The 57,671-nt window shown below is 68.7% G+C and carries 47 protein-coding genes, 1 tRNA gene and 12 pseudogenes (1 of these 60 cut by a window edge); 22 read left to right on the top strand and 38 right to left on the bottom strand.

Features of this window, described 5'->3' with window-relative positions; genetic code table 11:
* Window positions 1-67, bottom strand: a pseudogene (locus tag ABB07_RS39030) (transposase); its annotated part reaches 239 nt to the left of the window's first position; the annotation flags it as partial.
* A 191-nt stretch (window positions 68-258) separates the two neighbouring features.
* Between ABB07_RS39030 and ABB07_RS39025 the strand changes: the two are divergent.
* The 4 genes and pseudogenes from ABB07_RS39025 to ABB07_RS39010 all read left to right on the top strand — a co-directional run.
* Window positions 259-753: pseudogene (locus ABB07_RS39025) on the top strand (IS110 family transposase); the annotation flags it as partial.
* Between the two features lie 8 nt (window positions 754-761).
* Window positions 762-1,028 carry a PIN domain-containing protein gene (locus ABB07_RS39020; protein ID WP_244189694.1) on the top strand — a complete coding sequence of 89 codons (267 nt, stop codon included), beginning with the start codon at window positions 762-764 and terminating at the stop codon, window positions 1,026-1,028.
* 629 nt (window positions 1,029-1,657) lie between these two features.
* Window positions 1,658-2,869: an NAD(P)/FAD-dependent oxidoreductase gene (locus ABB07_RS39015; protein WP_208903137.1), complete on the top strand. Its 1,212-nt coding sequence runs from the start codon at window positions 1,658-1,660 to the stop codon at window positions 2,867-2,869.
* A complete protein-coding gene (locus ABB07_RS39010) occupies window positions 2,866-3,771 on the top strand; it encodes an RNA polymerase sigma-70 factor (protein ID WP_208903136.1) in 906 nt (301 codons plus the stop codon). Before ABB07_RS39015 ends, ABB07_RS39010 begins: the two co-directional genes overlap by 4 nt.
* Before the next feature lie 819 nt (window positions 3,772-4,590).
* Here ABB07_RS39010 and ABB07_RS39005 read toward each other — a convergent pair.
* From ABB07_RS39005 to ABB07_RS38995, 4 genes and pseudogenes are all read right to left on the bottom strand, one after another.
* On the bottom strand, window positions 4,591-5,304 hold the full coding sequence (locus ABB07_RS39005; RefSeq protein ID WP_208903135.1) for a hypothetical protein: 714 nt from the start codon (window positions 5,302-5,304) through the stop codon (window positions 4,591-4,593).
* A gap of 495 nt (window positions 5,305-5,799) precedes the next feature.
* The gene (locus tag ABB07_RS39000) at window positions 5,800-6,258 is read right to left on the bottom strand and encodes a cupin domain-containing protein (protein WP_244189693.1); all 459 of its coding nucleotides are present in this window, start codon (window positions 6,256-6,258) and stop codon (window positions 5,800-5,802) included.
* A 12-nt stretch (window positions 6,259-6,270) separates the two neighbouring features.
* Complete coding sequence (locus ABB07_RS41325) at window positions 6,271-6,447, bottom strand: hypothetical protein (protein ID WP_244189692.1); 177 nt, start codon at window positions 6,445-6,447, stop codon at window positions 6,271-6,273.
* 15 nt (window positions 6,448-6,462) lie between these two features.
* A pseudogene (locus ABB07_RS38995) lies at window positions 6,463-7,382 on the bottom strand (NADP-dependent oxidoreductase).
* Window positions 7,383-7,756: 374 nt separating this feature from the next.
* Between ABB07_RS38995 and ABB07_RS38990 the strand changes: the two are divergent.
* The gene (locus ABB07_RS38990) at window positions 7,757-9,418 is read left to right on the top strand and encodes a hypothetical protein (protein ID WP_208903134.1); all 1,662 of its coding nucleotides are present in this window, start codon (window positions 7,757-7,759) and stop codon (window positions 9,416-9,418) included.
* 239 nt (window positions 9,419-9,657) lie between these two features.
* On the opposite strand, the gene ABB07_RS38985 is transcribed toward ABB07_RS38990, so the two are convergent.
* The 3 genes from ABB07_RS38985 to ABB07_RS38975 all read right to left on the bottom strand — a co-directional run bounded on the left by ABB07_RS38985 (window position 9,658) and on the right by ABB07_RS38975 (window position 10,957).
* Window positions 9,658-10,035: a hypothetical protein gene (locus ABB07_RS38985; RefSeq protein ID WP_208903133.1), complete on the bottom strand. Its 378-nt coding sequence runs from the start codon at window positions 10,033-10,035 to the stop codon at window positions 9,658-9,660.
* A gap of 81 nt (window positions 10,036-10,116) precedes the next feature.
* The gene (locus tag ABB07_RS42140; RefSeq protein WP_208903132.1) at window positions 10,117-10,314 is read right to left on the bottom strand and encodes a NucA/NucB deoxyribonuclease domain-containing protein; all 198 of its coding nucleotides are present in this window, start codon (window positions 10,312-10,314) and stop codon (window positions 10,117-10,119) included.
* A gap of 64 nt (window positions 10,315-10,378) precedes the next feature.
* The gene (locus tag ABB07_RS38975) at window positions 10,379-10,957 is read right to left on the bottom strand and encodes a hypothetical protein (RefSeq protein ID WP_208903131.1); all 579 of its coding nucleotides are present in this window, start codon (window positions 10,955-10,957) and stop codon (window positions 10,379-10,381) included.
* 168 nt (window positions 10,958-11,125) lie between these two features.
* Between ABB07_RS38975 and ABB07_RS38970 the strand changes: the two genes are divergently transcribed.
* Complete coding sequence (locus ABB07_RS38970; protein WP_208903130.1) at window positions 11,126-11,920, top strand: alpha/beta fold hydrolase; 795 nt, start codon at window positions 11,126-11,128, stop codon at window positions 11,918-11,920.
* Between the two features lie 228 nt (window positions 11,921-12,148).
* Here the strand turns inward: ABB07_RS38970 and ABB07_RS38965 are convergent, their stop codons facing one another.
* Window positions 12,149-13,351: an FAD-dependent monooxygenase gene (locus ABB07_RS38965; protein ID WP_208903129.1), complete on the bottom strand. Its 1,203-nt coding sequence runs from the start codon at window positions 13,349-13,351 to the stop codon at window positions 12,149-12,151.
* 504 nt (window positions 13,352-13,855) lie between these two features.
* A complete protein-coding gene (locus ABB07_RS38960) occupies window positions 13,856-14,545 on the bottom strand; it encodes a hemerythrin domain-containing protein (protein ID WP_208903128.1) in 690 nt (229 codons plus the stop codon).
* Between the two features lie 84 nt (window positions 14,546-14,629).
* Here ABB07_RS38960 and ABB07_RS38955 point away from each other — a divergent pair, with 84 nt between their 5' ends.
* A complete protein-coding gene (locus ABB07_RS38955; protein WP_208903127.1) occupies window positions 14,630-15,076 on the top strand; it encodes a MarR family winged helix-turn-helix transcriptional regulator in 447 nt (148 codons plus the stop codon).
* Between the two features lie 134 nt (window positions 15,077-15,210).
* Window positions 15,211-15,319: pseudogene (locus tag ABB07_RS42135) on the top strand (IS5-like element IS4811 family transposase); the annotation flags it as partial.
* Window positions 15,320-15,601: 282 nt separating this feature from the next.
* On the opposite strand, the gene ABB07_RS38950 reads toward ABB07_RS42135, so the two are convergent.
* Complete coding sequence (locus ABB07_RS38950; RefSeq protein ID WP_208903126.1) at window positions 15,602-16,243, bottom strand: TetR/AcrR family transcriptional regulator; 642 nt, start codon at window positions 16,241-16,243, stop codon at window positions 15,602-15,604.
* Between the two features lie 98 nt (window positions 16,244-16,341).
* Between ABB07_RS38950 and ABB07_RS38945 the strand changes: the two genes are divergently transcribed.
* Both ABB07_RS38945 and ABB07_RS38940 read left to right on the top strand, forming a co-directional pair.
* Window positions 16,342-17,334, top strand: a complete 993-nt coding sequence (locus ABB07_RS38945) for a substrate-binding domain-containing protein (protein ID WP_244189690.1) — start codon at window positions 16,342-16,344, stop codon at window positions 17,332-17,334.
* Between the two features lie 379 nt (window positions 17,335-17,713).
* Window positions 17,714-18,811 carry a MerR family transcriptional regulator gene (locus tag ABB07_RS38940; RefSeq protein ID WP_208903818.1) on the top strand — a complete coding sequence of 366 codons (1,098 nt, stop codon included), beginning with the start codon at window positions 17,714-17,716 and terminating at the stop codon, window positions 18,809-18,811.
* Between the two features lie 128 nt (window positions 18,812-18,939).
* Here ABB07_RS38940 and ABB07_RS38935 read toward each other — a convergent pair whose 3' ends face one another.
* Entirely contained in the window at window positions 18,940-19,500 is a 561-nt protein-coding gene (locus tag ABB07_RS38935) for a GNAT family N-acetyltransferase (RefSeq protein WP_244189834.1), read from the bottom strand.
* A gap of 80 nt (window positions 19,501-19,580) precedes the next feature.
* Window positions 19,581-20,519, bottom strand: coding sequence for a MerR family transcriptional regulator (locus tag ABB07_RS38930; protein WP_208903124.1), 939 nt, complete (start codon window positions 20,517-20,519; stop codon window positions 19,581-19,583).
* A gap of 802 nt (window positions 20,520-21,321) precedes the next feature.
* Here ABB07_RS38930 and ABB07_RS38925 point away from each other — a divergent pair.
* The 4 genes and pseudogenes from ABB07_RS38925 to ABB07_RS38915 all read left to right on the top strand — a co-directional run bounded on the left by ABB07_RS38925 (window position 21,322) and on the right by ABB07_RS38915 (window position 24,533).
* Window positions 21,322-22,774 (top strand): annotated as a pseudogene (locus ABB07_RS38925) (NF041680 family putative transposase).
* Window positions 22,771-22,863 (top strand): annotated as a pseudogene (locus tag ABB07_RS42185) (DUF4097 family beta strand repeat-containing protein); the annotation flags it as partial. The pseudogenes ABB07_RS38925 and ABB07_RS42185, both read left to right, overlap by 4 nt.
* Before the next feature lie 225 nt (window positions 22,864-23,088).
* Window positions 23,089-23,183: transfer RNA gene (locus ABB07_RS38920), tRNA-OTHER, on the top strand.
* A gap of 342 nt (window positions 23,184-23,525) precedes the next feature.
* Window positions 23,526-24,533 (top strand): PD40 domain-containing protein, encoded by a 1,008-nt coding sequence (locus ABB07_RS38915; RefSeq protein WP_208903123.1) that lies wholly within the window; start codon window positions 23,526-23,528, stop codon window positions 24,531-24,533.
* A gap of 117 nt (window positions 24,534-24,650) precedes the next feature.
* On the opposite strand, the gene ABB07_RS38910 is transcribed toward ABB07_RS38915, so the two are convergent.
* Both ABB07_RS38910 and ABB07_RS38905 read right to left on the bottom strand, forming a co-directional pair.
* Window positions 24,651-24,812, bottom strand: coding sequence for a hypothetical protein (locus tag ABB07_RS38910; protein ID WP_208903122.1), 162 nt, complete (start codon window positions 24,810-24,812; stop codon window positions 24,651-24,653).
* Between the two features lie 42 nt (window positions 24,813-24,854).
* Window positions 24,855-25,208 carry a hypothetical protein gene (locus tag ABB07_RS38905; RefSeq protein WP_208903121.1) on the bottom strand — a complete coding sequence of 118 codons (354 nt, stop codon included), beginning with the start codon at window positions 25,206-25,208 and terminating at the stop codon, window positions 24,855-24,857.
* Between the two features lie 205 nt (window positions 25,209-25,413).
* Between ABB07_RS38905 and ABB07_RS38900 the strand changes: the two genes are divergently transcribed.
* Complete coding sequence (locus ABB07_RS38900) at window positions 25,414-27,336, top strand: hypothetical protein (protein ID WP_208903120.1); 1,923 nt, start codon at window positions 25,414-25,416, stop codon at window positions 27,334-27,336.
* Window positions 27,337-27,608: 272 nt separating this feature from the next.
* On the opposite strand, the gene ABB07_RS38895 is transcribed toward ABB07_RS38900, so the two are convergent.
* From ABB07_RS38895 to ABB07_RS41630, 5 genes and pseudogenes are all read right to left on the bottom strand, one after another.
* Window positions 27,609-28,067, bottom strand: coding sequence for a hypothetical protein (locus tag ABB07_RS38895; RefSeq protein ID WP_244189689.1), 459 nt, complete (start codon window positions 28,065-28,067; stop codon window positions 27,609-27,611).
* A 494-nt stretch (window positions 28,068-28,561) separates the two neighbouring features.
* Window positions 28,562-28,879 (bottom strand): annotated as a pseudogene (locus ABB07_RS42130) (relaxase domain-containing protein); the annotation flags it as partial.
* A gap of 216 nt (window positions 28,880-29,095) precedes the next feature.
* Entirely contained in the window at window positions 29,096-29,551 is a 456-nt protein-coding gene (locus ABB07_RS38885; RefSeq protein WP_208903118.1) for a hypothetical protein, read from the bottom strand.
* Window positions 29,552-29,802: 251 nt separating this feature from the next.
* Complete coding sequence (locus tag ABB07_RS38880; protein WP_208903117.1) at window positions 29,803-30,867, bottom strand: tetratricopeptide repeat protein; 1,065 nt, start codon at window positions 30,865-30,867, stop codon at window positions 29,803-29,805.
* A 175-nt stretch (window positions 30,868-31,042) separates the two neighbouring features.
* Entirely contained in the window at window positions 31,043-32,059 is a 1,017-nt protein-coding gene (locus tag ABB07_RS41630) for an NAD(P)H-dependent oxidoreductase (RefSeq protein ID WP_208903116.1), read from the bottom strand.
* 142 nt (window positions 32,060-32,201) lie between these two features.
* Between ABB07_RS41630 and sigJ the strand changes: the two genes are divergently transcribed.
* Window positions 32,202-33,173, top strand: a complete 972-nt coding sequence (gene sigJ / locus ABB07_RS38870) for an RNA polymerase sigma factor SigJ (RefSeq protein ID WP_208903115.1) — start codon at window positions 32,202-32,204, stop codon at window positions 33,171-33,173.
* 239 nt (window positions 33,174-33,412) lie between these two features.
* Here sigJ and ABB07_RS38865 read toward each other — a convergent pair whose 3' ends face one another.
* Entirely contained in the window at window positions 33,413-33,859 is a 447-nt protein-coding gene (locus ABB07_RS38865) for an anthrone oxygenase family protein (RefSeq protein WP_208903114.1), read from the bottom strand.
* 91 nt (window positions 33,860-33,950) lie between these two features.
* Between ABB07_RS38865 and ABB07_RS38860 the strand changes: the two genes are divergently transcribed.
* A complete protein-coding gene (locus ABB07_RS38860) occupies window positions 33,951-34,529 on the top strand; it encodes a TetR/AcrR family transcriptional regulator (protein WP_208903113.1) in 579 nt (192 codons plus the stop codon).
* A gap of 221 nt (window positions 34,530-34,750) precedes the next feature.
* Here ABB07_RS38860 and ABB07_RS38855 read toward each other — a convergent pair whose 3' ends face one another.
* The 4 genes and pseudogenes from ABB07_RS38855 to ABB07_RS38845 form a co-directional block, all read right to left on the bottom strand.
* On the bottom strand, window positions 34,751-35,278 hold the full coding sequence (locus tag ABB07_RS38855) for an STM3941 family protein (RefSeq protein ID WP_244189688.1): 528 nt from the start codon (window positions 35,276-35,278) through the stop codon (window positions 34,751-34,753).
* A gap of 326 nt (window positions 35,279-35,604) precedes the next feature.
* Window positions 35,605-36,381 carry a hypothetical protein gene (locus ABB07_RS38850; RefSeq protein WP_208903112.1) on the bottom strand — a complete coding sequence of 259 codons (777 nt, stop codon included), beginning with the start codon at window positions 36,379-36,381 and terminating at the stop codon, window positions 35,605-35,607.
* 135 nt (window positions 36,382-36,516) lie between these two features.
* Window positions 36,517-36,723: pseudogene (gene mihF / locus ABB07_RS41305) on the bottom strand (integration host factor, actinobacterial type); the annotation flags it as partial.
* Window positions 36,724-37,034: 311 nt separating this feature from the next.
* Window positions 37,035-37,631, bottom strand: coding sequence for a hypothetical protein (locus tag ABB07_RS38845; RefSeq protein ID WP_208903111.1), 597 nt, complete (start codon window positions 37,629-37,631; stop codon window positions 37,035-37,037).
* An 867-nt stretch (window positions 37,632-38,498) separates the two neighbouring features.
* Here ABB07_RS38845 and ABB07_RS41300 point away from each other — a divergent pair.
* Window positions 38,499-38,819, top strand: coding sequence for a hypothetical protein (locus ABB07_RS41300; protein ID WP_244189687.1), 321 nt, complete (start codon window positions 38,499-38,501; stop codon window positions 38,817-38,819).
* A 404-nt stretch (window positions 38,820-39,223) separates the two neighbouring features.
* On the opposite strand, the gene ABB07_RS38835 is transcribed toward ABB07_RS41300, so the two are convergent.
* Window positions 39,224-39,472 carry a hypothetical protein gene (locus tag ABB07_RS38835; RefSeq protein ID WP_208903110.1) on the bottom strand — a complete coding sequence of 83 codons (249 nt, stop codon included), beginning with the start codon at window positions 39,470-39,472 and terminating at the stop codon, window positions 39,224-39,226.
* A gap of 314 nt (window positions 39,473-39,786) precedes the next feature.
* Between ABB07_RS38835 and ABB07_RS38830 the strand changes: the two genes are divergently transcribed.
* On the top strand, window positions 39,787-40,704 hold the full coding sequence (locus ABB07_RS38830) for a DUF6891 domain-containing protein (protein WP_208903109.1): 918 nt from the start codon (window positions 39,787-39,789) through the stop codon (window positions 40,702-40,704).
* Here ABB07_RS38830 and ABB07_RS38825 read toward each other — a convergent pair.
* Window positions 40,701-41,607: pseudogene (locus tag ABB07_RS38825) on the bottom strand (IS5 family transposase). The gene ABB07_RS38830 and the pseudogene ABB07_RS38825 overlap by 4 nt on opposite strands.
* Before the next feature lie 7 nt (window positions 41,608-41,614).
* Entirely contained in the window at window positions 41,615-41,812 is a 198-nt protein-coding gene (locus ABB07_RS38820) for a hypothetical protein (protein WP_244189686.1), read from the bottom strand.
* A gap of 214 nt (window positions 41,813-42,026) precedes the next feature.
* Between ABB07_RS38820 and ABB07_RS38815 the strand changes: the two genes are divergently transcribed.
* Entirely contained in the window at window positions 42,027-42,899 is an 873-nt protein-coding gene (locus tag ABB07_RS38815) for a hypothetical protein (protein WP_208903107.1), read from the top strand.
* 394 nt (window positions 42,900-43,293) lie between these two features.
* Here ABB07_RS38815 and ABB07_RS38810 read toward each other — a convergent pair whose 3' ends face one another.
* Complete coding sequence (locus ABB07_RS38810) at window positions 43,294-44,166, bottom strand: hypothetical protein (protein ID WP_208903106.1); 873 nt, start codon at window positions 44,164-44,166, stop codon at window positions 43,294-43,296.
* Window positions 44,150-45,481 (bottom strand): hypothetical protein, encoded by a 1,332-nt coding sequence (locus tag ABB07_RS38805; protein ID WP_208903105.1) that lies wholly within the window; start codon window positions 45,479-45,481, stop codon window positions 44,150-44,152. Before ABB07_RS38805 ends, ABB07_RS38810 begins: the two co-directional genes overlap by 17 nt.
* A gap of 1,792 nt (window positions 45,482-47,273) precedes the next feature.
* Between ABB07_RS38805 and ABB07_RS38800 the strand changes: the two genes are divergently transcribed.
* A complete protein-coding gene (locus tag ABB07_RS38800) occupies window positions 47,274-49,175 on the top strand; it encodes an NHL domain-containing protein (protein WP_208903104.1) in 1,902 nt (633 codons plus the stop codon).
* 87 nt (window positions 49,176-49,262) lie between these two features.
* Here the strand turns inward: ABB07_RS38800 and ABB07_RS38795 are convergent, their stop codons facing one another.
* From ABB07_RS38795 to ABB07_RS38770, 6 genes and pseudogenes are all read right to left on the bottom strand, one after another.
* On the bottom strand, window positions 49,263-50,648 hold the full coding sequence (locus ABB07_RS38795; protein WP_341845916.1) for a glycosyltransferase family 4 protein: 1,386 nt from the start codon (window positions 50,646-50,648) through the stop codon (window positions 49,263-49,265).
* A 700-nt stretch (window positions 50,649-51,348) separates the two neighbouring features.
* Entirely contained in the window at window positions 51,349-52,095 is a 747-nt protein-coding gene (locus ABB07_RS38790; protein ID WP_244189685.1) for a DUF6292 family protein, read from the bottom strand.
* Between the two features lie 210 nt (window positions 52,096-52,305).
* Window positions 52,306-52,608, bottom strand: a pseudogene (locus tag ABB07_RS38785) (transposase); the annotation flags it as partial.
* Window positions 52,609-52,833: 225 nt separating this feature from the next.
* Window positions 52,834-53,517 carry a hypothetical protein gene (locus ABB07_RS38780; protein ID WP_208903103.1) on the bottom strand — a complete coding sequence of 228 codons (684 nt, stop codon included), beginning with the start codon at window positions 53,515-53,517 and terminating at the stop codon, window positions 52,834-52,836.
* A 438-nt stretch (window positions 53,518-53,955) separates the two neighbouring features.
* Window positions 53,956-54,597, bottom strand: coding sequence for a nucleotidyltransferase domain-containing protein (locus ABB07_RS38775; protein WP_208903102.1), 642 nt, complete (start codon window positions 54,595-54,597; stop codon window positions 53,956-53,958).
* Between the two features lie 220 nt (window positions 54,598-54,817).
* Window positions 54,818-55,753, bottom strand: a pseudogene (locus ABB07_RS38770) (IS5 family transposase).
* Between the two features lie 52 nt (window positions 55,754-55,805).
* On the opposite strand from ABB07_RS38770, the gene ABB07_RS38765 reads away from it, so the two are divergent.
* A complete protein-coding gene (locus ABB07_RS38765) occupies window positions 55,806-56,315 on the top strand; it encodes an NUDIX hydrolase (protein ID WP_208903101.1) in 510 nt (169 codons plus the stop codon).
* 187 nt (window positions 56,316-56,502) lie between these two features.
* On the opposite strand, the gene ABB07_RS38760 is transcribed toward ABB07_RS38765, so the two are convergent.
* Window positions 56,503-57,492 (bottom strand): AarF/UbiB family protein, encoded by a 990-nt coding sequence (locus ABB07_RS38760; RefSeq protein ID WP_208903100.1) that lies wholly within the window; start codon window positions 57,490-57,492, stop codon window positions 56,503-56,505.
* Window positions 57,407-57,643, bottom strand: a pseudogene (locus tag ABB07_RS38755) (transposase); the annotation flags it as partial. The gene ABB07_RS38760 and the pseudogene ABB07_RS38755, both read right to left, overlap by 86 nt.
* Between the last annotated feature and the right edge of the window lie 28 nt (window positions 57,644-57,671).

Below are 57,671 nucleotides of genomic sequence, written 5' to 3'. Positions count from 1 at the left end.
ATCCCTTGTCTGCGTGGAGCTTGTCCGGCCTGCGTCGCCGCCGCCCGCGGCGGGAGCGGATCGGTGGGCCCGGTATGACTTGGTCCCCTCGTCGACATGATCGAAAAGGTGGTGTCACCGGGCCGGGAGGCATTGGCAGACCGCTGATCAGGGGCATGACCGCTCACATCCGCACCATGGATGAGCAGGCCTTCGTAACGTGGATGCCGGCACGCTGATGCCGCGCGTGAGACCGGGAAGAGGCTGCTGGGGAGGGGCATGAACCACGACGGTGAGATCGACATCTACCTCGGTCTGGACGTCGGCAAGGGCGAACATCACGGCACTGCGCTGACTCCGGCGGGCAAGAAGGTGTTCGACAAGCCGATGCCACATAGTGAATCGCGGCTGCGTGAACTGTTCGAGAAGCTGCAGGCCAAGCACGGCAACATGCTGGTCGTGGTGGACCAGCCGGCCTCGATGGATGCTCTCCCACTGGCAGTGGCCCGCGATACGGGCTGCCGGGTTGCCTATCTGCCAGGGCTGACGATGCGGCGAATCGCCGACCTCTACCCGGGCGAGTCGAAGACCGATACCCGCGATGCGGCGATCATCGCCGATGCCGCCCGCACCATGCCCCACACCCTCCGCGACCTGGCCCCAGACGACGAAACCGTCGCCGAGCTGAACATGCTCGTGGGCTTCGACGACGACTTGGCCGGCGAGGTCACCCGCATCAAGAACCGTCTGCGCGGACTGCTGACCCAGATCCATATGCGCCGGTGCTGTCCCTGACGGCCGGCGACGCCGAAGGGCCGGGCCTGCTCGGCTACATCAAGGGGCTGCGGTTCATCCGGATCGAGGCGTTCGACACCGACGCGGCGGTCACCGCCACCGAACTGCTGCGCTTCGGGCACTCCTGGGCCGCCGTCCATGCCATCCACGCCGCCCGCCCCTCCCCCGCCCACCCCACCGGACGGTTCCTGCTCACCCTGACACCGAAGGCGTATGCGGGCACCGGCATCCAGGCCGTCCACCCCGGCCAGTAACCGCCAGGCGCCCGGCGGGCCAAGACGCGCCGGACCGTCTGGCCCGCCCGCACACCACTGACCCTACGTGTGCGAGACCCGTGTGCGAGACCCGCTGGAGTAGTAACCGTTGCCTTCCCCTTCCAAGGGCAGACCAAGAGCCTCGATGAACAGCTTCCGGCTCAGCGGCGGGTCTGCGACGACCACCGCCACGCTCGTAATGGAGAAACACCAGGCCGTACCGTTTCCGGATCGCGGCGACCGTGGCGGTCTTCGGGTCGCGTACCACGCGGGACACCGGCGGATCATCGACCAGGCCGGCGTAGGGCTCCTCGACCAGCCGGGCCGGGGCGCCGTGCTCAGCTTCAACCTGCCATGGGCCACCCTGGGCGACTTCGCAGGCGACATCGCCGACCGGGTCGGTCGCCGCGCCGTCCATCAGGGCCCCTCCAGCCGTCGGGAGTCCTCAAGCGGCTCCGGGTGCAAAGGCACCAAGAGCTTGTGCAGGTCGCGGTAGACCGGTGGGCTCACGCAGGAGGCGTAACCCCCACCAAGCCGACTATGGCGCGCATCACATCGAGCTCATGTCACGGACTGGCACGCAGCTTCCATCCACTGGTCGTCAACAGCGAGCGGAGGAAGGCAAAGCGATGAGCACACAGCGCGAGACCGGCACGGCGACCACCACTCACCGCGTTCTGATCCTGGGCGCGGGATATGCGGGCATGTCCGCAACCATCCAGCTCGCGAGCCGGGTCAAGCGGCGCGAGGACGTGCAGTTGACCCTGGTGAACGCGCAGGAGCGGTTCACCGAGCGGCTGCGGTTGCACATGATGGCGACAGGGCAGCAGCTCGCCGAGCTGAGCATTCCGGAGCTGCTGGAGGGGATGGGCGCACAGTTCGTGCGTGGCTGGGTGACGGCGGTGGACGCGGACGCACGGACGGTGCGGATCAACGAGGACCGGGTCCTGCACTACGACACGCTGGTCTACGGATTGGGCAGCGTGGCCGACACGACTGCGGTGCCGGGCGTCGACGACCACGCGTACACCCTCAACAGCCCCCAGGACGCCGAGGTGCTGGCCGACCGGCTGGCGCGGCTCGGCAGGGGCACGGCGGTGGTGGCCGGCAGCGGGCTGACCGGCGTCGAGTCGGCTGCGGAGATCGCCGAGCGGCACCCGGAGCTGAACGTCGTACTGTTGGGCCGGGACGAACCCGGTGCGGCCATGAACCCGAAGGCCAGGACATACCTGCAGTCGGCGCTCGACCGCCTCGGCGTCCGGGTGCGCGGCGGCGTCGAGGTGGTGAAGGTGCTGCCCGGGTCGGTCGAACTGGCGGGCGGGGAGAGCATCGCCGCCGATGTCGTCCTGTGGACGAGCGGTACGCGGGTGTCGCCGCTGGCAGCCGCCGCCGGGCTCGCCGTCGGCGAACGCGGCCGCATCGTCACCGATACCGCGCTGCGTTCGGTGTCACACCCCGATGTGTACGCCATCGGTGACGCCGCGGCGATCCGCCAGGGCTACGGTGTCATGCACGGCACTTGCCAGGGCGGGATGCCGACCGGCGTGCACGCCGCGGTGTCAATCGTCCGCACGCTGAAGGGCAAGCGGCCCAAGCCGTTCCGCTTCGGCTACTATCACACGCCGGTGAGCCTGGGCCGACACGACGCCGTCGTGCAGTTCACCCGCCCCGACGACAGCCCGCGACGTATTCATCTGACCGGCCGGATGGCGGCCCGGTATAAGGAGACGGTGACTGCCTCGCCCTGGCCGACCTTCGGCCGGATGAAGAAGATGCCCGCCTCGGGCGCGTTCTGGCCGCACGGCCGCCGCTTCACCCGCCGCGCCGAGGGTGCCGAGTGAGCGCCGACCAGCGGGTTTTTCACGAGTACCGCAAGCTGCTGTTCTCCGTGGCCTACCGCGTCCTTGGCTCCGCGGCCGACGCCGAGGACACGGTGCAGGACGCCTGGATCAAGTGGTCGTCCGCCGACCGTTCCCAAGTCGCCGATCCCAGGGCGTACTTGACGCGAATCGTGTCCAACCTGGCGCTGGAACACCTGCGTTCCACCCGGCACAAGCGCGAGAGCTACATCGGACCGTGGCTGCCCGAGCCCATCCTCACCAGCGGCGACACCGCCGACGCCGTCACGGACGCGGAGTCGGTGTCGACGGCGATGCTGGTGGTGCTGGAGACGCTGAGCCCGCTGGAGCGCGCGGTCTTCGTGCTGAAGGAAGTCTTCGGCTTCAGCCACGCCGAGATCGCGCAGGCGGTGGAACGGTCCGAGGCGGCGGTACGACAGGCAGCGCACCGTGCGCGTGAGCACGTACGGGCCCGCAGCCCCCGGTTTGCCGCCGACCGCTCTCGGCAGCGCGAGGTCACCGAGCGGTTCTTCGCCGCCGCGACCGGTGGCGACATCAACACCCTGATGGAGCTGTTGTCCCCGGACGTCACCCTGTGGACCGACGGCGGCGGCAAGGTCCGTCAGGCGCTCAAGCCGGTCGTGGGAGCGCAGACCGTTGCCTCGTGGTTCGCGGCCATCGGCACGGTCACCTACCAGGTTGTTCAGCCCGCCGACATGCGCGCCGAGCTCGTCGAGATCAACGGCGGCCCGGGCATCGTGTTCAGCGCCCCGGACCGGGTGATCGCCACCGTCACCTTCGACTTCGACGCCGACGGTCGTATCACCGCCATCCACAACGTTGCCAACCCCGAGAAACTCCGGGCCATCACAGAGGGCACCGCCCACGACGTCGCGACACGGTGAGTGTTGGGCGGGAACTATCCCCGGACGGCAACCGAGGGTCGGCCCGGAAGGGTCCGCTCACCCTCTGACCGGTCATGGTCGCGGTCGCTGAGAACCCATCTCTGAACCTCTGATGATCTCGTTCTCGCGCCTCGATCATCTGGCAGCGAAGCCCACTGGCTCCAGAAGCGATGTTCGGCAGAGTGCGGCCGCCCCGTCGATCAGCGTAGTGCGGAGGCATCCGTCGCGTTGAGAGCGTCGACGGCATCGGCGACATGACCGGCCTATGAGTCATGGCCAGCCATCCCCTCCCCCTTGCCGCAACGTCGTGCTCCTGGGCGACCGAGGCATCCGGTCACTCGGCCCGGACGCCGTGCACGCGGGCGAGCTGGCGCAGCTCGGAGCGCGCCGCCGGCACCGCGGGGATCGTCTCCCCGTAGGGGTGCCACCGCAGCCGCACGGACAGGAGCAGCAGGCGGCGGCGCAGGGCGGTGGTGTCGCGGGAGGCGGGACCAAGTCGCCACTCTCGCCCGGCTCCCGCGGGAGATCGAGAAGTCCCTCGACGAGCGCGACGACAAAGTCGAAGACGCCCTGGCCGCCCAGTTTGGCATCAGCCCAGCCAACAAGGCATACGCCGCTGCGATCTGCATCCATACCGATGCACTGGAGGCCGCAGTCTGCGGCACGTCCACCCCGTCGGCCGGGTAACCGCCCCTCCGTCAGTTGGCTGTTGCGGGTTCGGGGACATCGCGGACACGGCGCTTAACACCCGCCTTCGGCATGAACAGCCTCGGCGACCGTGAGTCGGCGGTCATTAGGGCTGGCGCATTGTGAGTGGATTCATGACCCATTCTCGAAAATCCCACGAGGGAGGCCTCTGATGACGTCAGCCACTGCAGCAAGGGCCTGCTGAGCTTCGGTCGTGGTGGCAACTGATTGGCCGGCCATGTCTTCCAGGTTTCCATTGCTGCGCACCACCTCTGCCAGGAATCCGACCAAAGCATGCCGTTGGCGCGTAGTCCGGCAGTCGTCGAGGAGGGCGGCTGCTCCGTCAAGCGATGAGTCGACCGAGATGAGTGCCCCCCAGGGCTCGGGGATGACGAGATCGGCACGATGGGCCAGCAGTTGCCGTGCGACTCGGTCCACCGCGTCGAAGTGCTGGTCCTGGGTCCGATTCTGACATTGGAGCAGCTGCTCGGCTGCCACCAGAAGGCGGGCGACCTCCTTCGCCGAGTGTCCATCCGCGCTCATCGTGTGCCCGCCGGACAGTTCGAGAATGAATCCCTTATGTCTGTGCCGTTCGGCGAGTCCCCGGATGGCAGCGCGCAGGGCGAGCCAAATCCCGGGCCCGGCAGTAACCGCGATGACTGCATAGTCCGGAAGGCTGCGGGCGCTATGGTATTCATCCTGCGGCAAAGGCTCTGCGCCAGCTTTGCGCAACTCTTCCTCTAAGGCCGCGTGGCCAGTTACCGGCTCAAGCCGAAGGTAGATCCTCTGAGGCTCGCCAATTCGAGTTGGGCGAAAGTAGAAATTGTCAGCCTCCATGGTGATCACTGCGTATATAAGATGGGACTCTTCTCGCATAGCCACAGAAGGAAGGTAGCGGAGCCATCTTGCGAGCCGCTACGTGGCGGGTTGAAGTCAACGCTTGATCAGGGCGAGGCGGATCACCGGAGGGCACAGCGCTCCGTGCAGCCCTCACGTGGGTGACGGATGCGAATCTCCGCCGCCTGGCCGCCCAAAGATCGCTGCCGCCTGACCACAACCAGGCTGGCCAGCTAAACGCCGTCATCTGCGGCAACAACTTGGCGCTCGAACGGCGGGAATTCGGCGACGCCGCGAAGCTGATCCCCTCCTCCCCGACCCTCACACGGTGAAGGAAATGAGAAGGCTGTCACCAATCCCGCATATTTCTGTAACTCACGCATGTAAACACCATCCAAGCACTGAATGTGATGCTTTGGGACCCGTCCGCGCCCTTGCGCCTTGAAGAACGGGGCCCGAGGCAACCATCCGATCGGGTCCCGGCACCCACCACCACGACAGCGTTCACCCGCAAGTGAGTACCAAGCGCGGCCGCACGCAGCTGCACACACCACCCCCAGCCAGGCAAACCTGACGGCAATGCCAGCCAGACCCGCCAGCCCAGGTCCGTCTCGGAGAAGTAGCCGGGTGCTGCGCGCCGCGGTGCCGCCCGCTGCGCGCCCACCGGGCTACGACGCCGGGTCGTCGACCTTGAGCTTTTCTCCCGGTGTTGGAGACGAAGACGACCAGGAGCTTGGCCCGTGTCGTGGGGCTGGTGTTCTCGGTGAGGACGTGGTGGGCACCTGGCGGCTCGACCCAGTTCTCGCCCTGGTGGTACGTACGCACGGGCTTGCCCTCGAGCTGGCTGCGCACGGTGCCTTCGAGGACGTAGGCGTGGACGAAGGCCTGGCCGTGCCGGTGCGGCAGCGCGCGTGCGTCGGGCGGGAAGTCGACGATCGCCGAGGTGAACGTCTTGCCCTCCACGTTCGGCAGGGCCTACTGGAGCAGCGGCTTGAGGGTTTCGGTGGGGGGTGTCGATGCCATGGCCGCAGGCGATGCCGCGGCCGCGGTTGTCGCCTTGGCGTGGGCGGGCAGGTCCGAGGTCGAGCATGCCGTGGCCGCAGTCAGCCTGGCGACGGCCAGGAGGCCGGCGGCGATTGGCATTCTGATCACGATGGGTCTCCTGGGTCAGTCTTCCGTGACGCGGATGATCGTCTTGCCCAGGGTGCTCTTGCCGGGGGCGAAGGCGGAGGGTGCTTCGGCGAGTGGCCGCACAGCGCCGACGAGCGGCTTGAGCCGGCCGCCCCTCAGCCGCGTGGCGAGATCGGCGAGCCGGGCGCGGTCGGGTTCGACGACGAAGAAGACTGCACGCCCGTCCTTGGGCTGGACCTTGGGCGGCATGACGATGGTGACCAGCGTGCCACCGGGGCGGACCAGGGCGGCCGAGCGGTCGAGGATGTCACCGCCGATCACGTCGAACACGACGTCGACGTCGCCGGCGTCCTCCAGCTTCTCGGTCTGCAGGTCGATGAAGGTGTCGACGCCGAGTGCGAGCGCCCTGTCCCGGCCGGAGGCCCGGCCGGTGCCGATGACGCGGGCGCCGGCCTCACAGGCGAGCTGCACCGCGATCGAGCCGACGCCGCCCGCCGCACCGTGGATCAGGACGGTCTGGCCTGTGGCGAGGCGGCCGTGGTCGAACAGCCCCTGCCAGGCGGTCAGCCCGGAGATCGGCAGCGCCGCGGCCACGGTGTGGTCGACGTCCGCCGGCAGCGGGGCGAGGTTGCGGGCCTCCACCGCGGTGTACTCGGCGAGCGTGCCGTCACGCGCCCAGTCGGCCAGGCCGAAAACCCGCTGTCCGACACTCAGGCCGGTGGTGCCGTACCCCAGCTCTGCGACGACACCGGACAGCTCGTGACCGGGCACGCTCGGCGTCCGGTCGCGGCCGGCGCGGTCGGTCCACGTGGCAGGCCAGTCCAGCTCGCCAGAGGTGAAGCCGGCGGCGTGCACCCGCACGATGACGTCGTTCTCGGCCGCATGGGGTAGGGCACGTCCGTCAGGGACATCCCGGCAACACCGGCATCACGGTCTCGCACAGTGATGGCTTGCATACAGGTCCATACTGCGGAGGGGCGACCCGAGCACACAGCGCTCGTGCGCAGGGCTCATAGTGGCTGCAGGTGGATGTATGCCGTGCCGCATGATCGATCTCACCTGCTCGCGCATATTCCTTCGTCGCCCGTTGTGCGTTCTCAGCAGGGAGACGAGGCAGCCCGTCCGGGGGTGACGGCTCAGACGCGCACGAGTTTGTCGGGGTTCATGACCCGGCGGTACGCGGTGATCAGACCATCCGTGATCTGGACCGTGTCGACAGAGTAGACCCGGCCTTCCCGGCGGAACACGAGGGCGAGCTCGCCGCCGTGATCGTCCGCCGCGCAGGCAATCCCCTTGCGCTACCAACCCTGTCCAGCGATGCTCGACTGCCGTGAGCGGCTTCCAGATCAGCACCCTGACGGCCACCGAGGAGCGGCTCTGGCACGCTTTCCCCACCGGCGCCCTGGTCGACCTGCGCTCCCGCCCCGACGACGACCCCTGCCAAGCGACGTCGTGGCCGCGCACCCGCGACATTCGCGCTGAGGTGATCGCCGCGCTGCTGACCGGCAGCGGGCCCGACGCAAACGGCGGCGCGGGGGTCAAACTGGCCGGCGCTCGTGTCGTTGGGCGACTCACGCTCGCCCACACGCAAGTCCCCTACGCACTCGACTTCGAGCACTGCTGCCTCGACGACGGCCTGGACCTCGCCGAAGCCGAGACGCGCAGCGTGCGCCTGCGCGGCTGCTACCTCACCGTACTGGAAGCCAACCGCGCCGACATCCGCGGAGAGCTCCAGATGCAGGGCTGCCGCCTCGACCGGCTCAGCCTCTACGCGGCACGCGTCTTCGAGATCGAAATCAGCGGGACCACGATCACAGCACCCCCGCCCGAACCCCCGGACCCTGACGCCGACTGGACGCCGCCGCGCACCGCCGTCAACGGCGACCTGCTCGTCGTTGACACCGCGATGTACTGCCACGACGTTGTCATCGACGGACAGTTCCGGCTCCCCGGCGCGCGCATCGGCGGCTACCTGCATCTGGATGGCGCCCGGATAACCCACGAGGAGCCCAACCGCCCGCCCACGCCCGCCCTGCTGACGCAGGGGTTGCGCGTCGACACCGGCATGTTCGCCCGCCGTGGCAACACCCGAGCGAAGAACCCCTTCACCGTCACCGGCGGCGTCGACCTCAGCGACGCCACGATCAAGGGCGGGCTCACGCTGCCCGACGCCGACCTGGTGGACGACCACGGCCAAACGGCGCTGCGCGCAGACCACATCTCGGTCGAGGGCGGTGTCAACCTGTCGGGCGTCACGGCTTCGGGCGCGGTCCGGCTCAACTCGGCCCGCGTCGTCGGACCGCTGACACTGAGCGGTGCGCGACTGGGCACGCTCGACGCCTCCGGCGCGCGCGTCGAAGGGGCGATGTTCTGCAATGAGGGATTCACCGCGCACAGCCTGGACCTGCGGCGGGCACGGACTACAACGTTCGAGGACGACGCCGCGTCCTGGCCCGACGAGCTGCGCCTGGACGGCTTCGTCTATGACGAACTGATGCCGTTACCGACGGCCGGAACGCGACTGCCGTGGCTGGCTCGCGACGCGTATCACCCTCAGCCTTACGAGCAGTTGGCCGCGCGCTACCGCGCGGTGGGGCGTGACGGCGAGTCGCGGCGGGTGCTGCTGGCCCAGCAGCGGCGTCGACGTGAGGCGGCGGGCCTGCCGGCGAAGGCATGGGGCCTTCTCCAGGACGCAACGGTCGGCTACGGGTATCGGCCGTGGCTGGCCGGGCTGTGGCTGTTGGGCCTGCTCGTCGCCGGATCGGTCTACTTCGCCTCCCACCACCCTGCACCGCTGGGCGCGGGCGGCCCGCATTTCAACGCGGTCGCCTACACGCTCGACCTGTTGGTGCCGGTAGTGAGCCTCGGTCAATCGGGCGCGTGGAATCCGAGCGGGTCCAGTCAGGTGCTGGCCTATGCGCTGATCATCAGTGGTTGGACACTAGCCACGACGCTGGTCGCCGGAGTCACACGAATACTGGTGAGGCCCTGAGATAACAGGTCTCTCTACGGCTGGCGCGCCTGACACAAGACGACACCAAACCGTCGCCCTCAGTACTGCTGCCAGGCGCCGGCGCTCTGGTCGAAGTCCTCCTTGTAGGCGCGGCGCTGGGTGAGGTCGGATTCGGTCAGCTGCGGGTGTACGGGCGGCTGCTGGGGGGCGGCCCAGAGTTGGATCAGGTGGCGTTCGCCGCGGTCGCCGACGCCGGGCTCGGGGTTGAGGGTGTGGCACTACAGGCGCATCCGGATCCACGCAGGCACGTGGTCGGTGGGCAGGCGGAGCGGGCCGTCTTCGGGTTCGGCTTCGTCGAAGTGTCCGCTTCCGAGGATGTAGATGGCGGGGGTGTCGTCGGTGGCGTGCAGGCTCATCTCCTCTGCTGGCCCCCAGGCTGGGTCGGTCTCGGGTGGGGGCGGGGCGTCGTGGGTCTGGACGGTGATGGTGATGGTGCCGGTATCGGTGTCGGTGAGGATGTGCGCCGTGTCGCTGCCGATGGGCCCGCACCTCCAGCCGTACGGCCACTCGGGCGACCATTCGTAGTCCCCGCCGAGCGCGAGGAGATAGCCGTACTCGCCAGTCTCCGGCGTCCATGTGGTCTCAGCAATGATCAATGGTGGTCTCCTCACGCACAGGGGCAACCCCGGCGCGCCGGGGTTGGCCTATAGTGCCGTTCGGCCCAGCCTGTCAGGCCGTCAGGCGACGACGTAAAACGGGTCGTTGTCCATGACGTGCATCGGCTGGCGCCAGTTCGTGATGCGGGCGCCCTGGGTGTTGTTCTCGTTCGGGCTCACCCACGTCGTCTCACGCTGCGAGGCGGGCAGCCTCGTGCCGCCCTCGTAGGTCGAGGCGAACGGGTACTCGTCGCAGTAGGTGCGCCCCGCCCGCTTCATGTCCGGCGGCGCGGTGCAGCCCCCGCAGACCGCTTCCGGTTCTTGTTCTTCTGCCTGGTGTTGATCACCCAGTGCAGGGGCTTGCCGCCGTACGGGTCGCCGTAGTGGCCGCCCTGGCGCGCAGCTTGCGGATCCCGTCATCGATCCACGGGATGCCGACCATGGACACCGCCGTGGGCGCGTCGGTCATGGCGCAGCCGGAGGTGCCGTAGTAGTTGTCGCACCGCCAGGTCGCCGACTTGTAGCCGGTCGAGCCGGGGACGTAACCCGGTTTGGTGGAGCTGAAGACGTACCTGGTCTGGGTCTTGCCGTTGATGCGGCCCTTGCGCATGGGCGAGGTCGTGTAGGTGACGCTGCCGCTGGAGCCGGTGTCGAGCAGGTGCGGCCCGTAGTGCGTCGTCGCGGTGGTGCCGTTCCCGGCCGTGGCGGTGACGTTGACGGTGATGCCCCCGCCCTCGCCGGTGGTACGGGCCTTGGAGAGCTGGAACTTCTCCCCCCCCCAGTTCGCCGACGTCGAGTGCAGCGTCATCGAGTGCCGGACGGTGAACGTGGCCGTGCCCACCTGGCGCGGTACACCGTTGCTGACCCGGATGACCTTGACGCGGACGGTGGCCCACTCGCACTCGCTGAACCGGTTGATCACGATCGTGTCGACCCTGCACGTGGCGTTCGCGTCCGGCGCCACTGCCCCGGCGGGAGTTGGCGAGTCGAGTGCGAGAGGTGGCGGTGTGTGCACAGCACCCCGAAACTTATACAATCGTCTTGTACGAACGTCTTGTACGAGCGTATAGATCTACTCTATGATGAAGCCATGGACACCGACCTCACCAAGCGCTCCGCACTCACCGTCGACGGCCGCACCCTTTCCTACGTGGACTTCGGCGGCCCCGGCCGGCCGCTGCTCGCCCTGCACGGGCACATGTCCGAGGGCCTGTCGTACGCCGAGCTCGCCGCTCGTCTCGCCCCGGAGTGGCGGGTCATAGCCCCCGATCAGCGCGGCCACGGTGAGTCCGACCGGGCGGCCGACTACAGCCGGGAGGGCTACCTCGCCGACCTGAAAGCCCTCATGGATCACCTGGGGCTGGACCGGGCGGCCCTCCTCGGCCACTCACTCGGCGCGATCAACGCCTACCAGTTCGCAGCCCGCCACCCTGAGCGTGTCACCGCGCTGGTCAATGCCGAGGGATGCGCCGAACTCGGCCTGGACGGCAGCAATCCGCTGGCGTTCGTCCTGAACCTGCCGGAGGGCAGCGCCCCCAACCGGGAGGCGTTCGTCGCGCAACTCGGCCCGTTCGCACCGCACTTCGAGGCAGCCGTCCGCGAGCGGCCGGACGGCACCTGGGGCTTGCACTTCCACCCCCAGGACATCTACGACTCGGAGGACCAAGTGCACGGCGACCACTGGGCCGACTGGACCGGCTCCACGTGCCCGGCGCTGCTGGTGCGCGGCGCCAAGGGCGGCGTGCTGCCGGCGGAGCAGGCAGAGCAGATGGCCACCCGACGCCCCGGCACCCACCTCGTCGAGCTGGAGACCGACCACTTCGTATACGCCAACGACCCGGCCGGCTTCGCGACTACGGTCCGCGGCTTCCTCGCCGCGGTCTGACACAGGTCCGCAGCCGTCCACTCACTGCCGGCCGCTGGACTGAGCGAGTACTCCTCCAGGCTTGCCACCTGCATCGATGAGACCGTCCTCGTCAACTGAAACGCTCACCCGCCGACTGACGTACTCATCCGCCAAGTGAAGTGCTCAGTCACAATCCGGACGCGGTCCGGTCGAACGGGTCGGGCACGGCCACGGGCGGTTCTCCTCTGTGCGGTGGGTGGCCGGCGCTCAGCCGCGGTGGGCCGACGACCGGGCGTGCAGGGTGCTCGCCACCCTGGGGCCGAGCCAGCGCTTGAGCCTGCGTAGCGCCTGGAACCGGCCGACCGCCCTGTCGAGGCCGTAGTACAGCTGCGGCGGGATGTACGGCAGCAGCGGCGAGTGGCGCTGGCCGAGCAGGGCGAACATGCGGTGCGGGGGCAGGTGGATGTAGCGGGGCAGGTTCTCGTACCACTGGGCGCTGTAGCGGGCCGCGCTCTGCACGGGGAGCAGTTCGGCCTGGCGCCGTCGCTCGTAGGCGGCGAGGGCCCCGGGCAGGCTCGCGTGCTCGTGCACGGCGCGGGCGAGGCACATGGCGTCCTCCAGGGCGAGGGTGGTGCCCGCGCCGACGGAGTAGTGGGTGGTGTGGGCCGCGTCGCCGAGCAGGACCAGGTTGCCGTGGTGCCAGGTGCGGTTGGTGAGGGTGCGGAAGGTCTGCCAGCCGGCGCCGGGACGGCCGATGAGCGGGTGGCCGTCGAGGACGTCGGCGAAGAGTTTCTCCAGCAGGGCGACGCCGTCCGCCTGGCTCGCGCGGTCCAGGCCGAGCCCGGCGAAGGTCTCCGGTGAGCACTCGACGACGCAGGTGCTGTGGTCGGCGCTGTAGCGGTAGCCGTAGACCCAGATCCAGCCGTGCTCGGTCTCGGTGAAGGCGAAGGTGAAGGCGTCGAAGATCCTGGTGGTGCCGAGCCACATGTAGGGGTTGCGGCCGGGGACGATCCGGGTATCGAAGGCCGCGGCGTGCCGGGTGCGCAGGGCGCTGCGCACCCCGTCCGCCGCGACGACGAGGTCGGCGCCGGCCGGCGGTTCGGTGAGCTCGCTCTCGAACTGAAGCCGTACGCCGAGCCGGCGGGCCCGGTCGGCGAGCAGGTCGAGCAGGCGGTGGCGGCCGATACCGAAGCCCTCGTCGCCGTGGTGACGGATCGTCAGGCCGCCGACGTGGGCGACACCGTCGCTGTAGCCCACGGACGCGTCCTCGATCGCCCGCGCGGTGGCGGCGTCGTGCTCCCGGAGCTTGTCGAGGAAGCAGCGCCGGTACGTCACGCCCCAGCCGTAGGTCGAGCCCTCGGGGTCGCGCTCGTGGACGGTGATGTCATGGGCGGGATTCTGCCGCTTGAGCAGGATGGCGAGGTAGAGACCCGCGGGCCCGCCCCCGACGCAGACGACCTTCACACGCACACCCCTGACGGTCACTCCATGCGGTCGAACCGCATCGGAGGGTAGCAGGGCGGCCGGGCCGCGCGATCGCGTCGCCCTGCAGGAGTCCGTGGGCGGTGGGGTTGGCCAGCGTCATCAGCAGGATTGCTGTCGAGGCGGCGCCCAGGCCGTAGGACAGGACGGTGGCGCGCTTGGGGCGGAAGGTGTTGGTCACGGGGGGGAGTAGCCGCGAGCTGGGTGGGCGGTTCGTACGCGGGCATGCGGTGGCTCCAGGGGTGGGTGTGCGCGGGTGGCGGCGACCGGAGCGGCGGTCGCGGTGCCGGGCCCGTACGGCGGACCCGGCACCGTGCGGTGTGCCGCGTGCGGTCAGTCGCGCGTGGCGGCACGGTCATCCCTGCCATGCCGCCACGCCGCTCGCGCTTCCCCGTACACACCTGCCCGGACCGGGCTGTGATGCCCATCAGCGGTCCTGGGCCGCAAAGGCTCACCATGTCCGTCGCGGGTGGTGCGAAGAAGATCCGCACGTCAGGGCTGGGCCTGCAGCGCCCAGGTCTCCGGCACGCCGAGGTCGTCGTACACCCGCTGGCGCTGGCTGGGACTGAGAGTGGTGGTGGCCGCGGCCAGGAGGTCGGCCTCCTGGCCCGCTGCCGTCTCGACGATCCCCCGCGCGATCGCTGTCCGGACTGCAGGTGGCAGTGCGGGGAGCATCCGGCGAAGGTCGGTCAGGGCCTCCTCAGGGGTGCGGGAGGCGCGGAAGGCGGTGAGCACGGCGCCCAGCTCGTTGTCGCCGGCGTACTGCCACAGGGCCGGCATCGCGACCGTCTCCTCGAGGTGAAGGTGCGCGAGGTAGGCGCTGATGACTTCGTTCAAGGCGAGGTAGAGGGCGTGCTGGGCCTCCGGCAGGTCCTCGGCGGGAGTGCCGGGAAGCGAGCGTGCCTGCTCGTCGAGTGTGGTGAAGGCGGCGTCGAGGCGTATGTGCTCGGCCTCCAGTGCGTCGGCCGCCTCGGGAGCCCGCTCACGCAGGAGCTGGTGGATGAAGGTGTCCTCGTGGTCGGCGTGCTCGCGCAGTTCCTGGGTCATGGCCAGGCAGCGGTCCGCCTGCTCGGCGGCGGCACCGCTGGAGGGGATGTCCGCGGCGCCGAGGTCGGTGGCGAGGGCGAACAGCCGTGCACGCTGTCCCATGTGGACGTTCCGGTAGAGGTCGATCTTGGGCATGGTCTGTCCTTCGGGGGGGCCAATCAAGTACGATGACAACACATTGTCTTTCCAGCAACATGATGTCAAGTGGAGGAGTGTGCGATGCCGGACGAGGCAGCACTGTTGATCGCCGATGTCTTCGAGGCGGCCGGGGCCCTGCGCCGGCTCGGCGAGCAGACCGCCGCCGCGGAAGGCCTCACCCAGGCCCGATGGCAGGTCCTCAGCGCCGTCTCCGAAGACCCGCTCACCGTCCCCCAGGCCGCACGCCGCCTCGGCGTCAGCCGCCAGAACGTCCAGCGCGTCGCCAACGACCTCGTGTCCTTCCGCCTCGCCTCCTACGAACCCAACCCGGACCACCGCGGCTCCCCCCTGCTCACCCTCACGCCCCGCGGCAGGGAGTCACTCGCCCGCGTCACCGCCAGGGCCGAACAACTGCACCGCACCCTCTTCGCGGCCATCCCCGAACAGGAGATCCACGCCACCAGGACCTCGCTGCGGCGCCTGCTGGCCGAACTCGACCGCCACGAAGGCGAAACAGGCAAACGCTAGACAGGCTCCCCGCATTGCCGCAGACCAGGCCGACCGGTCCTTCCGGTCCTCGCAACGGGCCATGGCGTTGGGCCTACTGGTGATCGTGGGCTGCTTCGCCGCCGGCCTGTACTTCGTCAAGGGGCGACCAAGGTCTTCGTCGCCGCTGGGTCGTCGAACGCTCACGCGCCTGGGTCATGCACGCCCGTCGGCACGTGCCGCGACTACGAACGGCTCATCCAGCACTCGGAATCGCTGATCACCTGAGCCGCCATCCCCCTCCATGACCAGGTGAATCACCCGGCGATCCTCCCGCAGAAGCAATCAGCCGGCCTCCGGCGAAGCCCAACAGGACTGGACATTCTCAAGGTCATGGTGCTGACCTTGGCCCGCACAGGTCCGAACCCGGCCTGGGCGCCACTCTCCCACCGCCGTCCGTGGCCTGTCAGCGGAACACCACCGCGGAGTGGGCCATCACGGCGCCGGCGGATGCGGGGGTGCCGCACTCGCATGTGCAGCGGATTTGCAGCGTGAGCTGGGGAACGCTCACCGCGCAGCGTTGTCCGGGCGCTCGGCCCCGTCGAGCAACCCCCGGACGGCGTCGTTGAATCCCGCCGTGTCGGTCAAGCCGAAGGCGACACGCTGGAGCAGGAATCCATGCAGCAGACCGATCACTACCCGTGCGCCGCTCTCCGGCTCCACGGTTTGGACAGCGCCCGCCGCTTGTCCGCGGCGCAGGGCGTCGGCGATGCTGCGACGGACCCTTTCGAAACCCTCCAAGGCGCGGGCGTGCAGGCCGTCGTTGCGCAGTAGTTCCGACCAGGTCTGCACGACGCACTGCAGCAGTTCCTCGACCGGCACCACCTGCCCTGCGGCGTCCGTGACGGTCTCAGCACTCAGTGCCTGAAGGGAAGCGGCGACCAGGTCGCCCACGGAAGGGGCGTCAGCGGCCACGGCCACCCGCTCCATCGGCTCGAAGATCAGCCGGAAGGCGTCCGCGGCGATGGCCAGGATGATCTCCTCCTTGCTCGCGAAGTAGCGATAGGGGGCACCCGCAGAAACACCGGCTGCGGCAGCGATGTCCGGCATCGAGGTCTGGTGGAAGCCGCCCCGCGCGAAACACCGGCGCGCTGCCGCCACGATCTGCGCACGCTTGGCTTCCCGACGCTCGGGCGTGATCCGCGGCATGGCCAGCCCCCCTCAAAGTGAATGATTGTTTATCTTGACAGGGGATCATATCGGGCTCATCGTGAAAATGAAAGGTCATTCACGGAAGCGGGATCTTGATGAGCATCGAGCTGACCATCGGCGCCTACCGGTACGAGCACACCGAGGCGCTCTTCGACGGCCGCGTGAAGATCGACGGGGTGGACGCCACCCTTGAGACGGAGCCCTTGGTCTCGGACCTCTTCCGGCACATGCTCGAAGGCCGCTACGACATAGCGGAACTCGGCCTGACCTACTTCCTGCGCACCTTCGGCCTGGACGACGCCCCATTCCTGGCGCTGCCGATCTTCCCGAACCGCAACTTCCGGCACTCCGCCATCTTCGTGAACACCGAGGCAGGGATCGAGAAGCCCCAGGACCTCGCCGGCAAGACACTCGGCGAGTTCGCGCTCTTCGGACACGACGCCGGCGTCTGGCCCAAGGGCATCCTGTCGGACGAGTACGGCGTGACCGTCGACCGGTGCCGCTGGGTCATCGGTGGCACCAACCACCCCATCCCCGCGTTCGACTGGCTCCCGCAGCCGGTGCCGGACGGCGTGCACGTGCGGCACGCCGACCACGGCCAGACCCTGGGCGCGATGCTCGAGTCCGGAGAGATCGACGCGCTCATCTCGGTCGACGTGCCCCACGCCATGTTGCGGGGATCGACGAAGATCGCCCGGCTCTTCCCCGACTATGAGCACGTCGAGCGCGACTACTACCGGCGCACCGGGATCTTCCCCCCGATGCACATCGTCGCGGTCCGCAAGGACCTGGTGCACCGTTCCGAGGATCTGCGCTCGGTCTACCGCGCCTTCGTCAAGGCCAAGGACTTGGCCGAACGCAAATACATCGAGGACGCCGCGAAGCAGCACATGAGCCTGGTGACCCCCTGGTTCAGCAGCCTGTTCGAACACAACCGCAGCCTGCTCGGCGAGGACTGGTGGCCCTACGGCATGCGCGCGAACCGCAAGGCGGTCGACACCTTCCTGCGCTACCACCACGAGCAAGGCCTCTCCCAGCGCCCGCTGACCAGCCGCGACATCTTCATCCCCGAGTTCCTCGACACCTAGTCGCACCGACCAAGGGCCAAAAGCACCCGCCAGTCCCGCAAGGTCACCGTGTTCCACCGCGATGCCTTCGCCATCAACTGAGACCCGCACAGGGCGGCATGGAAGGCGGCGGCAAGCTCGCGCGTCCGCTCCTCGCTCCGCACGCCGTGCAGCATGAAGAACACCGGACCTGCGTGATCCACGCCGGCCTTCTGCTCGCGGACCAGACGGACGATGAGGGTCTGTCAAACGAACGGTGTAACCAGGGTGGTTGGGTTACTGGCGTGGTGCTGAGAGTCGGCCGTCGAAGGTGATGTCCGCTCTTGCTGCCGTGAGTGAGGCTGTTGACCCTCACGTGGCGTCAGGCTGCATAGTCGGTGCCGTGGAGGATCACTGGACCGTGGGACGCGTGGCCGAGCTGGCCGGCGTGAGCGTCCGCACGCTGCATCACTATGACGAGATCGGGCTCGTTCGGCCGTCGGCGCGGACCGCGGCCGGGTACCGGGCCTATTCGGCGGGCGACGTGGAGCGGCTGCGGGAAGTGCTGGCCTATCGGCGGTTGGGCTTCGGGCTGCGGGAGGTTGCCGAACTGGTCGGTGACCCGTCCACCGACGCGGTTGCGCACCTGCGCCGACTGCGCGGCCTGTTGCTGGAGCGGCGTGATCGCGCTGACGCCATGGTGGCGGCCATCGACAGGGAACTTGAGACACGGGCGAAGGGACTGACGGTGCCACCGGAGGAGCAACTACAGATGCTCGGTGCACGGCTGTACGACGCGATCGGCGGCGCTTACCCCGCGACACGGCGTACCGAGCCGCGGATCGCCGCGCAGATCTGGGACGCGCTCGGGGACGCGCGGACGGTGCTGAACGTCGGGGCCGGCACCGGCTCCTACGAGCCTGCTGATCGCGATGTGACCGCGGTGGAGCCATCGGCGGTGATGCGGGGGCAGCGGCCTGCCGGCTCGGCACGGTGCGTGGCCGCTGCCGCGGAGAGCCTGCCGTTCGAGGACCACTCCTTCGACGTCGCGATGGCCGTCTCCACCGTTCACCACTGGGGGGACCCGATAGCGGGGCTGTGCGAGATGCGGCGCGTGGCCCGCCGCGTGGTGGTGCTCACGTTCGACACCGACGAGCCCGGATGGCAGGACCGGTTCTGGCTCACCCGCGACTACCTGCCCGAGTTCGCCGCCGTCCTCGCAGAGTTTCCCTCGCTTGCTGGGATGGCCGACGCGATCGGTGCCCGCGTTGAGCCGGTGCCCATCCCGTGGGACTGCGCTGACGGCCTGTTCGAGGCGTACTGGCGCCGACCGGGGGCGTATCTGCAGGATCACGTGCGCCGTGCGATGTCGGTGTGGACGAGGGTCGGACCGCAGGCCGAGCAGCGGTCGGTGCGAAGCCTCAGCGACGACCTCGACTCCGGCCGGTGGGCCGAGCGCAACAGCGACCTCGCCGACCTCGACGCGGCAGATCTCGGCCTCCGCCTGCTCATCGCTTGACCCGCGTCGCAGGTTCAGCCTCAGAAGCTGTGTCTGAGCCTCGCATGACAAGATGAGTGGTACTTCGCTGCAGGTAGCGGGCTTATCGAGCTCACTATCACGGATTCGACCGGGACCCGCTGTAGCGGTCAGAGTTCGCGCCTCCGTACGTGCAGGTGACCGGCAAGGGGATATGCCGGCGGCGCTGCGGGCAGGAGCGTGGTCAGTTCGTACCGGCTCTTCTGGGCGCCGCGGCATGACGCGGTGTTGTCCAACTGGTGCAGGAGTTCAAGGCGCGTCAGCCCGTCACCGGGGAAGGCAGTGAAGGCCCAGTCCGTGAGCGCCTGCAGTGCTCTGGGCGCCACTCTCCGGCCGCGCGCATGCGCCGCGGTCCAGTAGCCGACCTCGGCGGACGAAGTACCCGGGGTGATCTTTTTAAGGACCACGTGGCCCGCCAACTGCTCCTCATGACCCGTGGCTTGGGATTCCACGATGGCGAATCCGAAGCGGTCCCCCGTCTCCCATCCCCGTTGCTGCTCCTGAACCCACCGTGCTGCGCTCGCCTCGTCGTCGACGGCTGAGCTCGTCCAGCGGCGCAGGGCGTCATCCCCACACAACTCAACCAGGTCGACAGCATCCGCCGGGCTCCAAGGGCGCAGTATGAGGGCGGAGGCTGACGGTGTGGCGTCTGCCTCGAGCCGTGCAGCGATCTTGCCCGTCGGTCGAGGGTATGTGGCCGTAGTGGCTTTGCGTGCCTCGTCCGGCTGTGCGGGACTGTGAGGCTGCTGCGTCATTGTGCCGCCCGTATGCGCAGAGCTGTGATGGACCAGTCGATCACCGGGACGAGGCGGTCCGGCGCTGGCCAGCCGTTGATCAGTGCGAGCAGCTGGAAGTAGTGGTCCCTGCGTGGATCGCTCGCGGCTTCCAGACGGTGCAGCAGCCACTGGTGCAGTGTGGGGTCCTCGGGGCGGCCGTGGGCGAGCGCGCACTGAGCGGTGAGCGCCGCGACGACTGGATCGGCCTGGGGCGAATCCGCGCTGATGCCGGACGCCACAGCTGGTCCGACGAGATCACGGGCGACGGCGACCATGTCCGGGCGCGGACGTGTGGGGGCGCCGTCGGGCAGGCCGGTCACATGGTCTTCGACCAGGCGCCGCACAGTGGCTCGGAAGTCCGGGTCCAGGGACAGTTCCGCCAGCTCCACCCATGCCCTGACCTGCTCGTCTGTAGGGTTGTCGGGCAGTTCGGGCGTCATGGAGCGCCGAGCTGCGGCATGGCGGGAGTCGCTGTGCGGGCCGTCGAAGACACAGTCGAGGAAGTCGTCGATCAGACGTCGGCGCTCGGCTTCGGACAGCGTGGCCAGCTGGTGCATGAGTTCCATCTCCTCGGGAGTGGCTTCGCGTTCGGCGGCGGCCGTCAGCACCGCCCGTCGCAGACGCAGGATGCTGATCTGTACGTCCAGTGCGGCGGCGTGCTCCGCGGCGACTTCGCTGAGCGTGAGTTCTTGATCCACGACTTGCCGGATCATGTCGAGGCCGAGTCCCAGTTCTCGAAGTGTCCGCACGAGAGCAAGGCGAGCGACGGCCTCCGGGGCGTAGCGCCGGTAGCCGGCGTGAGTGCGGTCGGCAGGCACCACGATGCCACGATCGGAGTAGAACCGGATGGTCTTGACTGTCAGCCCGGTGCGCTGGGCCAGTTCACCGATCGAGTAGAGGGTGCCGCCGTCCATGAGCCCACCTTCCTGTCTCCCCCTGCAGGAGACTCAAGTCCGCGCCCTACGTTTCCACGCTCCCTCCTGCTCGCCTTCCACTTCCCGGAAGCACGCCTCCGGCCTTGCCTTACGGTGACGTCATGCGCAGGGACAAGGTGCCCCGGCTGAGGCTCGTCGTGGTCGCCGATGACCGAGGCGCAGGGCCTCGGTTGTGCAGTGCGTGCGGCGGTCCGCTGACGCCGACGGCGAAGGCGAAGGCCGCATTCTGTTCATCGGCGTGCCGGTCGCGGCACTGGCGGCAGATGCGGAGAACGCGGGCGAGGACCGAGGCAGTCCAGGCGAGCCAGGCGTCCACCTGTGCAGAGTGCGGAATGTCCTGGACGGTGGGGGTCAAACGTCCCGTCTCGGCAACGTACTGCTCTCCCCGCCGCCGCCCACGAGCCTGGCACAGGCGGCACACGAAACAGCGCGAGTTGGAGACCGCGTATCTGGCGGCGATGGCCCTGCTCCACGGCCGGGGCGGCAGCTCCGCCGCACCGAGGCGGTCCCAGCCACTCTCGAGGCAGCCGCCTGAAGGTACCTCCGTACCGTTCGGTTGCCCGCCCATCGACGCCCAACCGAACGCCAAACCAGATCACGATCGGGCTTTATGTCGCTGTGACCTGCTGAAAGGAGATGTGACACAGCTTCTGAGCTTGTTCCTTAACATCGAGCCCGGTTGCGTGGTCACTCTTTGGAGTGATCGCAGGGTATGGGGCGGCCTTCCTCGTGATCCTGAACTCTGCGACGAGATACCGGAGTTCACCAGGAAGGCCGTGGGATGAGTGTGCTGACGCCGGTCGGCAAACGGAATGGGTTCTCGGAACTGTCACGCTTTCGGACGGCCTTCTACGGGTGTCTGTCCGCGCGGGCCGACGCGTTCTTCGAACTGACCGACGCCTTGCTGTGTGCGGACGGCCCGACCCGGGCGCCGGTGGAGTTGTCGCTGCTCGCCGAGCACCAGCGCGGCTACGGCTCGCTGTACGGCGCTCTGAACCACGGCCGGCTCGACACGAACGCCCTGCGTGACCTGCTGGTTTCCCTGCCGCTTCCGCGGTTCGACGGGCGGATCGTGCTCACGGTGGACCTCTCGCCGTGGCTGAGGTCGGACGCCGCCTGCTCGCCGGAGCGGTTGTTCTGCCTGGTCCACGGCCGCAACGGCCGTTCATCGGACCACGTGGTGCCAGGCTGGCCGTACTCGTTCGTCGCCGCGCTCACCCCGGACCGCACGTCGTGGACACAGGTCCTGGACGCGGCCCGGCTGGGGCCCGTCGACGACGCCGCGGCCGTCACCGCCGACCAGCTGAGGGTTGTGGTCGATCGGCTGATCGCGGCCGGCCAGTGGCAGCGCGACGACCGGGACATCCTGGTCGTGATGGACGCGGGCTATGACGTGATGCGCCTGGCCTGGGTGCTGCGCGACCTGCCCGTCGAACTGGTCGGACGGCTACGTTCGGACCGCGTCCTGCGACGTCCGGCGCCCTCCCGCGAGGAGTACTACCGGGCCCACCCCCGAGGGGGCCACCCGCCCAGGCACGGCATGGAGTTCAGCCTGGCCAGGCCCGAGTCGTGGCCGGAGCCCTCCGTGGCCACGGTGAACGACACACCCCGTTACGGCAAGGCCGAAGCCCGTGCCTGGGACCGGCTTCATCCCAAGCTGCAGCAGCGATCCGCATGGATCGACCACGATGGCGAACTGCCCCTCGTCGACAGCACGTTGATCCGGCTCAACGTCGATCATCTGCCCGGCGACCGCGACGCGTCGCCAGTCTGGCTGTGGTTCCTCCGCCACCGGCGCGACCCCGGACGACGTCGACTTCGCCTGGTCGTGCTACCTGCGCAGATTCGACCTTGAGCACACGTTCCGCCTGTTCAAGCAGTCCCTCGGCTGGACCCGCCCCCGACTACGCGACCCGCGGGCGGCGGACCGGTGGACGTGGCTGGTGATCGCCGCGCACACCCAACTCCGCCTCGCGCTCCCGCTCACGGCCGACCGGCGCAAGCCCTGGGAGAAGACCACCCGCCCCGGCATCGCGCTCACACCGACCCGCGTCCGGCGGGGGTTCAGGCACATCCGGCCTCACCTGAGCAGTCCGGCCCGTGGGCCCAAACCCACCCGGCCGGGACCAGGACGCCCGCCCGGCTCCAGGAACCGACACCCAGCCACCCGCTATGACGTCGGCAAGACCGTCAAGCGCCCCGCGACCGTCACCGAACGTAACCAACAATGTTAAGGAACAAGCTGAGGAACAGCGACGGCTCCCCCGCCCTGACCATCCAGGCCACCACCTCCTACGGCGACATCACCGCCCGCAGCCTCTGACCGGCCACGGTGCGTGCACCGACCGCACGTCCGGTACCGCGGTGGTGTCCGGGCCGTGCGGTGAGTGCACAGCAAGGGCAGCCGTGCGCGCGTCACACAGGACGGCGCACCTTGCACCGGTCGGACACGCCTGCCGGTCAGCGGCACGTCAGGAGGACGTCAGCCCGCCCTGGCACCGTGGAACACGTGAACGGCACCGCGAGGACACCGCGAGGCCGGGAACGAGGAGAGGTGCCCGGAGCGGCTGATCGGGGACCAGGGCAGCAGCCCAGAGTCGGACCCCTCGAGGGTCCACGCAGGTTTGAATCCTGCCCTCTCCGCGACACACAACCCACCCGTCAGGGGCGACAGCCCCGACGACGTACGCGAACCCGCGGGATGCGCGGCGTCCACGTCGACGGAGGGTCAGGGACCTGCGGGCACACGGCCGTCGCCGGCCGCCGGCGTCTGGGCGCCGCCGCACGCACCAGTCGCCGCACGCACCAGTCGCCCGTCCCGGGGCGCCGCGCGCGACGCCTCCGCAGCGTGTCTCTGTGACAGGGACGTACGGAACCTGTCACAGGGCTCGTACCGCCAGGTGCCGCCGCTTCCCCCAGAGCCCCACGGATGGAATGTTTACCCGCCGGAGCGGCCCGCAGCAGCAGGCCGCGGGGAGGGATCGGGTGGACACCTTGATGCGCATCGGCAACGGCAGAACCGCCGCAGGGACTCGAAGAATCGGCACCACCGGTGGAACCGGCGCAGCGCGGCGCCGCCGGGCGGCGGTGATCGCCACGGCGCTCGCCATGGCCGTGCCGCTGACCCTCGGCTCGGCGCAAGGCGCGGTGGCGGCGGGGACATCGGGGGCGGCAGGGGACCACCCCATCGTCTTCGCCCGCTACACCTCCGCAGCGCCCGTCGAGGACCTCTACGCGGTCTCCACCGCCGGCGGCACGCCCGTCAAACTCACCCACACCTCCACCGTCAGCGACGTGATGCCCACCTGGTCCCCCGACGGCAAACGGGTGGCCTTCGTCCGCTACGGATCCGGCGGCGCCATCGACGGCATCTGGACCATGAAGACCACGGGCGACGACCTCAAGGCCGTCCCCGGCACCAAGGGCGCCACCGACCCGGCGTGGTCCCCGGACGGCAAACGGATCGCCTACGCCAAACCGGTCGGCACCCAGCGCGAGATCTACGTGGCCGACATCGACGGCAGCCCCGCCACCCGGCTCACCCACACCACGGCGGACGACCTCCATCCGACGTGGTCCCCGGACGGCAGGTACCTGGCGTTCAACCGCGCGGACGCGACCGGACACAGCAAAGTGATGCGGATCCGGCTGTCCACCCTGGCCCAGACGGCGGTCACCGGGGCCGGCTCCCACGACTGGACGCCCGACTGGTCGCACAACGACCGGATCGCCTTCAGCCGCGTGGACTCCTCCGGCTTCGCCCACCTCTATCTCGTCCGCCCCGACGGCACCGGACTGCACCGCATCACCGCGGCTCGCCTCAACGACAAGAACCCCTCGTGGTCCCCGGACGGCAGCCGCCTGGTCTTCACCAGAGGCGGTGCCGACGACGCCGACCCCGAACACCTCTACCTCGTACGGGCCGACGGCACCGCACTGACCCAGCTCACCAAAGCCGACTCCCACGACCTGGAGGCCGACTGGCGCCCGTAAGACGCCCGGTGCATGCGAAGGCCCGGGGAATCCGCCGTCAGGGCCGGGCCTTCGCAGCACCCCCGGAGACGGCGTGGGCGACCGTGTCCGGACATGGCCGCCTGTCAAAGATTCCGTTCAGCCGCGCCAGGCACCCAGTCCGGCATCCGTGAACTCGCAAGTGACGCCCGCGCACCAGTCGTCGTCCTCGTGCCACACCGCCGGGTCGGCCAGCGTGGTGAGGAGTTCGCCGGCCGGTACGACCGTGAAGCCCTCCTCCCGTCCAGGGAAGTGGTACACCTCGATCCAGCCCTGCTCGACCCATCGGACCAGCGGCGCGATCTACGGCTCGATCCAGGCGAGGCGTTCATCGAGGCTCCAGTCCCCCTCCGGGCTCTGAAGGACGCCGAAGGGGCCGGTCAGCCAGCCACTCGCCTCCAGCGTGCAGATCAGCAGGGTCTCCTCCACCGCATTCCACTCCTCGCGGTGCGGGAACCCGCCCGACGCCGGAGCCGGGAAGGCCCGGGCCTGCCAACGCGCGCGGACGACCTCCGGCACCGACAGCCAGACGCGGTCCGCGTACGCCCTGGCCGGGATCCACCGCTCCGGGTCGGTCAGCACCCGGCGCAGCTCCTGGCCGCTCAGCACCGGCCCTGGGCCGACTGGCAGCACCTGGCGGTGGAGGCCCACGGTCACGGCTCCGCGGCACCGGCGGTCTCCTAGCCCAAGCCTCCTGCTTCCCGGCGCGGCAGGCAGCACGGCCGCTCGATGCGACGCTGGACCGGCACGTCCGGACGACAGGGAAAGCGACGTCGCAGTGAATGACGTGTACGCGGGTGAGGCCCGGGGGCCTGGGCTGAGGGCCTTGTCCCGCTGCGCGCCTGGCGGGGATCATGACCGCGTGCAGCACCGAGAGGAACTCCACGAACTACTCGCACGCGCCGGACTCACGGTCGTCGAGGACGTGTGCCCGGGCACCCTGTTCCCGCCGGAGGCCGGCTGGCGCATCGCGCGGGGGATCGCGGCGCCGGACGGCGTGGCCCAAGAAGCGTTCGATGCCGCGTGGTGGCGCCGTCTTTGCGATGTCGACGGTGAGTTCCTGGTGGCCGTCCTCAGGCACCGGATCGGCGGCAACGACTCCTGGTGGACCCGGGTCCGGCACACCGGGAGCGGGGTGCCGGAGTTGACCGGCGCTCCCGGGTTCGTGGCGCTCTCCCTCGACGGGCAGGTGCTGCTGGCGGAGGTGCCCGGCGCGGGCGGGCCTCGGGTGACGGCCCTCGACCGGCTGCCGGAGCGGCTGGAGGAGGCCGCGGAGGCCGCCGGGCGTGAGACGGAGGCCGAGCGCGCCGAGGTGTGGGCGGCGGTGCCCGGCCGATCTGCGTGGCCTTGGCACTGGGCGGAGGGGATCGGGTCCAATCCGGCCGCGACAGACGAACTGCTGATCCGGCTGCTGGATGTGGAGGAGGGCTTCCTGCACGGATGCGACCGGCCCGCCGTCCTCGACGCCGCCGTGGCGCACCCCGATCCGCGGGTGCGGTCAAGGCCCGCCGACACCTTCCGGCCCAAGCTCACGTCCGATCAGTGGGTACGCCTGGTCCGCGCCGAGCCGTCGCCGGATCGACGCGTGCTCTGGGCGGAGCGCGCCTGCATCTGGGGCGCCGAACTCCCCGAGGACCTGTACGACGATCTCCTCGCCGGCCCGTCCCGCGCGCGAGCCGCCGAACTCCCGGGGCTTCCCGCACAGCACCTCCCTGGCCTCGCGGCCGACGCCGATCCCCGGGTGCGGGCGGCGGCCTGTGCCCGGTGGGAGGACCTCGCTGCGCCGCTGCGGGAGCGGCTGCTGGCCGACACCGACTACGCGGTACGAACGGCTGCGCTGCTCGCCCACCACACTCGCGTACCCATGCCTCGCGAGGTTTTCGCCGCCCTGCCCGACCCGCGGCGCGCGCTCGAACGGTGCCGCCTCGCGCCGGAGCTGGAGGCGGAGCTGGTCCAAGACGGGGACGCGGAGGTACGTCGGGCGCTGGCCGCCAACCTCGGCCTGGGCGCGCACGGCGTCGCCGTGCTGGCAAAGGACCCGCAGAACGACATCCGCTCCGCGGTGGCGCTGCGCCCCGACCTCACCGAGGAGCAACGCGCCGCCGTGCGCCACGACTTCGACTCGACGTCGATGGCGCACACCCTGCCCTGGGTCGAGGACCTGCACGGCGACGCCGACGCGATGCGCCGTCTGGCCGCGTCGTCCCACCCGCTGGTCCGTCGCAGTGTGGCCCGAGCCCGGCACCTCCCGCCGGATGTCGTGGCGCGCCTGGCGCGGGACGAGGACCGGGTGGTCCGCCTGTTCCTCGCCGAATCGTGCGAGGACGCACCGGCCGACATGCTGCTGGAGGTCTGGCGCTGGTGGGACGGCAGCTTCAGCCGCCCCGACCGGCCCCGCAGCCACCCCAACTTCCCCCGTACGGGCCTGCTGCGCTACATCACCGACCCCAGCGGGCGGATGCGCCGCCTAGCCCTGGACGATCCGGAGGCGACACCGGCCGACGTCGCACGCCTGGCCCGGGATCCCGAAGCCGAGGTGCGCCGCCGCGCGGCTGAGGACCCCCGGCTGTCACCGGCCGACGCGATGCGGCTGCTGAACGACCCGGAGGCCCACGTCCGCGGCACCGCGGTGCGCAATCCGCGGCTGCCAGCCCGCGTCCTGGCCGGACTGCTGCACGACCGCGACACGGCATGCACAGCGGTCACCAACCCGGCGATCCCGGTCCCCGTCCTGTACCGCATCCTCACCGCGGCCGCGGCAGCCATGGCAGACCCGCGCCGATAACCGACAGCAGGCGGCCGGTGTCGCAGGGGTGCAGGCTGATGGGGTGCAGTGGCCCGTAGACGTCGCCCTGACCCGCCCGGTGCCGCAGCCTCCGCAGGACCGTGGGCCTAAAGGTCGACGGCCACCGGACCGTGCTGTGGCGGACCGAAGACAGTGTCCGGCTGCAGTCGCGGACCGGCCGCGACGTCACCGCGCTCTGGATGGATCTGGCCGTAGCGGGCGAACTGGGCGACCACCGCGGCCGGTGCCCGCCCGCGCGGCGTCGGGTGCACTCAGTGGCCGGCTTCTCGGCCGCTGTGCGGTCCGGGCTGCTGCGGGCGGTGCGCCCGCTGGTCGTCCTGGCGCACTGGGTGCACTGGGCCAGCCTCGTCCTGTTCGGTGTAGCGGTCCGCGCGGGCGCGGGAGTCGGCGGCCGCCTTGGTGAACGCGTCCTGGAGGTGTCGCAGCCGCTCGGCGGCGAGATCGAGGGCTTCCACGTCCATGCGGGACTCCCGCAAGGCCCGCAGCGCCGTCAGGTCGATCGCCTCCCGCCGCCCGGCCTCCGGCTCTTGGTCGCCGTGCTCGGGGTCGGCGGCCGGGGGAGCGAGCAGCTGCTCGGGCGTCGCCGCCTGTTGGTGCGCGACGACGTCGTACGCCCGGCCCCGCGCGGCGGTGACGGTGATGCGCAGCTTCTCGTGGGGCACCACGCTGGCAAGGACGGCCCGCTCGTACTGCGACGGGAGGCGGGGCATCTCCCGCTCCCCCGATTCCAGGTCCGAGGGCCGGGGCGAGGCCGGTGTGCCCGGGTCGGCCGGGGGCTGCCGGTCCGGGTCGGGGAGGGTGGTCGGCGGGCGGCGGGCGGCGGGCGGCTGTGAGGTCGGCCAGGGACCAGCGGGCGGTGTAGAGGCGGTAGGCGGGCAGCAGGCCGCGCAGCGTCTTCGGCTCGCTGATGTCCACGCAGTACATGTCGATGGCGGCGTCCACAATTTGCTCGTCCAGGCCCGGCTCGCGGCGGCGGCCGCGCAGGACGAGAGCGAGGTGACGACGGGCTTCGGCGAAGCAGGTACCGGCGGTGGAACCGGCCCCCGTGGTTCATCACGAACACCGTCGCGGTGACGTCCACGGCCGCCAGCGCTATGTCGACCACGGCGGCGACCCGCGCCCGGATTGCCGCCGCGGCACGGGCGTACTCAAGGAGGCAGTTGATGACGTCGGCGGCCACACCGAAGGTGCGGATCGCCCTCTCCTTCCACTCCTCACGCAGCCGCGCGAGGGGCCGGGTCTTCTTGTTGGCCGGGCGGGTCTTGCGGGCGGCGATCCGGTTCAGCTTGGCGCGGGCCCGCTCGGAGACCACGGGCAGGAACTTCGGCTCACCGTCGTCGACGGCAGTGACGTCCTCGTGCTCCAGCTCGGCCAGGCAGGCGGCGATCTGGTCGCTGCGCCGGGAGGTCCAGCGGAACAGCTCGTGCGGCACCCCGGCGATCTCCATCACCGGCCGGCGCCCCGGGGTGACGGTGCGCGGCTCGGTCGCCAGCCCCAGCGCCTCGCAGACCTCAGCGGCCACGATTGGCTCCCGGAACGAGATCTCCGCACCGGAAGGTCACCACGCTCGCGCCACCTACAGCGTGCGCGTTGGTCGGGGCGACCAGTCGTATGCGTGGCGCCCCGCCGCAGGCGGCGCGGAGGGAACGCCACGAACACTGCCGACAGGCTACCTACCCCAGCAGCCAGTCCGGGCTCACAGAACAGGCGTACGGGGCACGGCAGTCAGCGCATCCGCTCATGGGCGCAGGCTGGAGGTGTACTGGCTCCTGCTGTCGCCGAGGTAGTTGTTGTCGTAGGCGCCCTTCGAGGTGAGCAGCCAGTAGGAGTTCACCATCGGCTCGAAGTGCCACGTGCCCGTGTAGGCGCTCTTGCTGAAGGTGACGTGCAGGTAGACGTGGCCGACCTTGCCGGAGGCCACCTTCACCGTGGGCGAGTAGCCAGGCAGGTTGAGACCGATCAGTCCGTTCGAGTCGTAGTAGCTGGCCTTCTCCCAGCGGCGGTGTACCGGATTCCACCACGTGGCGGAGATGCCGCGCATCTGCTTGAAGCCGGGGGCGGCGAAGTTCCACAAGGACAGCGCGAAGCCGGACGGGGCCAGAACATCCCGGGACTTCTGCGTGTAGGACATGGTGACGTCGATCGTGCCGCCCCGGTGGAAGGACTTCGGGATGCCGCTGGCCCACTCCTTCAACGTCCCGATCTGGTGAGGCCCGGACGCCTGCGTGCCGGCCGGGGCCGCGGACGCTGTGCCTACGCTGACCGGCACCAGACCCAGCGCCACAGCGGCGGCAACCGCCGCGGCTCGTATACGTGTTCCCATACTGTCCCCTCCCAGTGATCCATCAGCCGCGCATCCTACGCACCAGCCCGCCCTCCCCGGGTAAGGCCACGACAAGACCGTCTAGCCACCTACTCGCAAAGGTGCCCGGTTGGGCCGTGGTGTCATTCTGGTTGGTCGGTGAGGGTGGCCAAGGCCTGGCGGGCTCGGATGGTGCCGTGGTGGTCATGGCCGAAGTGGGTGCGCCAGGCGTCGTGGGTGGCGTGCAGGAGTTCGGCTGCCTCGTCGTTCCGGTGCAGATCCGCCAGGGCGGCTCCGAGCACGGTGGCGGATTCCAGCGCCCGGTGGTGGGCGCGGCCGAGGTGGCGTTCGCACTGACTGACGCAGTGCCGGGCCTCGTGTTCGGCGTCGGCGGGCCGGCCCAGTGCCAGCAACGCCGCGGCCCTGGCCAGAGAAATCGCGCTCAGATCGTGCGCCAGTGCTTCGGCGCCCGGAGCCTGGTCATAGATGTCCTGCGCCTTCTTGACGGCGGCAAGCGCCTCCTGGGCCTGGCCCTGACCGGTCAGCGCCCGGGCCGCGCCGAGGTGCAACACCATCAGGACCCTTCCCAGTCGCCACCGGCGTGCCTCGTCGAGCACCGGGACCAGCAGGTGCTCTGCCTGCTCGTAGTGGCCGTGGAGGGAGAGGCTGAAGGCCAGGCCGTTGGTGACGGCCAGCGGCAGCAGGAGCCGGTGGATCCCTTCGGCGCCGCGGGCGGCGGTCTTCAGGGCGCCTGCCTCCGCGACGACTTCCTCGGGCAGGCCGAGGTAGGCCAGGTGCTGGAGGCGGTCGCTGCGGCCCTTGAGGACGAGCCGGTGATCGGAGGAAGTGATGCGGGCGCGTGCTGCGGCGGTGGCGGACAGTAGATCGGCTGCCTCGCGGTGGCGGCCCAAGTCACCGAGGACCAGGGCCAGCACATCCTGGCCGTTGCGCCCCTCGAACCTGCCAGGAACTGGCTGGACCTCGATTGCGGCCCTGGCCTCGCTCTCGGCTTCCTGCAAGCGGCCCTGCACGCGCAGCGCCTGCGCGAGCAGGGTGTGTGCAGAGGCCACCAGCGGGCCCGTCCCATCCCCGGCGGCCTCCAGGACACCGCGTAGCTCCCGCTCCGCGTCCGCCCAGCGCAGCTGCTTGTACAGGTACTCGGCCGCCTCCAGCTGACGGTTCAGCCGCCGACGCCCCCACCAACCCACCGCTTGTTTCCTTTCCCGGAGCAAACGACGACGAGCACAGGGCCTGACCACGACGTCGGGCACGGCGGGCCGGGTCCTGGCGCGCCACTCGGCTGACGGAAGCTCCCATGACGGCAGCTCCCAGTCGAACGCCGCGACGAATGCGTCGCACCAACCACCGTCCGGACTCGACCCATCAGGGTTCGAGGTCGGCCGCCGAGCGTCCGGACAGCACATCGACCGGCACCGAGGCCTGGTCGTGCACGATCAGCCAGTCGCCGTCGATCCGCCGGAAGCAGAACGTCCCACGCGCCCAGATGCCGTCGGTCCGGTCCCCGGTGGCCAGGGTGCCGCTGAGCCGGCCGAAGGCGTGCGCGAAGGCGATGTCACCGCCGACCTCGACGGCCAGGTCCCGCAGTTCGTACGAGACATCCTGGAAGACCGTGAAGACCTTGGCCCAGTTCTTCAGCTTGGCGTCCACGCCGACGTGCTGGAGCGGCGGCTCCACGTCGAAGGAGATGACGTCGGGCGCGTAGATCCGGCGCAGGGCGTCGAGGTTCTTGGCCTGTATACCGTGGATGATCTCGGCGATCCGGTCTCGGATCTCGGACTGCCCGGTCTCGGCCGCCGACGGGCCCGCCGTGGTGCCCACCCCGCGTAGCGGCGCCAGTGCCTCGCTCCACTTCACGACGCCGTCCAGCATCATGTCCAGCATCCTGGCGCTCGACTCCCTCGGCTTGAACACCGTGCGATCCTCGAAGTCGCCTTCCAGCGTCAGCGAGACCTGCTCCGCCACGTCCGCCAGTTGCAGCACCCCACACAGCTGCCGCAGTTGCGCGACCGACCGCACCCCGCCGTCGACGCCGTACGAGACGAACCCGACCGCCTTGTCGTTCCACTCCACGTACAGGTGGTCGATCGCGTTCTTCAGCGAGCCGGGCATCGAGTGGTTGTACTCCGGCGTCACGATCACGTAGCCGTCGCACGGAGCGATCGCGGCCGCCCATGCCAGCGTCCGCTCGTCCTCGTAGGCGCCACGGGCCAGCAACGCCGGCTTCTCCGTCTCCAGATGCGGGAGCGGATGGTCGAGCAGGTCGACCAGCTCGAACTCGGCGTCGGTCCGGCGCGCGGCCGCCTCCGCCACCCACTGCGCGACCTGCTCGCCCCGGCGGCCGTCACGGACACTGGCGAGAATGATTCCGATCTTGAGCATCGTCAACCCTCTTCTGTCACACGGTTGCTGCTGCGCTGTGCCCGGAGGGTGACCCCCTCCGACCGGTATGACGACGCACCCCGCCGGAATGTCAGGCGCGGTGCCTGCCTGACATTTGCGACCGCTGTATCGTCGGACAGGCATGACTGACTCGACTGGCGCGACCGACCCCGCTTTCGACGTGATCATCAGCGAGCGCCGCCACCTCCTCAACCTCGCCTACCGTCTGCTCGGCTCGCTCGCCGAAGCCGAAGACGCGGTGCAGGAGACGTACGCGCGCTGGTACGCGATGTCACGGGAGCAGCAGAAGGCGATCGAGTCGCCAGGCGCGTGGCTGACCCGGGTGGCCGGCCGCGTCTGTCTGGACCTGCTCGGTTCGGCGCGGGCCCGGCGGGAGCGCTATGTCGGGGAGTGGATCCCGGAGCCGGTACCGGGCCGGGCCGAGTGGCTGGGCGGGGTTGCCCGGCCGGGCGCGGCCGGCCCCGGCACCGGCGTCGGCGATGAGGCCACCGACCCGGCGGACCGGGTGACCTTGGACGAGTCGGTGAGCATGGCGTTCCTGGTGGTCCTGGAGGCGATGACCCCGGCTCAGCGGGTCGCGCTGATCCTGCACGACGTCTTCGACTACTCCTTCGCCGAGGTCGCCACCGTCACCGGCCGGACCCCGGCCGCGTGCCGCGAGCTGGCCTCGGCCGCCCGCCGCCGGGTCCGCGCCGCCCGCCCGGCCGCCGCGGAGGCGGGCTTCTCCCCCGCCACCCAGGCCGAGCTGGTCCACGACTTCAAACAGGCCTGGCAGTCCCACGACGTCAATGCCCTGATCACCCTCCTCGACCCTGCGGCCGTCTTCACCGCCGACGGCGGCGGCCTGGCGCCCACCGCCCTCCACCCCGTCCACGGCGCCACCGAGATCGCCCGGTTCATCGTCGGGGTGGCGCGACACCTGCGCGGGTCGGCCACCCTGGTGGAACGGCTGGTGAACGGCCGCCCGGGCCTGATGGTGCGGATCGGCGGGGAGACGACGGCGGTGTACGCGTTCGACATCGCGGAGGATCGGATCACGAGGATCTGGGCGGTGCGCAATCCGGTGAAGCTGCGGGCATGGGCCGAGGAGTGAGCTCCTGGCATCCGGCCCGCCGGAGCGCGGCCTCGGCGGCGTCACACACGCAAGGGGCGGGATCGGCGCCGGCGTGGCGCGCTCGGCCGGGTTCGCGCTGGCGGCCCGCATCCTGCGGATACCAGCGGAGTCCGAAGGTGTTGGTGTCCGCGTCCTGGATGGCAGTGGCGGTGGCGGTGCCGCACTTCGGGCGCGCGGCCGAGCGGTTGCGGCCGGCGACCGGGCGGGTGAGCGTGGGCTCAGGTGAGGGCGGTGACCAGCAGGGCGAAGGCGCCGATGATCACGGCGACGCGGACGTAGTGCCAGCGCAACCAGCGGTTCAGCTGCTCCTTCCAGTCCTCGGGCCGGTTCTCGGGGGTCCACGTCTTGTTCCGGTTGTTGATCGGGACGAGCAGGAGGACCGACATGACCACGCTGAGGAGCAGCAGCGCGCCGGCGGTGACGACGAGGCCGGTGCCGTGGTAGTGCCGTCCGGCAAGGGCCCAGATGCCGACGAGGACGAGCGAGCCGATGTACCAGACCGGCATCACGGCGCCGAGCATCCGGCCCCCGTGGGCGTGGCCGAGCTGGCCACTGTCCTCCGGGAGGGCGTTGAGGATCGGGTTGATGACGAAGAGGACGGAGAACTCCACCCCCACCATCACGCCGACGACCACGGTGGTGACGATCTCGAGTGCGTTGAGCATGATGACCCTCCCGGGCATCTAGCGTTGCTAGCCGATGAGGCAACGCTAGTACTGCTGCCGCTCGATTGTCTAGCAATGCTAGGATCGAATCATGTCGGTACAGGAACGCAAGCAGCGCGAACGGGCGGAGCGCGAGCGCCTCATCGTGGCGACGGCCCGCGAACTAGCCGAGCAGCAGGGCTGGGACGCGGTCACCACCCGCCGGCTCGCCGAGCGCATCGAATACAGCCAACCCGTCCTCTACAGCCACTTCCGCGGCAAGCGCGAGATCATCGGCGCCGTCGCCCTCCAGGGCGCCACCGAGATGGCCGTTGCGGTGCGGGCCGCGACCGCCGCCGCGGACGGCCCGCGCGAGCGGATCGCCGCCCTCGCCCGCGCCTATCTCGACTTCGCCGCACGCAACCCGGCGGTCTACGACGCCCTCTTCCAGCTCGACGGCGGTCTCGCCTACGCGCAGGAGGACACCCCGCAACCTCTCAAGGACGCCTTCGCCGCGCTGCTGGAGTGCCTGGGCGAGGTCGCCGGGGACGGCGTCGACCCGGGGCTGTTCACCGAGGTGTTCTGGGCGTCCCTGCACGGCGTGGCGACACTGACCCGGTCGGGACGGCTGCCGCCGGAGTACACCGAGACGAGGGTGGAGCTGCTGGTGGACCGGCTCGCCATGCTCTGACGCACCGTCCCGGCGGGCACAGAGCCGACGGCCAACGCTTCGCCGCGCAAACCGCCATCTCCCCCATACCGCCGTGGATGTCGCGGGTCTGGATGACGGTCTGCTGCCGGCCGACCGGCGAGCTTGTCGTCCATGTCGCCGGATCCGGTCCGCACTGCGTCGGAGCTGCGGCCGCCGTTTCAGCGGGCGACTGCGCCCGCCGCCGTCCTCAGTGCCGTGGCTCAGTTCTGTACCGAGAGTCCGGGGCGGTGGCGCCGCATCGCGTCCAGGACTGCCTCGGGCGGCACCGGCAGGGTGTTCGTGGCCATGTTGGCCGGACCGAAGCCGAGTCGTGCGTTCATGGACGCGGTGCTGCGGACGAGCTTGGGTGCACGGGCCAGATAGGCGTCCGGGTCGTGGAGGACCAGCTCGATGAACCGCTGCGAGGTGTTGCGTACCCGCTGCTCGCGTATCCGCACTGCGGCTATCTCGTCCCAGCCGAACCGGCCCAGCCTCACATGGTCCACTCCCGCGTCGTCCAGCACCAGCTCCGGTCGGTCGCGCAGCAGGCGCTGGATGATGAGCACCGCGCAGAACCCGAAGAAGAGCACGGCCAGTGCCCCCGCCACCGTCATCTTCACTGTGCTGTGGGCGACCAGGAGAACGATGCCCACAGCGACGAAGACCACAGAGCCGGCCAGCATGGCCCACACACGTCCCTTGGCGAGCGGGTAGACCGTCGGGGGCAGCGGAACGCCGTTGGGGATCATGGGCTCAGACTGTAGGACCATCGCCGTCGTCAGCGGAAGCCTTTTCGCAGGCCCTGCGGTGCCCGTGGCCGTCCCGCCTGCCTCACCCTCTCGGTGCTGGAACGGGTCTGCTCGGCTTCGCCAGGGTCCAGCGCGAGAACCTGCCCGGGGTGTCCAGGTCCCGGGGTGGCAGGCTGGGCACGGTCTCAACTCCTTCTGGTGGGCGAGGGGCATGGCGGGCGAGAGGCAGTGTACGAGGAGCGCCTGCTGGGCACCGGAGCGCTGGACACGTCCTGCTCGACGGGGGCGTGACACCCGTACGGAGCCGTGCGCGACCGGCAGGGACGTCACTCCGTGCGGGTGCGACCGTTCTTGAGCACCGCGTAGTAGTGGCTGTAGCGGAGTTCCAGCTTGAATACCAGGCCGTACCGTTTCCGGATGGCGGCGACCGTGGCGGTCTTCGGGTCGCGTACCACACGGGACACCGGCGGATCGTCGACAAGGTCGGCGTAGAGCTCCTCGACCAGCCGGGCCGGGGCGCCGCCGCGTGTCGTGTCCCAGGTCAGTATCTGTCCGGAGATGGCCATCATGGTCGGTTCCGGGGCATTGGGGCCCTGGGGGTTCGGGCCGTGCCCCCGGTAGTAGGCGACGAGTCGCTTGCCGTGGTCGTCGTGCCTGAACGGTATGGGACTTGCGGATCCGGCCGGCCCGGACCGGTCGTGGTCGCCCGCGGTCAGGATCGCGTCGAGGGTGTCGGCCATGTGCCTGGGGTCGGCGCCGTAGTAGGCGGTGACGTGCATCGAGCAGGCGATCTTGTAGTTGTCGGTCTTCTGCTGGAAGAACCAGCGCGGTCCCGATCCCGGCACGCACACGTCGTGTACCACGATCAGGCCGAGCGACAGGGGCGTGCGGTCCGCGTACGCCTGCGCCACGTCCCGGAGTTGTTGCTCCGCCCGCTGCCGGGCCTGCACCGCCTGGCCGCTCTCCCCGAGCTTGCGCAGCTGCTTGTCACTGACGGCACGGTCCGGGGTCGTGGCACAGGCCGACACGGCAAGCAGGACGACCACCGCCAGCGATCCCCACACGCTCTTCGAGCCGGCGGCACGCCGCGCGAAAGCCCTCATGCTTGTCCGCCTCTCATCGACACTCGCCTCTCCGTGTTGTACGCCCGGCCCGACCGTCACTGTCCACCAGGACGGCCGGGCCGGGCATGAGTACCCGTACTCAGCCCTGGGCCTTGGCCGGGGCATCGGTAGCGGACGGGACGTCGCAATGTCGGGGATGGATTCGAGCAGGGCGCGGACCGTCATCTTGCGGATGGCATCGGAGCCGCTGGCCAGTACCTCGGCGAGAGACATCCTCCCGTGCTTGAGGGCATCCTTCGCCTCGGCCCGCTCCTTGTGCGCGGCGGCGGCCTTCTCGAGAGCGGCCCGGCGCTGTTCGGGACTGAGCGAGGGCAGAGCTATGGGGGAGTCCGTACGTCGTACGACACCAACGACCCCATCATGTCTACGAGTCAGCGGCTTTGACCAGCAGTAGTGGGGGCTTTCAGGGATCTGCCACCAGTCTCGGCCGGACCTCCACCGCGACCGAGGCTCGGCTTCAGCCCGCCGCGCCGCACCGGCCACCCCTCAGGCCGACCCGAGCTTGCTCAGGGTGACGTCGGCGGCCTCGAACACGACCGCCAGGCGCGAGGTCGTCGACATCGCCGCCATGGGCCACCCTGGTCGGAGTTCGCAGGCGACATCGCCGACCGGGTCGGCCGCCGCGCTGTCCGTCAGGGCCCCTCCAGCCGCCGGGAGTCCCCAAGCGGCTCCGGGTGCAAAGGCTCCAGGAGCTTGTGCAGGTCGCGATAGAGCCGGTGGGCGTCGAGGTCGTACGCCCGGCCGCGGCCGCGCACGAAGAACACGGTCAGCGCACCCATCAGCGGCGTCGCCCCCAGGCCGATCACCAGCGGCGGGATCGTGACCGTCAGCGCCCCGAGGAGGAAGATCGCGAGCATCACCAGTGTCACGCAGCCGAACAACGGCGCAAGCATGATCCCGTTCATGGTCTCCAGCATCACTCCGGAGACCACCAGTGCGCTGCCGCCCCCGTGCGGATCCGGCACCACGTCAAGCCGGCCACGGAACTTGGCGGCCTGATTGCGGCCCGGCGCGTTGAGCGCGATCGAGCCGCCCGAGCCGACACGGCAGGCCGGCCATGCGCCGACCGACGAACGCCGTTTGCGCAGCACCGCCAACGCCGCATCGTGGTCCAGGCCGTCGGCGGTGAGCCGCCAACTGCCGTGCTCGCGGTGGCGCCTGAACATCGCACCGCCGCCGGCGCGCACCCGCTGCTGGTGGCGGTGCCTTTGAGCCCCCTGCGTGTCCACCCTGAACACCCCATCCGCGTGACGTGCCCCGAAGCTACCAGCCATCGGTGAACCGGCCCCTACCGGGGCGGAGGCGTACGCCGAGCGCTGGACGCCCTGCTGCCGTTCGGTGAGATGACTGTGAACTCGGCTTCACCCTGCCCTACTCACCAGCCCCGGCACGCATGTCGGGTCGCCAGCCCGAGCTTGCTCAGTGCAGGGCGAGGCGGCGGCCGGGGCGCGTGTGTCACCGCAAGGCCTGGGACGTTTCGGTGGGCTGGCCAGCCAGCTCCCCGGGCTGCCGCTTCCTGCGGTGCCGGTTGCCGGCGTCGATCGCGGCAGCGCTGCCCTCGCCGTCCTCGATACGGGCCCGGTAGTCGGCCCAGTCGGCGTCCGTCCAGGCGTCGAGAGCGCCGGGGACGACGGTTCGTCTGTGCTCACGCCGGCTTCTGCGGGGCGCCGTACAGGCCCGCGCAGCACTCGCAGGCCCGCAGGTCGCCGCAGCTCCGGGACGCGGGCATGCCGCTCCACGCCCTGGCTCATCATTCCGAGGCGGCAGCGACGCTGCCGGCGACCGTCGAGGTCTTCACCGGCGACCTGACCGTGCCCGAGTGCCCGAGTCGCTCGACCGGCGTTGAAGGGCGCTGGCGCGGTCTTTCTCGTCTGGACCGCTCCGCCTCGGACCGCCGCCGAAGTCGTGGAGCGGCTCCCGACCCACGTGCGGCGGGTCGTTTTCCGCTCCTCCCCGCACCAGACGCCGCAGCCCTTCTTCCAGCGACCCCATCCCATGGCCGTGCTGCACGCCGACATCGAGCGGCTCATCGCGGCCACCGGACTCGAGTCGACGATCATCCGGCCGGGGATGCGCGCATCGAACTCGCTGGCCTGGTGGGCGCCCGCGATCGGGCGGGCGAGGTCGTCCGGTGCCCTTACGGCGCCGCCGAGACCGCGCCGGTCGACGACCGCGACGTCGCAGCCGTCGCGGCCCGGACGCTCTATCAGGACGGATACATGACGCCAGACGAGTTCCGGCGCCTGTCGGAGGGTACGCCCAGCTCGGTCGTCGACATGCTGCTCACCGCGTGGAGCGTGGCGGTCGGCCAGCCCGCGTACGTCACCACTGCGGTGGCCGACATCCTCAGGACGGCCCCCAGAACGCTTCACCAGTGGGCCGCCAACCACGCCAGCGCGTTCGCGAAGGATTCCTGACCTCGTCGGCCCCGACCCGCATCCCCGGCCTCACCCCTTGGTGGGCCTCAGCACCGGGAGGACATCACCAGGGCGCCGGAGACTTCCGTCCCGGCTCCGCCGCCGGGCTGACGGCGGCGAGGCGGCGGCCCCGGCCGACGCACAACCGCCTGAGCGTCCCGATCCCCGGCCGCGGCCGCGCCGCCCATCCCGCCCGTCCCTTCCTCCTTCACACCAGCCAAGGGACATGGGCAGAGCAGCCGCAACGGGGATGTCAGCAGGCCGACCACGGCAAAACAGCGTGGTGACCTGCGCGGACACGGGACAGTCCTGCGGGCCGCGCAACACCTGGCGCAACCCCCAGCGCAACAGATAGGCGCGACCCTTGCCGCAACCTCGTGCTCCTGGCCGCCCGGGCCGACCGGTCACGCGGCCCGGGCGGCGCCGTGGACGCGGGACAGCTGGCGCAGCTCGGACCGTGCCGCCGGCGCAGGCGCCGGCGCCGAGGGGACGGTCTCCCAGTAGGGATGCCACCACAGCCGCACGGACAGGAGCAGCAGGCGGCGGCGCAGGGCGGTGGTATCGCGAGGGCGGGGTGCGGCGAGCGCTTGGTAGGTCGCGTTCCAGGCGGCTTGCGTCTGCACCAGGTCGTCGGGGAAATCGGTCACGTCCACACCGACATTGGATCACTTGTTCGAATTTGCTGTCACTTCGGACACGCCCCGTCCGGCCCCATGGTCGGGGAGTCGGGCCGAGCATGGTCGGCCTCACGGTCGGGCCCGTGGTCGCCCCCCGCCACGGTGGTCCGGCCCGGCCTGGAGCGGCACCCGGGTGGGTGCTTTTCTTTCGCGTACTCGGGCGCAGTCCTAGAGGCTGTCGTCAAACCTTGGCCAACCACCCAGGACCAGAGCTGGTCCAGCTGTCACCGTGCAGTGACATCGAGGGTCCGGAGAGGTCCGCCGTCAGAGGGGAGTGTCAGAGTCTGTGCATGCTCGAGATCGTGGTGGAGACGGAGAACTGGGAGCGGCACGTCCGCGTGTCCGCCGAGGAGCTGGCCGGGCTGGTTCGGCGCATCGGCGGTGACGGTGACCAGTTCCTGGTGGTCCAGCGGATACCTGACCTGCCTGACGTCTTCGCCCAGGTCTGGCACCAGGCCGGTGGTGACTACACGTTGGAGCACCGGGACGGTGCCGCTGATCGGCACTTCCAGGCGACGGCCGACAGGCCCGAGGGCGTCATTGCGGCGATTACCGGCTGGGCACGCCAGGAGGCCGGATGGGGCAGTGCTCTGGCTTGGTCGCTGCTGGACATGGGGCCCACCCAGGAAGTGCCGCCGCTCGACCTCGATGAAGACGAGCTCGAGGGGTTGGAAAAACGCGTCCGCGAGGTGCTGGTCGGCGGCTACGCCTCCCGTGCCGAACTGGCCGAGCTTGCTGAGGAGTACCTGGTCACCGGGGACCGCCGACCCGTTTCGCGCGAGCAGGCACAAGCCCTGGCTGATCGGTTGTGGCTGGAGGGCGTCGCGGAGCAAGCCAAGTGGCAAGGCGAGACCGACCCTGAGCGGCTCACCCGCGCGTTCACCGCCCTGCGGGAGGCCGGCATCACGGCCCGCGAGAACTTCACCTGTTGCCGTAGCTGCGGCCAGTCCGAGATCGGCGGTGAAGGCGAGCCCGACGCCCGCGGCTACGTCTACTTCCACACCCAGTGCACAGATGCCGCCGCAGCCGGCCACGGACTCATGCTCCTTTATGGCGGCTTCGACGGCTCGTCCGAGACCACCGCAGCCATCGGCCACGAGGTCGTGGCTGCCCTCGAAGCCGCCGGCCTCCACGCCGAATGGGACCGTGACCCCGGCCGGGCCATCACCGTCACCCCACTGGCCTGGCGCCGCCGCCTCGTCGGCTAGGGGGTGTCTGACAAATGATCACGGCCGGGCTCGCGGAGCCACAGGATGAGTGCGGCGAGGCGGAGTCCGGCCCGATAGCGGACGGCGAGTTTGTCGAAACGAGTCGCTATCGCCCGGAACTGCTTGAGCCGATTGAAGCAGCGCTCGACCACGTTCCGGGCCTTGTACTGCTCGTGGTCGAAGGCGGGCGACCTGCCGCCGGCGGATCCGCGGCGCGCTCGGTTCGCTTTCTGGTCAGCCCGTTCCGGGATGACCGCTCGGTTCCCCCGATGCCGTAGGCCCTGGCGGATCGCCCGCGTTGAGTACGCCTTGTCAGCAACGACCGCATCCGGCCTGCGACGTGGCCGACCGACGCCGGTCCGGGGAACTCGCAGCGTGTCCAAGACTGTGTCGAAGACGCTGGAGTCATTGACGTTGCCTGGGGTGACGACGATGACCAGGGGCAAGCCTCGGCCATCGCAGGCGAGATGGACCTTTGTTGTCAGTCCGCCGCGGGATCGGCCGAGCGCCTGGCCAGCCGCCGAACGTGCCGGATCTTCCAGTTCGTCCCCCGTCGTCGCCCTTTTTTGCGGGCCCCGGCAGCGTGCTGGTGGGCTCGATTGATGGTGGAGTCGACTGAAACCGTCCATTCCACCGCACCGACGGAGTCGTCCCGGACCTGGACTCGCTCGAGCAGGCGGTCCCAGGTCCTGTCCGCCTCCCAGCGGGCGAACCGCTCATAGACCGTCTGCCACGGTCCATAGCGTTCTGGCAGATCACGCCGTGGGGCGCCCGTCCGCAGACGCCACAACACGCCGTTGATCACCTGCCGATGATCACGCCATGGACGACCCGGCCATCCATGCCCGGCAAGAGCGGCGCTATCCGATCCCATGCCACATCCGTCAACTCACCGCGACCCACCACAAGATCAATGATGAGGCTGGTTGCGGCTGGGATCGCACGCGGGGTCGAGTACGAACACACTCAACCGATAGGTGGTCGGCTGCACGAGGCGCCCACAGAGGGTGTCGATCCGAGTCATCGCCCAGTCGATCCGCTCCGGCTCGGCACGCAGTTGACGCAGGTGAGCATGCCACTTCGACTCGTCCTGGGTCTCGAAGATCACCTGCCAGTGACCCGCGCCGGGACTGGTGCCAAGTGCAGCCTGCCGCCTCGCGTCCTGCTGCTGACGTTTCCTCTTCCGCTGTCCTGGCACCGCCCCAGCATCGCTGGTTCAGCGCCACCGCAGCAAGGCCATTGATCTGGGTCACGGCGCTGTCGGCGTTGATCATTTGTCAGACAGAACCTAGGTCCTCCACTTCGGGCACCAGCAGGTTGACGTGCCCGAGCATCCGTTCTGGTCGATGATCGCTGAGGCGATCGACGAACTCGGCCTGGACGACTCCACCTACATGACCACCGAGATCCGCGGCCGGCTCGACGGCCAGCCCTGGCTGCGCGGCATCCGCTACGACGACGTCACCCGCTTCACCAACCGCCTCCAGACCGCCTGCTACATCGTGGTCGCCTACCTGTCCGGGATGCGCGAGGCGGAGATCAAGCACATGAAGCGCGGCTGCCTGTCCGTCATGCGCGACGAGGACGGCCACCCCGTGCGGTACAAGGTCACCAGCCAGGCATTCAAAGGCGAGGACACCCCGTCCGGCACCGAGGCCACCTGGGTCGTCAGCGCCTCCGTGGCTACCGCTGTCCGCGTTCTGGAGCGGCTGCAGCCGCCCGGCCAGGACATGCTCTTCGCCCAGCCCCCTGCCCACCGCAGCGGCGACACCGGTTCCAGCAGCAATTCCGTCATGGGCGTCAGCGCCACCATCGAAGGCATGGCCAGGCTCGTGAGTTGGGTCAACGAATACTGCGCCGAGCACGGACGGGACGATGGCATCCCGAAGGTCAACGGCAACGACTGGCGGCTTGTGACCAAGCAGTTCCGGCGCACCCTGGCGTGGACCATCGCCCGGCAACCCGGGGGCACCATCGCCGGGGCCATCCAGTACCGGCACCACTCTGTGCAAATGTTCGGAGGATACCCCGGCACCTCGGCATCAGGGTTCCGGCACGAGGTGGAGGCCGAGCAGGCCATCGCCCGCGGCGAACAGCTGGGCGACATCATCCTCAACCCCGCCCCGCAGCGCCTGACCGGCCCCGCAGCAGAGCCCGAAGCCGGAAGGAGACTCCAAGTGCAAGACCACGTCTGACGACACCATTGCCGCCCTCCGCCGTGAGAACACCCAACTCCGTCGCTGCCTCGGAATCTACGCCGAAGCCCTTCGTCAACTGACTCTCGAATACGAGGAAGTACGAAGCCAGGTCCAGAAGCATGCTCGCGTAACCGACCTCGCGGCCCACCGCAGCCGTCAGCACTGAATCCGAGCAAACCTTGGCGGCAACCTCCCGCTCCAGCGTCGGGCGGGCCACGGCGGGCTTGGGGCGGAAAAGGTGACCTCCTCGCCGATCCGGCCGCCCAGCGGTGGACCTCATCAAACGTGACGGCCCCAGCCATAAACGGCTCAACGCCCGACCTGCAGTGTTAAATGTGAACCCCCGTAGCAATTGGAGTTATCTGCCGATCCGCGCAGACCGAGGTGCCTGCTAACGTCCTACCTTAGGAACTCTTGCTCGTTGCCATGTCGGATGCAGACGGCCAGCGTGATTGCTGGGCTTCTGTGGTAGGAATTCCGGGAATTCTCGCTCAATCGACTGCCTGACTTCTTCCGAGGCTCGTTCCAGGTTCACAATCGCCCGCTTCTCAACCATGACACCTTTGGGATCAAGAAGCCGAATGAGGACCCTCAGGTGCGCTCCCGCCGCAATAATTCGATCCCAATTCAATGGATTTTCAGGGTGAGCGGCTGTAATCACGTCCGACAATTCTTTGAACCAGCGCGAGAACTGATCATCCACACGGTAGCGAATCACAAATTCAGTGAAGTCGATTGGCCGCAATGGAGAACTATCCTTTATCATAGCTTCACCCACAGCAGAGAGCATCAAGCGAGGCACCGCCGAACGCCCAACCGCATCCTGATCCTCGCAACTCTTGAAGTAACCGTGACTCGTAAGGGCGCGGAAAATGCCATGCATTTGATGGTTAAGCAACCGGCCACGGCGTGACACCTCGAACGGCAGGAAGCCAAACTCTCGCTCGATTATTCGAATCCAACAGAGATACTCGCCGAATGCATATAGACTACTTAGCAGCGTGTACTCGTCTTCACGGAGCCAATTCTTTTCTTCGTTCCGAACAAGAAGATTTATACGCCGTTCAAGTGACTCCGCAGATCTAGCCAGAGGAGTCGAGTAGCGGTTCAATATCTTCCGGGTTTCATAGTGCACGCCGGCCCAAGGGCGCAGTAGATCTTCGAATGCGAACTTCACGGTGGCACCAACCAAGGCGCCAACTAGGCTCGATACGGCGAGCCAAGTAACAGCACTTCCCTGGAATTGGCTATTGAGAGTGATCATGGACTTCGCCTTGCAGTATCGCAGACCTCAAATCTGGTCGCCATGAACATGCAGGTTTTGAAAGCACACCGTGAACAATTGAACCGATTTCAGCGATAGCAATGAATGCTGTACCGCTACCGGGGACCGGTAGTGGGGTTCTCCTCGTAACAACCAGGGCCAGGAAAGTAGGCCTCACAGTATCTGGCGCCTTCACCAATTGGGCCACTTCCCCCCAGTGATCCGAGATCCATTGGGCTTTGGTCACCGCTTGGGATCGAGCTTTCTCCATCAATTCTATAGTTTCCCTTGCGCCGAAATCCTTATAGAGCGAGAAATCGTTGTCTTTCACCTCGCATACCAATACGATCGGATGCTGATGCAGTCCCTCCGCGTACGCAATATCGTCCACTTGTCCGCAAGGCAGTGGCGTCCCGTCCAGTCTCTTTTCCAGAGAGTGCTTGGCGGTCATCCCCGCCTTGAAAAAGCTCGCTGCGACTGCAAGTTCCAGATCTGCATTGATCTTGCTTGCTATTTTAGCGATCTTCTTCCCCTGTGTCCGGCTACGTGCTTTGGCTGCTCGAATGGCAGTGTCGGTTCGGAAGGATGTGGCGTAAACGGCTTTTACGGCAGCCCGATAAAGTAGATAGTCGGTAGTAACCGCACAGGGGCAGCGTTGGTCGCCGTCCCAGTAGCACCCAGCAAGCAATGGTGCACATGTGAGCCATTCCATTTCTGTGGATTCGCAAATCATCTGCACCTGGGTTCGATTCATTTTGCCGCCTGCCGCAAAAAAGAATGAGGGGATAGCATGCGTCCTCATGCGCTCGCCCGTCAGAGTCAAATGGTCTGCCATGCGCCGGAAAGCTGGCTTACTTTGCTCTCCCAGGTCAAAGATTAGGAGCCCTGCTTCGTTCTTTACTCGCGTAAACTTTCTCGCGGTTTCAACATCGGCAAGTGTGCCGATTGCATCGGTTACAGAAAAGTCGAAGAGCTCTCTCTCGATCGTCTGTACTGTAGGGTGATCATCCCCTAGAGAGAAAGGAGGCTTGGGACTGGAGTCGATATTGGCGTTGATTTCACCAGCCCAGTCGCCCTCCGGGGGGAATGATACGTATATATCGTCGCCGGAGAATCTGACTGATCCCCCCAACTCGACCTCTCGGATGAATATCGATAGATTAATGCAGGTGTTGATGCAATTCCCTGCTTCCGTCAGCCAGAAAGACGAGAGCTCGGTTGGTGGTGCAAGTATGTTTAGCGGCCCGAAAAAACGCTGCAGAATAGCGTAGATTAGTTGGATGGTTCGGGAGCCTCGATCGCTGAAATTGTACAATACATCAAGATCATAAAGGTCTACAATGCAAGCCATAAGCCAAGTCAAGGCATCTCGTGGCGCCCGATATACCTCTGCTTGGAGTCTGCAAACAAGACTGCTTCGCAGTGTCCCCATCAGGGCTGCCGCTGCACCTGGAGAGGAGAGCTGTGTTTCATATGGAATGTCGGAGAATGGTCCAAGCATCCTCCTTAGTGACATCTCTTCACTCGGACGTAGATTTATCCAACCACAGAGAGTGCAACGCTCCCCTTCCCCGTACTTCTCTGAAGTTACGGGTTCCGCGTCGCTCAGTGGCGATCGGCACCGATGGCAACTGGGATAATCATTGGGTGCCACTGAGAAATCGGGCATGGCTGGATTCCTCCAATACCCAATGGAACTGCATCGTCGCCCTAGACGGTAGTGGGACCGAGTCCACACACCGCACCGGCACACACGCCGGTCGGTGGCTCGCTGCTCTGACCTCTCCCTTCTAAGGTCCCACTTCTTGCGCGTCCCCGCCAAGCGTGCCGTGGCATGCCCCTAGGGCGCTTCTGCCGGCTCTTGGTTGAGACGCCCCCGCCAAGCCAATCGATCAACCGGCTGGGTGCTGTTGCCTCGTCGGACGCATTCGTTTCGGGCGAGAGAGGGTTTCAAGAGCCCTCAGAAGCACCCTAGTCATGCGGGCCAGCGCATGGACCGACGCGGTCAACTCGGTGCCGATCACGGGGGCCGCAGGCCCTGCAGTTCTCGCCGGCCTGCTACCGACTCCCTTACTGGATCCATCCCAGGTCGGCGAGCCGGCATCTGACTGCACTCCGCTCACAGAAACGAACGGCACGCGGATGTGCGCAAGCATCCCTCAGACTGTCACTCATTGTGATGACCGCAGCAGCGCTCCCTCCAGCCAGTGAAATGCAGGCATGTCCTGATGGTTAAGGCGGACACCGCCTTCACCGCTCGTTGAACATGTCCGCACCCGCATAAGCCAGCTAGATCGTCCCGACGTGCCCCACCGCGATCAGGGTCCCGCTGTCGCTGCGTCGGGGCACAGGATCAGCGAAGGACACCACCCCGCGCGCACCCTGGAGAGCAGTGCTTCGAATGTCCTCGCGAGGAACCAACTCTCTGAATTTGCGGGGCACTCGTCCAGCAGGACAAAGCGCGAGCACTCCAGGGATTCGACGTACGGTTCCTTCTGTGCACCGCTCGGCTCACTTTCCGCAGGTCATGGTGCGTCTGACCTATCAGTCGATGGGGTGACCGACAGGTGTCCGCGCGCCGCGTTGCTCCGCCACGGCGTGCTATCGCAACCAGCGGCCTCCGCGCACACGCCAAAGCCCTGTGCTGAGATCTGCCGTGTCTGACCGTGGCCACAGCGTTTGTACGTGCCTGGTGGGCGGCTGAAGGGGGCGGTCTCCTGGATCCCGGCGCACCGGCCGGAGAGGCAGGAGCCGACTCTCCAAGACGCTTCGGACGTGGACGGACCCCATCGCTGGGCAGACCCGGACCCAGCGGCCTGTCCGCCGTCGGCCGGGCGACTGGCGAAAAGCTGCGTGGCTGCTCGTACGACTGGACCCGGACGAACCGAAGTCGTTCGACCATCAACTTGACGAAATCCGGGGGCATTCCCCTACGGATGCGGACTGTGAGGTTCTGAAGGACGATGCTCGCAGGGGATGTGGCGACCTTTTGTTCCTTCGGCGTCCCCTTTTCGGATGGAGCGGCAGTTTCGTGCCGCTTTCAACGAGTGTGGCTGTGCGAGACCTTCCACGGCCCCTCGTATCGCGCAACCGGGACAGGAGTTTCCATGGTGACTCAGAGTGTCGACTTCACTGAGATGAACATGCCGGTGGCAATCCCAGCCTCGCCGAACGGTCAGCATGCGGCAACGACTGTGGAAGGTGTGATCACTACGGTGACCATCACCGAATCGGAGGGCAGCAGTGGCGGATCCACCGTCGACGCCAGGTTCAACCATCCACTTGGGATGGTGAGCGCCAGTGACGGCACCCTCTTCATCTGTGCAACAAACGACCACAAGGTATGGAAGGTAACTCCGGACGGCAAGAGGTTCACGTGGGCCGGAGACGGGACGAACGGTTCCGGAGGTGACGGCAAGCTCGCGACGGCTGCCCAGCTCAGCATGCCCCGGGCGCTCGCGCTTGACGCCCAGGGGAGCCTGTACATCGCCGAAGGCTCCCGCGTGCGGAAGGTGAGCCCTGAGGGCAAGATCACCACAGTGGTCGACGACCTGAACGACCCGAAGGGCCTGGCGTTTGACTCCAAGGGGAATTTGTACATCTCAGAAAAGGGCAGGCACCGGGTAAGGAGGGTGCCGCCCAACGAAGGCCGCATCACCACAGTGGCAGGCAGGACAGATGAGGGCGGCTTCGCCGGTGACACGGAGTGTGCAACCTCCGCCAGACTCAAAGAGCCCGGCGACCTGTGTGTGGATGAGAAGGACAACCTGTACATCGCCGATTATGGCAACAATCGGGTGCGGAAGGTGGACAGGCACGGCATCATCACGACGTTTGCAGGTGGCGGAAATGAAGCCGGCGAAGGCAAACTGGCCACCGATACCCAGCTGGAGGAACCCAACGCGCTGGCGTGGGACGTCGACGGGAGTCTGTACGTCGCCGAATGGAGGCGCGAGCGGGTGCGGAAGGTGGACCCGAAAGGCAACATCACGACGTTTGCAGGCACGGGGCGGAGAGAGCACGGCGGGGATGGTGGGCAGGCAACGGAGGCACAGCTGAGAGACCCCCAGGCGCTGGCGCTAGACCCGTACGGCAACCTGTACATCGCCTGCGGAACCAGTGACGGTCGGGTACGGAAGGTCGCGGCTGCCCCTGAGCGGAGCTTGATGATCCGCCAGGTGAAGGTCCCGCAGGCCAGTCTCGGCGAGACCGCTGACCTCACTTTGGAGATCACCGCCTGCCGCACGGGGTGGGCCGTCGACGCCGGGAACGTCGTGCAGAGGTTCACCGCGCCCACCGGCTTCACTTTCGCCGAGTGGCCCACCTACTCCTACAACGGAGACGACGCGCGGGAAGGGAGCTTGGGCAGCTGGTTCGAACGCGACCGTGGTGTCATGGTCGTCACCAGCAACCTGCATCTCAACACCTGCGCCTGGGACAAGGGCCCGCTGATCTATACGGTCCCGGTCAAAGCGGTTGCCGCGGTGGATCCTGGCACCTACCACGACGGGCAGTTGCTGGTGGGCCGTCGGCCGGTTGTCCGGCTGAGTGCCACGGTCACCGGAGGGCCCCGGTTCTCCGTGGAGCCGGGAGGGTCGCCGGTGGAGCTGGTGCAGGGCGGCCTCAGGTACCCGGGGGTGGAAGTCCGCGGGGACGGCCCAGTTCCTCCGCAGACCATCACCGTGACGCTCCCCCCGGGAGCCGGCCTGGCGTTCCATCCCGAGCGCGGAACCAGACACGAGTTGACCGTGAGCTCGGCTTCGTGGGCGGCAGAACAGAAATATGACGCGGAACTCTCGGATGACGCGCAGACTCTGACCTGCCGGAATGTGGACCTCGGCCTCTCGCAGCAGCACCCGGTTTCCGTCGTATGGGCCGCCGTGACGGCTACCACCGCCGCGGCGACTGGATCTGCTCATCTGGCCTTTCGGGTGGGCGGCATCGAATCGTCCTCCACCGAACTGAAGGTGGTAGAGGGGGTGACCGCCCCGGCTTCCCGCCTCACATGAGTGCGCCCTTGACCGGTTGTCTCCGGGCCAGGCACCACCAGGTCCGCTGTCGCGGCCCCAAGACGCCGGGGAACATGGTCGTAGGGCTCACCCCCTGGTAGCCGCGGTGTCGCTGCCGGGGCTGTGGTTCATCTCGCCTGTGTCCACGACCGTGCGGGTCACGTGCCCGCGGCGGGTGCTGCGCCGGGGGGGTCGCGCCAGAGTTTCGACGGCGTCGCACCACAGGCCGAGGTCGGGCGCGGCGCTCAGTTCCTCGGAGCGGGCCAGGGCCCGGCGGGAGGCGCGGGCCCAGTTGTCGGGGTCCTGCAAGGAGGCGAGGGCGTTGATCCAGGCGTTGGGGTCGTCGCGGTAGGCGAAGATGCCGGCTTGGCCCAGTGATTCGACGAGGCCGGGGGTGGGGTGGGCGATCACGGGGATGCCGGAGGCGAATGCCTCCACCGCCACCCGCCCCCACGACTCGTACAGGCTCGGCATGAGTATCACCCGGGAGCGGGCGTAGACGTGTTCGCGCATCCGCTGGCCGGGGACCGAGTCCAGGACCTCGCAGTTCGGCAGGCTGGGCGGCGGCATGACCTGCTGGCCGTAAGCCCCGCGCACGCCGAGGAACTTCCACTGGGGCGTCCAAGCGGCGATCTGCCAGAACAGCTCACCGCCCTTGTCCGCGTTCAGGTTGACCAAGGTCGCGCAGTCACCGGGCCGCGTACGGTACTCGTCGGCGATCACCGGCGGGCGCACCACGATGCTGCGCTGGGGTAGGAACTCGGCAGGGTAGCGGGCGTAGAAGATCTCCCCGTCCCGGCGGATCCACTCGCTGTTGTAGACAACCAGGTCGGCTCCCGCGGCGTTGTGGAACGTCGCGGGGAAGTTGTCGTGGCAGATCACCGCCATCGGAATCCGGCCGTCCCGCGCGAGACCTGCCACCAGAGGCACGTTCTCGTAGTGGGACACCAGCACATCCGCACAGCGGGCACGGGCGGAGAACTCAAGGCCCTCCTGGAACGGCACCACCCGCACCCCGTCGATCTCATAAGCCTTCTCACGCTTGCCGGGGTGGGACAGCCAGACCTCCACCCGGTGCCCGCGCTCGGCCAGGGGACGCAGCATCGAGTGCAGCATCCACTCCGAACCGGCGTTGTGGTCCGGCGGATACCCGTACACCCGGGCCACCAGCAACATACGCCGCCCGGCCGGTGCTCCCGCAGCCAGTTGGGACGAGCCGGGCGCCACCGTCCTCTCCACCTGTCGGTAGTCCCTGAACAGAGAAGAAGAGGCCGTCACCGCGCGCAACCACCGCAACGCGCCCGGCCGGGCCTCTGCCTGCTGCGCGGCAAACTCGGCGGGCGGGGCCGCGGTCGGTGAGGGCGGCGGGCGGCCGGTGCCGAGCGTCCGCCGCGCCGGGGTGGGTACGGCCCGGGTGTCCTTGCGGGTAAACATCGCGGCATGGCGACCGGCGAAGGAGATCAGGGTCTGCAAGCCGGCTGTCCTGCCGTCGGTCACGTCGTCTCCCAGATGGAGGTCAAGACGACCGGCACGATGTGCACCCGTCACTGCGGTGCCGGGTCTCATCGATCCGGCCTCTCATCAGCCTTCCCGTTCGCCGCAGCAGTACCAGCGGCGGCCTGCCAGAGCTGTCCCACGGCCAACCAGTGCGCACACTCGGGCACACGGACCTCACCCGAACGCCGGTTGGTACACGGCGCGCCCGCAGCATGCACGCCAGGCGCACTGGCTCCGGCGTACGCCCCGGCGCATCCCGCAAACCGATCACGCCACACACAAAGGGGAACACCCATGCCGGGTCGAAGGGCTTGCCGTGCTCGTCGGTTACGGCGAACTGGTCGAGCCAGGTCTGAAGCCAGTAGCCGATCGTGCTGCTGTCGTACGGAAGCTCGCCGAGTGCGTTGACACAGGAGCGGCGAGGGGTGGGGAACAGCGCCATGCGGGTGGAGCGGGGCCGGCCGTCTTCGCTAAACCAGTGCAGCGATTCGCGTCGCAGGTGGTCCTGCTGGCGGGTGATGACCTCGGCGTCGCTGGGATGGAGCGGGAGTTTGTGCCGTCGGCGGACCTCCTGCGTCCAGTACGCGAAGGCGAATTGGCACGCCAGCCGACACTGGCTACGTGAAGCGGCCCGGACACCGAAACGATGTCCGGACCGCAGGCCGAGGTTGTCGTGTCACGCGTTTTCCTGCCTGCGGGTCAGCCCTGCAGGGTGCCTCCGGCCGGGTGGACGGTCTTGGGATGCCTGGTGCCGTGCCGGTGGTCGGTGAGCGCGGCCAGCAGCTCGGAGGGTTCGGGCTGCTGGTGCTCGCTGAGGTAGCGGATGCCTTCGCCCTCCGGCGGGGTGCCGGTCTCCTTGCCGATCCGGTGGCGGGCTGACCGCGGTACGCCAGCCGTAGCGCTCGTCCCACACGAGGGCGGGCGCGCCGGATCCGCTCAGCGCCACGGCCGCGGCGAGCACGTCGCCCTCCAGGCGCTGCACCTGGACGTCCTGCGCCTGGGCCAGGCCTGCGCCGGCCAGGACGTCGGCGACGCGCTGCAGGTACGGCTGGACCTGGCGGGCGCGCAGTTCGGTGGCGGCGCTGGCCAGGGCTGTGCGCTGCACCGCGGTCGGGTAGCCGAGACGCGTGGCGGCCTCCTCGGGTGTCAGGTCCGGTTCGGCCTGCACCAGGTCGGCGATCCGCTCTCCGCGTAGCCGGGGCAGGGCGCGCGCGGCTGCGGCGTAGGACAGGCCGACGCGCTCCTGGACGGTTGCGAGGGTCACCGCCGGGTCCTCGTCGAGCGGGTCGCCGACCCCGGCGGAGATCTCGTCGCGCGGCACCATGTCCCCGCTGCCCTTCGGCCGGCCCTTGGGTCCGGCGTCGGTGCTGGCGTCCTTGCCGGTGCGGAAGGCCTGCACGATGCCGCGCGGGCAGTGCTCCACGCCCTTGACCTTGGTCAGGTGGGGGGCGATCTGGGGGTGTGTCTTGTAGTCGTCCCAGGTCTTGGGAGTGATGCCTAGCTCGGCGGCGGCTTCGTTGCGGTCGAGGAGGTCCTGCTCGTCGTCCTCCTGCGGCAGTTCGGGGACGGGTCGGCCGGCCAGGTGGGCAGCGGTCTGCTCGCTGTCTTACCGCCTGCGGCCACACATCCTTCTCTGCTCGGCCCGGCGTCGTCGTTCCAGTAGCCAGTGCGGGAAGTAACTGCCGGACCTGAGCTTGGGGATGGCGAGTTCGACGGTGCCGGCGCGGGGGTCCCACTCGCGCGGTCGATAGCCGTTGCGGTGATTGACTCGCTCGTCGCTGACCTGCCCGTATTGGGCGTTGCAGAGGGCGTCGGCCTCGGCGGACATGAGGACGTCGGCGAACGTCTTGACCATCGCGCGCAGCAGATCGGGACTCGCCGCGGCGAGGTTGTCTTCCACGAGAGCGTGCAGGAGCAGACTGTCAGGTGCGGTCATCGTGCTGATCTCCTTCGGGCTTCGACACCTCGAAGATCAGCCGGTGGCCGTTCACCTATGCGGGCATCATCCCGACGCCGGAGCAAACCCCCGGATCAGGTCGAACCCGTACGGCCAGCGTCAACAACGCTCGTGATCAATACACCTAGGTGCTGGCCCGGTTACGCACCTGATCCGACGGTTGGAAGCACGTGGAAAAGGGCGACTTCGTTCGAACGGGCGGCTTCAGGTGCGGGCTCGCAGCAGGGCGAGGACGGCCGCCGCGTAGGCGCGGGATCGGTCCCAGACGGCGAAGTAGTCGGTGTGCAGCTGGTCGAACTCTTCGTCCCGGCCGGGCTGGACGCGCATGCCACTGCCACGGCCAAGGGCAAGGTTGGCGCGGCGGCCCGCCTCCGGGCCCAGGCCGCGGATCAGCGGCACCGAGCGCCCTCCGAAGGGTGTGCCGTCGGGGACGTACGCCTCGTACAGGGTGCCGCGCTTGCGGTAGCCGACGCGGCTGGCCTGCAGCAGACGTGCCTGCTTCGCAACTTCCTGCACCATCGGGTCGTCCGGGCCGCCGAGCTGGAGCTCCGGTCCGGTCGACGGGATCGCTCGCCACATGCCGGCGTACGTGGCGTTGATGGTGTTCATCCACCATTGCGGCACGTAGCCCCCGGGCAGGATGCGCGGCTGCGGCAGCCGACGGGGTACCTGCCTTCCGGCCGCGTACCGGGCGAGCAGCCTGTGGGCCGAGCGCAGCAGGGCGGCGTCGTGTGCCTTGCTCAGGGCCACGGCGACGCGCAGTTCGCGGTCGGCCGCCTTGTACTGGGGAGTCTGTACGTACGCCTGGAGCTGCCGCTGGTACTCGGCGGGCGCGAGGTCGTTCCAGTTCGGGCGCTGGCCCCTTCCGGCGCTCTTCGCCTCCTCCACGCGTCGGTCGGACGCCTCGGCTTGGCTCAGCTATCGGTCCGTCCGTACCGCGCTCGGCGGCGCTGCAGGCCGGGGTGTTCAGAGCACGCGCAGGACGCCGACGACCTTGTCGGATGCGTGCGATCAGCTGCCCTTGCGGCCTTTTTCGCACTTCACCCAGGGCTTAAGGTTCTCGGTGTTACAGCCACTGGCAAAGACCTTCAGACAGGAAAAAACCGAGGAAGCGGTTTGGGAAATCTCCGAAATTCTGCCGCAATTGCCAGGACAATTGAAGAGCCCATCAGCACCTTCTGCAGCTGGTGCAGCTGTGCCGTGCGCAAAGGTTGTCCTGGCATACATGAAATGACCGCTGGCTTTCCTTGGTTCAGGGAGCGAGTCGGCCGCTGAGCTCGCCATCGCCATGTTCGAGGCGCAGCAAGCTCACCGGTAGAGCGCTGGCTACAGGCCCGCGATCCAGGGGTGTCCCGGGTGTACGCGGGCGAGTAGTTCGGCCAGGGTCTCGCGTTGAGCCGAGGTCATGTGCGGGACGGTCGCCTCGAAGTCTGTTTGATCCTTCCGGCGGGCGTGCTTGGCCTTGAACAGCAGGACCAGTTCGGGCGCCAGATACGGGATGCCGTCCGGGGTGTGATGGACGATGTCGCTGTAGGGAAGCCGGATCGTTTCATCGCGTCGGCAGATCCAGGTGTCGCCGTCGTGCGGTTCGCGGAACACGTCGAGCAGGTAGTTTCCGGCGGCCGGATCGCGGAGCCATGTCTGGTGCACGGCGGCCAGCACCTCCGGTGTGGCGTCCTCCCAGATCCGGCCGCTGCCTACAGCGTCGAAGACGTATCCGGGGAAGCGGTGGCGGACCTCGGGAAAGCTCGCGGCCGGAATCGCAATCTCGATGTCTCCATGAGGGCGGGTCTGCGTGCTGCGGAACAAGTCCAGCGCCCAGCCCGCGGCCACATACCAGGGCGTGCTGATCCCCGCCAGCCGCTGCGCGACCTCACTCGGGGTCCAGCAGGATGACCACCTGACGTGGAGGGCTTCGATCTCGTCGGGTGACAGCTCGATGCCGCCGCTGGGCAGTTGCTCGCTCACCGCAGAAATCTATCAGCGGAGTCGAAGGTCCCTGGCCGTGGTCGGTGACGGAGGGCAACGGGCCCTTGAGCCGTACGCCGCTGGAGATCACACAGTGTCTCCAGCCGGTTGGACTCCTCGGTCGCGACAGTTGAATACGAGAGCCCGCCAGTATCACCCCCAGGTCCCCCTCCTCGACTGGGCCCTTCTCCCATTAGAGCGTGTCCGGGTGTCCGGGCGATTATGTGCGGAGCCGGATGACCAGGGTTGCGACGGTGACGGTGCCGAGGAAGACGTAGCAGCGCTTGTCGTAGTGGCTGGCGACGGCCCGGAACGCCTTCAGCTTGTTGATGGCCCGTTCCACCGTTTTGCTCCTTTTATATCGTTCGCGATCAAAGCCCGGCAGCCTGCCGCCTCGTGAGCCGCGGCGCAGGCGGGTATTCTCGTGGTCCTTCTTCTCCGGGATGACGTGCCGGATTCCGCGACGGCGCAGGCAGGCGCGGATGGTGCGGTTGCTGTATGCCTCGTCCGCGCTGACGCTGTCCGGGCGTCAGCGCGGACGACCCGGCCCGGTCCGCGGTACCCGGATCTTCTCCATGACCGGCTCGAACCGGGTGCGGTCGGCCCGCTGCCCCGGGGTGACGACCCGGGACAGAGGCCGGCAAGTGCCGTCCGCGCTCAGATGCAGCCTGGTACTGAACCCGCCGCCCGAGCGGCCCAGGCCCTCGCCCGCCGCACCACCGCCGCCAGACGGGCCAACGGGCCCAACCGCCGCGTCCTGTTCTGATGTTCGGGGCCCGGTGCCCCCTTTGCAGCGCTGGGGACCGGGGGCGGTGTCCGGCGGGCGCCGGCCGCGTCCTGGTGGGCGCGCATGACGGTGGAGTCCACCGAGATGTCCCAGTCGATGCCGACGGCGGCGTCGGCGACGGCCAGGGTCTGCCGGAACAGGCGCTCCCAGGTACCATCGGCCGACCACAGCCGGTGGCGCTCATACGCCGTCTTCCAGGGGCCGAACCGTTCCGGCAGGCCCCGCCACGGCACTCCGGTCGGTATCCGTATCCGGTGCAGTATCCCGTCACCTGCCGGCGGTCGCGCCGGCGGCCGCACCGGCGCTCGCCGGCAGCAGCGGCTCAAGCCGCTCCCACTGGCCGTCCGACACCTCTCCTCGCCCCGTCATGCTCCGGTCGACGCGCCAGGAGGGTGATCGGAGACGCCCCTACAGTGGGGCCATGGCAGCAGACCAGCACCCGGATGTCGTCATCAGCAGCGGCATCGAGATGCCCATCCCCTCCGACGGCGAGCTGTGGGCGGTGGGAGCGGTGATCCTCGACCAGCAGGGCCGGGCCTTCGCCCAGAAACGCAGCCCCGACCGGCGGCTCTTCCCTGACTGCTGGGACATCGTGGGCGGCCACGTCGAGTCCGGCGAGACCCTGCTGGACACGCTTGTGCGGGAGGTCCGGGAAGAGACGGGGTGGCGTCTGCGCCGGGTCCGGCGCCTGCTCAGCGTCACTACCTGGACCGGCGACGACGGCGACGGGTTGCGGCACGAGGCCGACTACCTCGTCGAGGTCGACGGCGATCTGGGCCACCCCGCCCTGGAATGGTCCAAGCACACCGCCTATGACTGGTTCGGCCCCGAAGACCTGCACCGGCTCAAGGAGAACCGCGCCCCCGGGGAGTTCCTCATCCACGACCTGGTCGCCGCGGCGCTACAAGATCGCCCGCCTGGCTGCCCGTAGCCAGGTCTGCGGATCGCCCTACCGTCGCCGTCCCGGGATCACCCGGCGTGGCGTACTCGTTCGCCCCTATCGGCGAGTTGCGGTTCCGGAACCCGCCGGAGCCGCCTACCCGCCCAGCGGGAGCTCTGAGCGTGCGGGCGCGGCCCTCCCGGTCCGGTGGTCCCGGTGGCGCGGGGTCCAGGCCAGGTCACGGGCGGCCTTCTTGTTGAGCACCCGCAGCGTTGTCTCCAGCATCAGGTCGCCGAGGCACCGCCGCGCGCAGCGCCCAGCCCGGCAGCCGCAGTCCCGGCCGGCCCCGCCGGGCCGCTGCCGCGACCTCACCAAACCAGGCCGGCCGGTCGTCCACGATGTTGTAAGCCTGGCCCGACCGGCCGTCCTTCAGCGCGGCGAGGGTGCCGGCCACGGCGTCGTCGATGTGGATCCACGACATCACCCAGCCGTCGCTCAGCGGCACCGGCATCGGCCGACTGCCCGGCGTGCAGTCCGCCCTCGCGCAGGTCGACGGCGTGCACCACCTCCTCCCGCAGCCACTCCCGGCTGAAGCGGTATGTCTCCGCGGCGGCCGGAGCGGCCAGCGGCAGCAGGAAGGAGCCGAGCGCGACGGGGTCGAGCGGAACGCCCTGCGTGAGGATGCCCCTCCTCGACCAGGATCTTCCCGGCGGCCTTCCACGCGCCGTCCTGAGCCAGCCTGATCAGTGTGCCGAGCGCCCGGGGGAAAGCCGTCCGGCAGCCGCTTGACGGCGCCGAAGTTCAGGACGCCGAGCCGGCCGTCCTCCATCAGCCGGAAGTTGCCGGGGTGGGGATCGGCGTGCAGACGCCCGTCCCGTTCGGGCCCGGAGAACAGGAAGCGGGCGTACCGCAGGCCCGCGTGGTCGCGCTCGGCCTGCGAGCTGTCGCGGACGATCGCGGAGAGGGGGACTCCTTCCAGCCATGCGGTCACCAGGACGCGCCGGGTGAAGACGACAGCGTCCGGCACGATGATCTCCGCGTCGTCCCGGTAGGCGTCGGCGAAGGCCTGCTGGGCCTCCGCCTCCAGCCGGTAGTCGAGTTCCTCGGCGACCCGCTCCCGCAGCTCCCGCAGCGTCGGCTTCCCACTTGGCGTAGTAGTCGTAGACGGTCTTGTACGGCGGGAAGTCGTGAGGCAGGTACTCCCACGGGATGCCGGTGCGGTTGACATAGAGGATCGCGTTGACGATCTCCCGCAGGTCGTGCACCCGGGCTGCCGTTCCGGGCCCAGTCCGTCTCGCCCGCCAGGCGGTGAAGACTGGCTCGATCAGGGCCCAGCGGGCATCGGACACATCACTGCGGTACGGACGACGATCACTCACACACCGTGCAACGACCGCCAACGCTGCC

Source organism: Streptomyces incarnatus (assembly GCF_001027185.1).
Classification (GTDB): domain Bacteria; phylum Actinomycetota; class Actinomycetes; order Streptomycetales; family Streptomycetaceae; genus Streptomyces; species Streptomyces puniciscabiei.
The sequence above is the reverse complement of the archived record's forward strand: the minus strand, read 5'-3'. Positions and strand labels throughout refer to the sequence as shown.

Coding starts and splice junctions, on each gene's coding strand:
- ABB07_RS39015 (WP_208903137.1), top strand. CDS start 1,658: ATGAGCACACAGCGCGAGACCGGCACGGCGACCACCACTCACCGCGTT.
- ABB07_RS42140 (WP_208903132.1), bottom strand. CDS start 10,314: ATGAAGCGGGCGGGGCGCACCTACTGCGACGAGTACCCGTTCGCCTCG.
- ABB07_RS38970 (WP_208903130.1), top strand. CDS start 11,126: ATGGACACCGACCTCACCAAGCGCTCCGCACTCACCGTCGACGGCCGC.
- ABB07_RS38960 (WP_208903128.1), bottom strand. CDS start 14,545: ATGCCCAAGATCGACCTCTACCGGAACGTCCACATGGGACAGCGTGCA.
- ABB07_RS38955 (WP_208903127.1), top strand. CDS start 14,630: ATGCCGGACGAGGCAGCACTGTTGATCGCCGATGTCTTCGAGGCGGCC.
- ABB07_RS38950 (WP_208903126.1), bottom strand. CDS start 16,243: ATGCCGCGGATCACGCCCGAGCGTCGGGAAGCCAAGCGTGCGCAGATC.
- ABB07_RS38945 (WP_244189690.1), top strand. CDS start 16,342: ATGAGCATCGAGCTGACCATCGGCGCCTACCGGTACGAGCACACCGAG.
- ABB07_RS38930 (WP_208903124.1), bottom strand. CDS start 20,519: ATGGACGGCGGCACCCTCTACTCGATCGGTGAACTGGCCCAGCGCACC.
- ABB07_RS38895 (WP_244189689.1), bottom strand. CDS start 28,067: ATGCCCCGCCTCCCGTCGCAGTACGAGCGGGCCGTCCTTGCCAGCGTG.
- ABB07_RS41630 (WP_208903116.1), bottom strand. CDS start 32,059: ATGCTCAAGATCGGAATCATTCTCGCCAGTGTCCGTGACGGCCGCCGG.
- sigJ (WP_208903115.1), top strand. CDS start 32,202: ATGACTGACTCGACTGGCGCGACCGACCCCGCTTTCGACGTGATCATC.
- ABB07_RS38865 (WP_208903114.1), bottom strand. CDS start 33,859: ATGCTCAACGCACTCGAGATCGTCACCACCGTGGTCGTCGGCGTGATG.
- ABB07_RS38860 (WP_208903113.1), top strand. CDS start 33,951: ATGTCGGTACAGGAACGCAAGCAGCGCGAACGGGCGGAGCGCGAGCGC.
- ABB07_RS38855 (WP_244189688.1), bottom strand. CDS start 35,278: ATGATCCCCAACGGCGTTCCGCTGCCCCCGACGGTCTACCCGCTCGCC.
- ABB07_RS38850 (WP_208903112.1), bottom strand. CDS start 36,381: ATGAGGGCTTTCGCGCGGCGTGCCGCCGGCTCGAAGAGCGTGTGGGGA.
- ABB07_RS38830 (WP_208903109.1), top strand. CDS start 39,787: ATGCTCGAGATCGTGGTGGAGACGGAGAACTGGGAGCGGCACGTCCGC.
- ABB07_RS38810 (WP_208903106.1), bottom strand. CDS start 44,166: ATGATCACTCTCAATAGCCAATTCCAGGGAAGTGCTGTTACTTGGCTC.
- ABB07_RS38800 (WP_208903104.1), top strand. CDS start 47,274: ATGGTGACTCAGAGTGTCGACTTCACTGAGATGAACATGCCGGTGGCA.
- ABB07_RS38765 (WP_208903101.1), top strand. CDS start 55,806: ATGGCAGCAGACCAGCACCCGGATGTCGTCATCAGCAGCGGCATCGAG.
- ABB07_RS38760 (WP_208903100.1), bottom strand. CDS start 57,492: ATGTCAACCGCACCGGCATCCCGTGGGAGTACCTGCCTCACGACTTCC.